Source organism: Pseudomonas caspiana (assembly GCF_002158995.1).
In the GTDB taxonomy this organism is placed as follows: Bacteria; Pseudomonadota; Gammaproteobacteria; order Pseudomonadales; family Pseudomonadaceae; genus Aquipseudomonas; species Aquipseudomonas caspiana.
The window spans coordinates 31,593-88,732 of record NZ_LOHF01000008.1 but is presented as its reverse complement, the minus strand read 5'-3'; the positions used below and the strand labels follow the sequence as shown (position 1 = coordinate 88,732).

Annotated in this window: 55 protein-coding genes and 1 pseudogene (1 of these 56 only partly in view); 25 read left to right on the top strand and 31 right to left on the bottom strand. The window is 56.8% G+C overall.

What is annotated here, in order from left to right:
• Window positions 1-335, top strand: the final stretch of a protein-coding gene (locus AUC60_RS11670; RefSeq protein ID WP_087267377.1) for a cytochrome c. Its footprint begins 472 nt before the window's first position; 335 of the gene's 807 nt are visible here — the last part of the coding sequence; its start codon lies beyond the left edge, outside the window; its stop codon occupies window positions 333-335.
• A gap of 154 nt (window positions 336-489) precedes the next feature.
• On the opposite strand, the gene AUC60_RS11665 is transcribed toward AUC60_RS11670, so the two are convergent.
• From AUC60_RS11665 to AUC60_RS11630, 8 genes are all read right to left on the bottom strand, one after another.
• Complete coding sequence (locus AUC60_RS11665) at window positions 490-1,308, bottom strand: transglutaminase family protein (protein ID WP_087267041.1); 819 nt, start codon at window positions 1,306-1,308, stop codon at window positions 490-492.
• Complete coding sequence (locus AUC60_RS11660; protein WP_087267038.1) at window positions 1,305-2,264, bottom strand: alpha-E domain-containing protein; 960 nt, start codon at window positions 2,262-2,264, stop codon at window positions 1,305-1,307. Before AUC60_RS11660 ends, AUC60_RS11665 begins: the two co-directional genes overlap by 4 nt.
• Window positions 2,265-2,276: 12 nt before the next feature.
• On the bottom strand, window positions 2,277-3,686 hold the full coding sequence (locus AUC60_RS11655) for a circularly permuted type 2 ATP-grasp protein (protein WP_087267034.1): 1,410 nt from the start codon (window positions 3,684-3,686) through the stop codon (window positions 2,277-2,279).
• Window positions 3,687-4,190: 504 nt separating this feature from the next.
• Entirely contained in the window at window positions 4,191-4,532 is a 342-nt protein-coding gene (locus AUC60_RS11650; protein WP_027898878.1) for a ribonuclease E inhibitor RraB, read from the bottom strand.
• Between the two features lie 247 nt (window positions 4,533-4,779).
• Entirely contained in the window at window positions 4,780-5,016 is a 237-nt protein-coding gene (locus AUC60_RS11645) for a hypothetical protein (protein WP_087267030.1), read from the bottom strand.
• Window positions 5,017-5,310: 294 nt separating this feature from the next.
• Window positions 5,311-7,398 (bottom strand): LTA synthase family protein, encoded by a 2,088-nt coding sequence (locus AUC60_RS11640; RefSeq protein WP_087267026.1) that lies wholly within the window; start codon window positions 7,396-7,398, stop codon window positions 5,311-5,313.
• A 348-nt stretch (window positions 7,399-7,746) separates the two neighbouring features.
• Complete coding sequence (gene speE, locus AUC60_RS11635; RefSeq protein ID WP_087267023.1) at window positions 7,747-8,607, bottom strand: polyamine aminopropyltransferase; 861 nt, start codon at window positions 8,605-8,607, stop codon at window positions 7,747-7,749.
• A gap of 263 nt (window positions 8,608-8,870) precedes the next feature.
• Window positions 8,871-9,062 carry a PLDc N-terminal domain-containing protein gene (locus tag AUC60_RS11630; RefSeq protein ID WP_087267020.1) on the bottom strand — a complete coding sequence of 64 codons (192 nt, stop codon included), beginning with the start codon at window positions 9,060-9,062 and terminating at the stop codon, window positions 8,871-8,873.
• Window positions 9,063-9,229: 167 nt separating this feature from the next.
• On the opposite strand from AUC60_RS11630, the gene AUC60_RS11625 reads away from it, so the two are divergent.
• A complete protein-coding gene (locus AUC60_RS11625; RefSeq protein WP_087267018.1) occupies window positions 9,230-10,156 on the top strand; it encodes a ZIP family metal transporter in 927 nt (308 codons plus the stop codon).
• Between the two features lie 4 nt (window positions 10,157-10,160).
• Here the strand turns inward: AUC60_RS11625 and AUC60_RS11620 are convergent, their stop codons facing one another.
• Window positions 10,161-10,682, bottom strand: coding sequence for a hypothetical protein (locus tag AUC60_RS11620; RefSeq protein ID WP_087267015.1), 522 nt, complete (start codon window positions 10,680-10,682; stop codon window positions 10,161-10,163).
• Window positions 10,683-10,769: 87 nt separating this feature from the next.
• Window positions 10,770-11,303, bottom strand: coding sequence for an ankyrin repeat domain-containing protein (locus AUC60_RS11615; protein WP_087267012.1), 534 nt, complete (start codon window positions 11,301-11,303; stop codon window positions 10,770-10,772).
• A gap of 462 nt (window positions 11,304-11,765) precedes the next feature.
• Between AUC60_RS11615 and AUC60_RS11610 the strand changes: the two genes are divergently transcribed.
• Complete coding sequence (locus tag AUC60_RS11610; protein ID WP_087267009.1) at window positions 11,766-12,044, top strand: DUF3509 domain-containing protein; 279 nt, start codon at window positions 11,766-11,768, stop codon at window positions 12,042-12,044.
• Between the two features lie 141 nt (window positions 12,045-12,185).
• Here the strand turns inward: AUC60_RS11610 and AUC60_RS11605 are convergent, their stop codons facing one another.
• The 6 genes from AUC60_RS11605 to aroC form a co-directional block, all read right to left on the bottom strand.
• Window positions 12,186-12,908 (bottom strand): helix-turn-helix transcriptional regulator, encoded by a 723-nt coding sequence (locus AUC60_RS11605; protein WP_087267006.1) that lies wholly within the window; start codon window positions 12,906-12,908, stop codon window positions 12,186-12,188.
• Between the two features lie 257 nt (window positions 12,909-13,165).
• A complete protein-coding gene (gene mtnC / locus AUC60_RS11600; protein WP_087267003.1) occupies window positions 13,166-13,849 on the bottom strand; it encodes an acireductone synthase in 684 nt (227 codons plus the stop codon).
• A gap of 12 nt (window positions 13,850-13,861) precedes the next feature.
• Complete coding sequence (locus AUC60_RS11595) at window positions 13,862-14,410, bottom strand: 1,2-dihydroxy-3-keto-5-methylthiopentene dioxygenase (RefSeq protein WP_087267000.1); 549 nt, start codon at window positions 14,408-14,410, stop codon at window positions 13,862-13,864.
• A gap of 84 nt (window positions 14,411-14,494) precedes the next feature.
• Window positions 14,495-15,109 carry a methylthioribulose 1-phosphate dehydratase gene (locus AUC60_RS11590; RefSeq protein WP_087266997.1) on the bottom strand — a complete coding sequence of 205 codons (615 nt, stop codon included), beginning with the start codon at window positions 15,107-15,109 and terminating at the stop codon, window positions 14,495-14,497.
• Window positions 15,106-16,269, bottom strand: coding sequence for an MFS transporter (locus AUC60_RS11585; RefSeq protein ID WP_158099113.1), 1,164 nt, complete (start codon window positions 16,267-16,269; stop codon window positions 15,106-15,108). Before AUC60_RS11585 ends, AUC60_RS11590 begins: the two co-directional genes overlap by 4 nt.
• A 36-nt stretch (window positions 16,270-16,305) precedes the next feature.
• Window positions 16,306-17,397, bottom strand: a complete 1,092-nt coding sequence (gene aroC / locus AUC60_RS11580; protein ID WP_087266992.1) for a chorismate synthase — start codon at window positions 17,395-17,397, stop codon at window positions 16,306-16,308.
• 143 nt (window positions 17,398-17,540) lie between these two features.
• Here aroC and AUC60_RS11575 point away from each other — a divergent pair, with 143 nt between their 5' ends.
• Window positions 17,541-18,500, top strand: coding sequence for an alpha/beta hydrolase (locus AUC60_RS11575; RefSeq protein WP_087266989.1), 960 nt, complete (start codon window positions 17,541-17,543; stop codon window positions 18,498-18,500).
• A gap of 118 nt (window positions 18,501-18,618) precedes the next feature.
• On the top strand, window positions 18,619-19,422 hold the full coding sequence (locus AUC60_RS11570) for a hypothetical protein (RefSeq protein ID WP_087266986.1): 804 nt from the start codon (window positions 18,619-18,621) through the stop codon (window positions 19,420-19,422).
• Between the two features lie 46 nt (window positions 19,423-19,468).
• Here the strand turns inward: AUC60_RS11570 and prmB are convergent, their stop codons facing one another.
• Complete coding sequence (gene prmB / locus AUC60_RS11565; RefSeq protein ID WP_087266983.1) at window positions 19,469-20,377, bottom strand: 50S ribosomal protein L3 N(5)-glutamine methyltransferase; 909 nt, start codon at window positions 20,375-20,377, stop codon at window positions 19,469-19,471.
• 275 nt (window positions 20,378-20,652) lie between these two features.
• Here prmB and AUC60_RS11560 point away from each other — a divergent pair, with 275 nt between their 5' ends.
• The 3 genes from AUC60_RS11560 (at window position 20,653) to AUC60_RS11550 (ending at window position 22,563) form a co-directional block, all read left to right on the top strand.
• On the top strand, window positions 20,653-21,243 hold the full coding sequence (locus tag AUC60_RS11560) for a cysteine hydrolase family protein (protein WP_087266980.1): 591 nt from the start codon (window positions 20,653-20,655) through the stop codon (window positions 21,241-21,243).
• A gap of 232 nt (window positions 21,244-21,475) precedes the next feature.
• Window positions 21,476-21,796, top strand: a complete 321-nt coding sequence (locus AUC60_RS11555) for a hypothetical protein (RefSeq protein ID WP_087266977.1) — start codon at window positions 21,476-21,478, stop codon at window positions 21,794-21,796.
• A gap of 209 nt (window positions 21,797-22,005) precedes the next feature.
• Window positions 22,006-22,563: a Smr/MutS family protein gene (locus tag AUC60_RS11550; RefSeq protein ID WP_087266974.1), complete on the top strand. Its 558-nt coding sequence runs from the start codon at window positions 22,006-22,008 to the stop codon at window positions 22,561-22,563.
• Window positions 22,564-22,594: 31 nt separating this feature from the next.
• On the opposite strand, the gene AUC60_RS28545 is transcribed toward AUC60_RS11550, so the two are convergent.
• Window positions 22,595-22,783, bottom strand: a complete 189-nt coding sequence (locus AUC60_RS28545) for a hypothetical protein (protein ID WP_087266971.1) — start codon at window positions 22,781-22,783, stop codon at window positions 22,595-22,597.
• Window positions 22,784-22,980: 197 nt separating this feature from the next.
• Between AUC60_RS28545 and AUC60_RS11540 the strand changes: the two genes are divergently transcribed.
• The 4 genes from AUC60_RS11540 to AUC60_RS11525 all read left to right on the top strand — a co-directional run bounded on the left by AUC60_RS11540 (window position 22,981) and on the right by AUC60_RS11525 (window position 24,841).
• Window positions 22,981-23,328 (top strand): type II toxin-antitoxin system RelE/ParE family toxin, encoded by a 348-nt coding sequence (locus tag AUC60_RS11540; RefSeq protein ID WP_167384335.1) that lies wholly within the window; start codon window positions 22,981-22,983, stop codon window positions 23,326-23,328.
• A gap of 10 nt (window positions 23,329-23,338) precedes the next feature.
• Window positions 23,339-23,629: an XRE family transcriptional regulator gene (locus AUC60_RS11535; protein ID WP_087266968.1), complete on the top strand. Its 291-nt coding sequence runs from the start codon at window positions 23,339-23,341 to the stop codon at window positions 23,627-23,629.
• A 219-nt stretch (window positions 23,630-23,848) separates the two neighbouring features.
• Window positions 23,849-24,394 (top strand): GTP cyclohydrolase I FolE, encoded by a 546-nt coding sequence (folE, locus tag AUC60_RS11530; RefSeq protein WP_087266964.1) that lies wholly within the window; start codon window positions 23,849-23,851, stop codon window positions 24,392-24,394.
• A gap of 75 nt (window positions 24,395-24,469) precedes the next feature.
• Window positions 24,470-24,841, top strand: coding sequence for a glutathione S-transferase N-terminal domain-containing protein (locus AUC60_RS11525; protein WP_158099112.1), 372 nt, complete (start codon window positions 24,470-24,472; stop codon window positions 24,839-24,841).
• Between the two features lie 21 nt (window positions 24,842-24,862).
• Here AUC60_RS11525 and AUC60_RS11520 read toward each other — a convergent pair whose 3' ends face one another.
• The 3 genes from AUC60_RS11520 to AUC60_RS11510 form a co-directional block, all read right to left on the bottom strand.
• Window positions 24,863-25,255 carry a lysozyme inhibitor LprI family protein gene (locus AUC60_RS11520; RefSeq protein WP_087266962.1) on the bottom strand — a complete coding sequence of 131 codons (393 nt, stop codon included), beginning with the start codon at window positions 25,253-25,255 and terminating at the stop codon, window positions 24,863-24,865.
• A gap of 170 nt (window positions 25,256-25,425) precedes the next feature.
• Window positions 25,426-26,028, bottom strand: coding sequence for a glutathione S-transferase family protein (locus AUC60_RS11515; RefSeq protein ID WP_087266958.1), 603 nt, complete (start codon window positions 26,026-26,028; stop codon window positions 25,426-25,428).
• Window positions 26,029-26,061: 33 nt separating this feature from the next.
• On the bottom strand, window positions 26,062-27,228 hold the full coding sequence (locus tag AUC60_RS11510) for an aminotransferase-like domain-containing protein (protein ID WP_087266955.1): 1,167 nt from the start codon (window positions 27,226-27,228) through the stop codon (window positions 26,062-26,064).
• Between the two features lie 82 nt (window positions 27,229-27,310).
• Here AUC60_RS11510 and AUC60_RS11505 point away from each other — a divergent pair, with 82 nt between their 5' ends.
• Both AUC60_RS11505 and AUC60_RS11500 read left to right on the top strand, forming a co-directional pair.
• Entirely contained in the window at window positions 27,311-27,781 is a 471-nt protein-coding gene (locus AUC60_RS11505; RefSeq protein ID WP_087266952.1) for a MarR family winged helix-turn-helix transcriptional regulator, read from the top strand.
• A gap of 222 nt (window positions 27,782-28,003) precedes the next feature.
• A complete protein-coding gene (locus AUC60_RS11500; RefSeq protein ID WP_087266949.1) occupies window positions 28,004-29,197 on the top strand; it encodes a benzoate/H(+) symporter BenE family transporter in 1,194 nt (397 codons plus the stop codon).
• A gap of 176 nt (window positions 29,198-29,373) precedes the next feature.
• Here AUC60_RS11500 and AUC60_RS28540 read toward each other — a convergent pair whose 3' ends face one another.
• The 3 genes and pseudogenes from AUC60_RS28540 to AUC60_RS11485 form a co-directional block, all read right to left on the bottom strand.
• On the bottom strand, window positions 29,374-30,237 hold the full coding sequence (locus tag AUC60_RS28540; RefSeq protein WP_420800733.1) for a methyl-accepting chemotaxis protein: 864 nt from the start codon (window positions 30,235-30,237) through the stop codon (window positions 29,374-29,376).
• A pseudogene (locus tag AUC60_RS28535) lies at window positions 30,235-30,459 on the bottom strand (HAMP domain-containing protein); the annotation flags it as partial. The gene AUC60_RS28540 and the pseudogene AUC60_RS28535, both read right to left, overlap by 3 nt.
• A gap of 1,194 nt (window positions 30,460-31,653) precedes the next feature.
• Window positions 31,654-32,586 (bottom strand): S66 peptidase family protein, encoded by a 933-nt coding sequence (locus tag AUC60_RS11485; RefSeq protein ID WP_087266942.1) that lies wholly within the window; start codon window positions 32,584-32,586, stop codon window positions 31,654-31,656.
• A 219-nt stretch (window positions 32,587-32,805) separates the two neighbouring features.
• On the opposite strand from AUC60_RS11485, the gene AUC60_RS11480 reads away from it, so the two are divergent.
• Window positions 32,806-33,810 carry an NADP-dependent oxidoreductase gene (locus AUC60_RS11480; RefSeq protein ID WP_087266939.1) on the top strand — a complete coding sequence of 335 codons (1,005 nt, stop codon included), beginning with the start codon at window positions 32,806-32,808 and terminating at the stop codon, window positions 33,808-33,810.
• A gap of 187 nt (window positions 33,811-33,997) precedes the next feature.
• Here the strand turns inward: AUC60_RS11480 and AUC60_RS11475 are convergent, their stop codons facing one another.
• The 5 genes from AUC60_RS11475 to AUC60_RS11455 all read right to left on the bottom strand — a co-directional run bounded on the left by AUC60_RS11475 (window position 33,998) and on the right by AUC60_RS11455 (window position 43,043).
• Window positions 33,998-35,164, bottom strand: coding sequence for a zinc-binding metallopeptidase family protein (locus tag AUC60_RS11475; RefSeq protein ID WP_087266937.1), 1,167 nt, complete (start codon window positions 35,162-35,164; stop codon window positions 33,998-34,000).
• A 109-nt stretch (window positions 35,165-35,273) separates the two neighbouring features.
• On the bottom strand, window positions 35,274-37,634 hold the full coding sequence (gene ligA, locus AUC60_RS11470; RefSeq protein WP_087266933.1) for an NAD-dependent DNA ligase LigA: 2,361 nt from the start codon (window positions 37,632-37,634) through the stop codon (window positions 35,274-35,276).
• Between the two features lie 166 nt (window positions 37,635-37,800).
• On the bottom strand, window positions 37,801-38,640 hold the full coding sequence (gene zipA / locus AUC60_RS11465) for a cell division protein ZipA (RefSeq protein ID WP_087266929.1): 840 nt from the start codon (window positions 38,638-38,640) through the stop codon (window positions 37,801-37,803).
• 250 nt (window positions 38,641-38,890) lie between these two features.
• A complete protein-coding gene (gene smc / locus AUC60_RS11460; protein WP_087266927.1) occupies window positions 38,891-42,379 on the bottom strand; it encodes a chromosome segregation protein SMC in 3,489 nt (1,162 codons plus the stop codon).
• 4 nt (window positions 42,380-42,383) lie between these two features.
• Window positions 42,384-43,043: a GntR family transcriptional regulator gene (locus AUC60_RS11455; RefSeq protein WP_087266924.1), complete on the bottom strand. Its 660-nt coding sequence runs from the start codon at window positions 43,041-43,043 to the stop codon at window positions 42,384-42,386.
• Between the two features lie 415 nt (window positions 43,044-43,458).
• Here AUC60_RS11455 and xdhA point away from each other — a divergent pair, with 415 nt between their 5' ends.
• From xdhA to guaD, 4 genes are all read left to right on the top strand, one after another.
• On the top strand, window positions 43,459-44,913 hold the full coding sequence (xdhA, locus tag AUC60_RS11450) for a xanthine dehydrogenase small subunit (RefSeq protein ID WP_087266921.1): 1,455 nt from the start codon (window positions 43,459-43,461) through the stop codon (window positions 44,911-44,913).
• Window positions 44,906-47,386: a xanthine dehydrogenase molybdopterin binding subunit gene (gene xdhB / locus AUC60_RS11445; RefSeq protein ID WP_238599563.1), complete on the top strand. Its 2,481-nt coding sequence runs from the start codon at window positions 44,906-44,908 to the stop codon at window positions 47,384-47,386. The genes xdhA and xdhB overlap by 8 nt, the downstream gene beginning before the upstream one ends.
• Entirely contained in the window at window positions 47,383-48,219 is an 837-nt protein-coding gene (xdhC, locus tag AUC60_RS11440) for a xanthine dehydrogenase accessory protein XdhC (RefSeq protein ID WP_087266918.1), read from the top strand. Before xdhB ends, xdhC begins: the two co-directional genes overlap by 4 nt.
• A gap of 147 nt (window positions 48,220-48,366) precedes the next feature.
• Window positions 48,367-49,671 carry a guanine deaminase gene (guaD, locus tag AUC60_RS11435; RefSeq protein WP_087266915.1) on the top strand — a complete coding sequence of 435 codons (1,305 nt, stop codon included), beginning with the start codon at window positions 48,367-48,369 and terminating at the stop codon, window positions 49,669-49,671.
• Window positions 49,672-49,797: 126 nt separating this feature from the next.
• Here the strand turns inward: guaD and AUC60_RS11430 are convergent, their stop codons facing one another.
• Window positions 49,798-50,541, bottom strand: a complete 744-nt coding sequence (locus AUC60_RS11430; protein WP_087266912.1) for a GntR family transcriptional regulator — start codon at window positions 50,539-50,541, stop codon at window positions 49,798-49,800.
• A 131-nt stretch (window positions 50,542-50,672) separates the two neighbouring features.
• Entirely contained in the window at window positions 50,673-51,026 is a 354-nt protein-coding gene (gene uraH / locus AUC60_RS11425) for a hydroxyisourate hydrolase (protein WP_087266909.1), read from the bottom strand.
• A 337-nt stretch (window positions 51,027-51,363) separates the two neighbouring features.
• On the opposite strand from uraH, the gene puuE reads away from it, so the two are divergent.
• The 6 genes from puuE (at window position 51,364) to AUC60_RS11390 (ending at window position 57,061) form a co-directional block, all read left to right on the top strand.
• Window positions 51,364-52,293 (top strand): allantoinase PuuE, encoded by a 930-nt coding sequence (puuE, locus tag AUC60_RS11420; RefSeq protein WP_087266905.1) that lies wholly within the window; start codon window positions 51,364-51,366, stop codon window positions 52,291-52,293.
• Window positions 52,290-52,805, top strand: coding sequence for a 2-oxo-4-hydroxy-4-carboxy-5-ureidoimidazoline decarboxylase (gene uraD, locus AUC60_RS11415; RefSeq protein WP_087266902.1), 516 nt, complete (start codon window positions 52,290-52,292; stop codon window positions 52,803-52,805). The genes puuE and uraD overlap by 4 nt, the downstream gene beginning before the upstream one ends.
• 42 nt (window positions 52,806-52,847) lie before the next feature.
• The gene (gene alc, locus AUC60_RS11410; RefSeq protein WP_087266897.1) at window positions 52,848-53,843 is read left to right on the top strand and encodes an allantoicase; all 996 of its coding nucleotides are present in this window, start codon (window positions 52,848-52,850) and stop codon (window positions 53,841-53,843) included.
• Between the two features lie 137 nt (window positions 53,844-53,980).
• Complete coding sequence (locus AUC60_RS11405) at window positions 53,981-54,484, top strand: ureidoglycolate lyase (protein WP_087266894.1); 504 nt, start codon at window positions 53,981-53,983, stop codon at window positions 54,482-54,484.
• Window positions 54,485-54,528: 44 nt separating this feature from the next.
• On the top strand, window positions 54,529-55,821 hold the full coding sequence (locus tag AUC60_RS11400) for a urate hydroxylase PuuD (protein ID WP_087266891.1): 1,293 nt from the start codon (window positions 54,529-54,531) through the stop codon (window positions 55,819-55,821).
• Between the two features lie 454 nt (window positions 55,822-56,275).
• A complete protein-coding gene (locus tag AUC60_RS11390) occupies window positions 56,276-57,061 on the top strand; it encodes an outer membrane protein OmpK (protein WP_027902391.1) in 786 nt (261 codons plus the stop codon).
• Window positions 57,062-57,140: the final 79 nt, after the last annotated feature.

Sequence of the window (57,140 nt, the reverse complement as noted above, 5' to 3'; positions counted from 1 at the left end):
AACGCTTTCCCGCGTTGCTACCCGACCCGAAACTGGCGGCTGAAAATCCGGTAAGCAAAGGTTTTGCGCTGTTCCAGAAGAATTGCCTGGCCTGCCATCGTCTCAACGCTGCTGGGGACTCCCAGCTGGGCCCTGACCTTAACCTGCCGTACAGCCCGACTGAATACTTCACCGCCGGGTTTCTGCGCCAATACATTCGCAACCCGCAAAGCCTGCGCGAATGGCCGCAAGGCAAGATGCCTTCCATTCCCAAGGAAGTCTTGTCAGATACCGAACTGGATCAGGTTATCGCTTATCTGGAACACATGGCGGCGCGGCGTAAGGCGGGGGACTAACGATAAGCATACTGTGGGTCTGGCCCGCCTCGCGAACAAGCTCGCTCCTACCGGTCCAGCACCGTTTCAGGTAGGAGGCAACTTGTTGGCGAGGGGCTTGATGCAGTGACTCGCACGGCGCCTGGGCATCAAGGGCTGATCAGCCCCCTTTCAATCACTGATGCTGCGCCTGCATCATCACTTTCGGCGCGCCAACCATCGGTGACACAAACACCTTGGCGTGCATCTGTTCGCTGCCCCCGCCACGGCGCATACCGCGCACCGGGCAAGCGTCCAGGTAATCCAGGCCCACCGCCAGTTTCAGGTGGCGCTCAGGAATGGCCAGTTGATTAGTCACATCAAAGCTGTACCAGGCGTCATCAATCCACGCCTCTGCCCAGGCATGACTGGCCAGGTGCTCGCTGTCTTCGCTGTACAAATACCCCGACACATAGCGCGACGGAATCCCGAGGCTGCGTGTGCAGGCCAGAAACGCATGGGTGTGGTCCTGGCAAACACCTGACCGGCCCGCAAAGGCCTGCGCAGCACACGTATCGACTTCAGTGGAGCCCGGTGTGTAAGTGATGTACTGATTCAGCGCCTGCATCAGATCAATCAATGCGGTGCGGTCCTTGCGGGTTTTGCACTGCTGACTGGCGAAGGCCCGAATCGCCTCGTCAGGCTCGGTCAGTCGCGTGAAACGCAGAAACGGCAACGGTGACTGGCTTTCGTGCTCAGCTTCGCGTTTCTCGTCGATTTCGACCTGACCACGGGCGCCGATGATGATCGCTTCGTGCGGCTCATCCATGCTCAATACGTGCAGGATATTACCGAACGGATCGATCTGCGCCCGCACAGGACGCGGCAAGGTCAGTTGCCAACTGAGCACTTGCTGGCGCTCGCTGTCGTGTGGCGTCAGACGTAAATACTGGATGCTTGCGCGGACCTGATCCTCGTAGTGATAGGTGGTCTCGTGGCTAATTGAGAGTCTCATGCAGCCTCCAGGTAAGAAGTGTGAATGGCGTTACCCAATTGGGCCAGTAACGGGATGAATTCGTTCAACCACTTGTGCAAGCCCTCATCCAGAATTTCATCGATCCCGGTATAACGCAGGCGTGCATCCAGCTCGGCAGCCAAACGCTGCGCCGGACGGCCGTTGGCACCCGGCAGACTCGCAAGGATCTGGTCCAGCTCTTCCAGACAAGCACTCAGCGAGCGTGGTACGTCTGAGCGCAACAACAACAGCTCTGCAACTTGCCGAGCGCCCGGCGCGTCTCGATACAACTCGGTGTACGCCTCAAAGGACGACAGTGCCCGCAACAAAGCACTCCACTGGTAATAACCATGCGCCGAGCTGTCAGCCACGGCATTGGTGTCATTGCCTCGCAGCTCAAGCATTTCGTAGCGGGCGTCGAGCATGCGCATGGTGTTGTCAGCGCGCTCGATGAAGGTCCCGAGGCGGATAAAACGGAACGCGTCATGACGCATGATCGTGCCGTAAGTCGCGCCGCGGAACAGGTGCGAACGCTCTTTGACCCATTCACAGAAACGACTCATGCCGTAACGGGTCAGGCCTTGTTCAGCGATGCCGCGAATCTCCAGCCAGGTGGAGTTGATGTTTTCCCACATGTCGGCAGTGATTCGCCCACGTACCGCATGGGCACTGGCCCGCGCAGCACCCAGACAGCTATAGATACTGGCCGGGTTGCTCGCATCCAGCGCAAAGAAATGCAGCAAACGTTCCGCGTGCAGCTCACCGTGACGCTCAAGATAGTGGTCCAGCGTGCCGGTGATCAGCAGCGGCATGGCCAGTTCATCAAGGCCGTCGCCCCGCCCGTCCTGAGGCATTAAAGACAGCGAATAGCTGACGTCCAGCATCCGGGCGAGGTTTTCCGCTCGCTCCAGATAACGCGACATCCAGTATAAATCCGAGGCAGTTCTACTTAGCATTGGCAGGCATCCTTAATCCTCGACCACCCAGGTGTCTTTTGTTCCGCCACCTTGAGACGAGTTCACCACCAGCGAGCCTTCGCGTAACGCGACTCGGGTGAGCCCGCCGGGTACGACGCGGGTTTCACGACCAGAAAGGACAAACGGGCGCAAATCGATATGGCGCGGCGCGATGCCGTTCTCGACGAAGGTCGGACAGGTCGACAGGCACAACGTCGGTTGCGCGATGTACGCATGTGGTTTGGCTTTGATACGGGCGCGGAACGACTCGATTTCCGCAGCCGTCGAAGCCGGCCCAACCAGCATGCCGTAACCGCCCGATCCTTGAGTTTCTTTGACCACCAGTTCCGGAAGATTGGCCAGCACATGGGACAAGTCAGCAGGCTTGCGACATTGCCAGGTCGGCACGTTCTGCAGGATTGGCTCTTCATCCAGATAGAAACGAATCATGTCCGTGACATATGGATAAACCGACTTGTCATCCGCCACCCCGGTACCGATCGCGTTCGCCAACACCACATTGCCGGAGCGATAAGCCGAGAGCAGGCCAGGTACGCCCAGCATCGAATCAGGGTTGAACGCCAATGGATCGAGGAACGCGTCGTCTAGACGACGGTAGATAACATCCACCGCTTTCGGCCCATCGGTGGTCCGCATGAACACGCGATCATCACGCACGAACAGATCCGCACCTTCAACCAACTCAACACCCATTTCCCGCGCGAGAAACGCGTGCTCGAAAAACGCACTGTTGAAGCGCCCAGGGGTGAGTACCACCACACTCGGGTTATCCAGCGGGCTGGAACTCTTCAATGTGTCGAGCAGCAAATTCGGGTAATGATCGATAGGCGCAATGCGCTGCGCGGCAAACAGCTCGGGGAACAGACGCATCATCATCTTGCGGTCTTCGAGCATGTAACTCACGCCACTCGGCGTGCGCAGGTTGTCTTCCAGCACGTAATACGTGCCGTCGCCATCACGAACCAGGTCAACGCCAGAGATATGCGAATACAGATCGCGATGCAGATTAAGGCCCTGCATCGCCAGTTGGTACTGCTCGTTGGCCAGTACCTGTTCGGCGGGGATAACCCCTGCCTTGATAATCCGTTGCTCGTGATAGAGGTCGGCAAGGAACATATTCAGCGCCTTGACGCGCTGAATACAGCCGCGCTCAACCACCCGCCACTCACTGGCCGGAATACTGCGCGGAATCGTGTCGAAAGGAATCAGGCGCTCTGTGCCCTGCTCATCACCATAGAGCGTGAACGTGATCCCGGCCCGATGAAACAATAGATCGGCTTCACGCCTGCGCTGAGCCAATAGCTCAGGGGGCGTCTCACCCAGCCAGCGGGCAAATTCCCGATAATGCGGACGGACCAGGCCGCCAGCATCGTACATCTCATCATAAAAGGTGCGGATCATGCCGTACTCCTTGTCACCACGGACACCAAGGGCCTTCGCAAGGCCCGTGCCATCGGCATAAACGCTTAAATATCAAATGGTTACATAAACATAGAAAGGTATTCGCACCATTCCTGTGCAAGAACCCTCTCAACCAATTCTCCTACGCTTCATTCGGAAGCGTCTTTCAACTGCAAAAGCTATGAACAGCATAGCCAGAGTTGATTTCACGAGACGATATCGTTTCCCGATAATCCACGACATCTGAAGCACACTGTATTTGCATGCCCCGTTTCAAGTCGTTGTCGAAAAACACGACAGCGCTGGCAACACCGATTTCTTACCCGGACTTCCCTTTGAGCCACTCACTGAGTGGCTCTTTTTTTGTCCTTTCAACGGGTTGATCTCGTATCTGTAGAACCACCGGATACTGCTTTCTGCGTTTAGAACATACAAACTAAAACCGGCCAATTCCCAGGCATGCGCCCAGAAATTGACCGGTTATTCAACGCATCATCATAAGTTTCATGCGTGCAGACGCCTGATCTCCTGCCTGACTCCCCAGCCCTCAACCTCGCCATCCAGCGGCGTGATTGCAGCCTGGAAATCCTGTTCGAAATCACCGATACCGTCATACGTCGCGTGCATCACCTTGCTCAGCTGCAAGTGCCAAGCGCCGTCATCTCTTACATTGATCTGAGTATTAAGGGATTCGCCACGGTATTGATCCGCAGCCTGCCTTGCCCGTTCCTCGTCCGGGAAAATGGCGTAGAACTCGATAGGGTGGATACGCGCGAAATCAAAACCGCTTTCTTTCATGCGGCGCAGTACGTTACTGCTGATGTCCTCTTGATAGGCTGTGCTCATGAAACGTCCTCCTATTCAACGATAGATAGAGTTTCAACATTCCCGAAACGACGCGTCCAAACAGTTGCGTCACACGGCGGATACTCCGCCGCCTGGGATCAAGCATGTAGCTGACAAGGCCGGGTCCATTCAAAGATCGGCATCGACATGGGAGAAACGGGAGAAGTGTGTCACCCGCCTCATTTGCAGAGTAACCCCTTCGTTGGCGTTCTGCCAATTCCTGGTTGGAGCAATTTTTTTTACACGCTCAGGACGCCTCTTTGATAGAGATGATCTGCACGGCATTGTGTTCTTTCAAAGACTTCGCTGTCGGCTCGGCTATTCGGCCGTCCAGATCGTTCATGTCCAGCTCATCAGCGACCGGAACCAAAATGTGGCGCAGACGGCGAGCAACTTCCTCGTCACTGGGACGATGATCAGACTCCATCACCTGGCTTTGCTGCACACCGTCTTTGTCGAGATACGAAATGGTCCACTGTTTCATTAAGGTCTCCTCGGCAGCCGACAATGCGGCTTACGTGATCTTGACCTTTTGAGGGGGGAATTCGTTCACAGGATTTGAATCAATACAGTCCATGGCGCCACGTTGTCTCGCGGCAAACATAAGACCTGTAGGAGCTGCCGAAGGCTGCGATAGCGGTGCGTCAGACTGAATGCCTCGCAGCCTTCGGCAGCTCCTACAGCTCAGTCGCACGCTCATGACGGCGAGATCTTTTCGGCATGCCCGGACAACAAAAAGCCCCTGCGTGAGGGGCTTTCTGTTTACATCACCAGCGGATCAATTCTTGCTGGCTTCTACACCTGCAGTGTTATCCAGCAGGCTCTTGGTTGCCGTTTGCAGGAAGCTGTCGAGCTTGTCGCGCAATACCTTGGTATCAGGAGCATCAGGTACCAACTCAGCGTGCGGCGTACGACCCAGCGTGTACGTCAGGACCTGAGGCTCCATATCCTTGGGTTCAATGAGAATGCGATCCTGAGTGACCAGCGCGACAGTCTGCTCACCACCCGATGGTTTGATCACGCCAAAGCCAGTGTCGCCAGCCGGAAGGTTGAGCAAGTCACGGCCCCAGCACTGATGACGGGTTTCACCGCCAAGACGGCCCATGATCGTGGGTACGATGTCGATCTGAGTGCCTACAATACTGCTGCGCTGACCAAACTTCTCTTGTACACCCGGAGCGATGATCAACATCGGCACATTGAAGCGACCCAAGTCCATTTCAGTAATCTGCTGGCGATTACCGAAACCGTGGTCACCCACTACGACGAACAGGGTTTCCTTGTAGTACGGCTCCTTCTTGACCTTCTCGAAGAACTGACCAAGTGCCCAGTCGGAATAGCGCATCGCAGTGAGATGCTCATCGAGAGTGCCCTGACCGGTAACTTTCTCCACCGGAAGATTGGTCGGCAATGCATAAGGTGTGTGATTGGAAAGACTTTGAAGCAGCGCATAGAAAGGCTTGCCCTTCTCCGCACGGGCTTTCAACTCCTGCGCGCCGCGATCAAACATGTCCTGATCGGAAACGCCCCAGGTCGGATCAGAAAACACTGGATTGACGAAGTCTTCACGACCCACAAAGTTAGTCATTCCCTGATTGCTGAAGAAACCCGACTGGTTGTCCCAGGCGAAGTTACCGTTGTAGACATAGACGTCGTCAAAACCCCGGGCGCTTAGCAACTGAGGCAAGCCGGACAGCTTGTGCGCGCCCTCAGGCATACGCATCAGATATTCGAAAGCCGGCAGGTTGGGGAAGCACGCCATGGTTGCGAACATCCCTTGGTGGGTATGTGTACCGTTAGAGAAAAAACGATCAAACAACAACCCTTCTTTGGACAACTGGTCGAAGTAAGGTGTGATATTCGCTTCATCCCCCAAAGCACCCACGGAATGTCCGGCAAAACTTTCCATCAGGATGACTACGACGTTCTTGATCGGAAGCGTGTTCTCCACCGGAGGCGTAAACTCTCGGCGGACAGCAGCAATATCACCGTCTACAAGTTTGTCGTGACTGGTCAACAGCATGTTACGCACGATTTGCTCAGCCTGGGCTTCAGGCAAAGTCGCCTTCCAGGCATTGTCGCGATGCGACGACATACTGGCTTTGGCCGCGGCGATCAGAGTCAGAGTGCCATTGAGGCCCAATGTGTTGGCGAAATTGGATTCCGTGGTGTAAGCATCACCCCAACGCAGGGGCGGCCCCTGACGCAGCGTGCCACGCACGGCAATAACGGCGATCAGCAAGCACACTACGAACACGCCAATACGCGCATACCACGGTGCCACATTGCGGTTGCTGGAATTACTGACGCTGAACTCACGGCGTGGGCGAGTGACACGATCAATCCCTTTGAATACCAGACTCAGCAGCCAGGTGACAACGGCCCATGCCAACAGGTAACGCACCACGGGGAAGCCATACCACAACATACTCAGAACGGTTTTCGGATCTTCCTTGACGTACTGGAACACCAGACCATTCAGCCGCTGGTGGAATTCACGATAGAAGTCCATTTCCATCAGGCCGAGAAACAGCGTGATGCTGGCAACCACGGTCAGCCAGAAACGGAAGAAGCCCCGTGCAGCCATGGCGCGGACGCTGAACAACGAAAGCAACAGCGGGATCATCAGGTAAACGGTCAGACGCAAGTCGAAACGCATACCGTTGAACAGCGCTTCGACAAAGGCCGAGGCCGGTGTGTCACCGATCATCTCGCGGTTATAAACCAGCAACGCGACGCGCAAGAGCGTGTACATCACCATCAGTACCAACGCACTGAGCAGCGTATAAGCCAGATGCGATTTGACGGTGGGTTGCAGCGAGCGCGACGACGCGTGCTTATGAATCATAGCGTCCGGTTTAGCCATGTTGTTCTAGGATCCGTTGGATTCAAAGTAGGGTTCGAAATACAGGTGCGCCCGGCAATGACCAGGCATTGGCGAACGGCGGGCGCAAATCTTACGTGATCGCCCGGGATTTAGCAGCGATGCACTACAGATGTTTTACCTTCAGCAGTAAGAAACCGGGTGAGAAGTCCGGGGAAAAAGCCCGGGCACACGAACACGAGTAGCGAACGGCTGAAAACCGCGCGCAATTCTCAAGGACGAGGCGTGAAAAATTTGTAGTGGCGAATCAGCGGCGTCTGCTGTTGCCCGAATGCAACGCAAGCATGACCTTCCAGCGGATGGGCCATGCTTGCGTAATCGTTACAGATATCAGTCGTTGCTTGGCTTGTTCACGGCCTGGAGCACGTACTGCGGCAGTGCGAAAGCACCGATATGGACTTCAGGGTTGTAATAGCGAGTAACAATACCGCTACCCGCGAAACGCTGACGCAAGGTCTCAAGTGGCAATTTGCGATACGCCGGGTCGGTTGCCCCCCAGGCAAAGGTCATGGCGCCACCGATGTAAGTCGGAATCGCAGCCTGATAGAAGTGCCAGTCCGCAAACAAACCACGCATGCGTCCAGCAGTCGTCTGCACGCCGCTGAGTTGCATGAACGGAGTACCGTTCTGCGTGACCAGGATGCCACCTTCGTTCAGGCAGCGATGACAAGCCTGATAGAAGTTTTCCGAGAACAGCACTTCACCCGGACCGATCGGGTCGGTGGAGTCAGAAATGATCACGTCGAATTTTTCTTCAGTGGTTGCGACAAAGCGCATGCCGTCGTCGATCACCAGATTCAGGCGCGGGTCATCGAATGCCCCCTTGGAGTGTTCCGGCAGGAATTCCTTGCACATCTCGACCACAGTGCCGTCGATTTCGACCATGGTGATGTGTTCGACAGAGCCATGCTTGGCCACTTCGCGCAGCATGCCGCCGTCACCGCCACCGATGATCAATACACGACGCGCAGCACCATGAGCCAGGATTGGCACATGGGTCAGCATCTCGTGATAAATGAACTCGTCAGCTTCTGTGGTCTGGATCACGCCATCCAGCGCCATCACCCGGCCCATGCGCGGGTTCTGGAAAATCACCAGATGCTGATGTTCGGTGCGCACTTCGTGGAGCATTTTTTCAATGCGAAAGCGCTGGCCGTAACCCTCGTACAACGTTTCTTGATAGTCGCTCATGGGGTAGGTCCCTGATGAATGCTGAAAACAGGACGGCCAGCCGCCCATAAGGAAGGCGCGCATTCTACGTTGCGAATGATGACAGGTCGAACCTCGGGTGCTGTAAGCACTGAAAACCCTGGGTTCCCGCGAAAAAAAAATCCTGAGTTTGAAGATGCGCCTCCCGTAGGCGCTACCGAAGGCTGCGATGCATCCATCCTGACCCACCGCCATCGCGGCCTTCGGCAGCGCCTACAGGTCACTTGTTTACAGCGCGGTGCAGATCAAATCCGCACATTGCCCCGCGGACCAGCAACAGCCCAGATGATCAGCCCCAGCACAGGCAGTAACGCGATCAGAAGTACCCAGAGGATTTTAATCCCGGTTTCGGCACCGCTTTTCAGCACGTGGATGATGGCCCAAATGTCGAGAGCCAAAATGATCAGCCCTACCAAACCATTAAACGTAGAACCCATGATATTGCTCCAGATTGAATAAACGCCCCTCTAGGATAGTGGCATTGCTGTAGGGTTCCGTTGAACCAACCGCATATTTTTGCGTTCCGAATCAGGTCACGCCAGCATTTAAACCGCTCAACGTCTAAACATTTGCGTTCAGATTCTTCAGACAGGGTCAGCCAGTCATGCAAACACCCGCACAACCAAGATCGCTTTGGGCCTCGTGGTTAGCCCAGGCTCAGTCCACTCCCCTGCTCAGCCTCGGTTTTTTGCTGGTGCTGCTGGTCGTGCTTGGGCTGTTTGTTGCCAGCGGTTACAACGCGATTTATGGCGCCAATCAGGACAACCTGCATTACGCGCTGCTGGGTGGTACTGCCGGTTTCGCGGCAACGGCGCTGGGCGCGGTCATCGCCGTGGCACTGAGGGAAGTTGACCAGCGCACTCAGGACGTGATGCTGGGCTTTGCCGCAGGGATGATGCTTGCTGCCAGTTCGTTTTCGCTGATTTTGCCGGGGCTTGCTGCTGCTCGTGACATTACCGACAGCGGACCGCTGGCGGCTGGCACGGTGGTGCTTGGTCTAGGGCTCGGTGTGTTGTTGATGCTGGGTCTGGACAAGTTCACACCCCATGAACACGAGAGCGTCGGCCGCCAGGGCCCGCATTCGGAGCGTATCAATCGGGTCTGGCTGTTCGTGCTGGCAATTACTCTGCACAACCTGCCTGAAGGGATGGCAATCGGCGTCGGCTTTGCCAATGGCGATATGCAAGTGGGCGTACCGCTGGCCACCGCCATTGCAATTCAGGACATACCCGAAGGCCTGGCGATTGCCTTGGCGCTGCGGGTGACGGGGTTGTCCTCAATGAAGGCCATGCTGGTAGCCGTTGGCTCAGGCTTGATGGAGCCTATCGGTGCGCTGATTGGTCTGGGGATATCCAGCGGCTTTGCCATTGCGTACCCCGTCAGCCTGGGTCTGGCTGCGGGGGCGATGATCTTTGTGGTGTCCCACGAGGTGATTCCGGAAACCCACCGCAATGGCCATCAAACTTCAGCAACCCTGGGACTGATGGGCGGCTTTGCGGTGATGATGTTCCTCGACACGGCGTTGGGCTAAACGCTTATTGGCTACGCAAGGCTTCCAGTGCAGGCGCGGCGTGAATGTTCAATGCGGCGCACAGTTCAAGCACGCGAGCCTGATCGTCGCCGTAGACCAATACTGCCTGCAATTCATCATCCAGCGGCTGACTGAAGTTCATCAGCACATAGCCGCCGTTTTCCTTATTCATGCTGCCTAGCTGGATCTGGATGCGATTGAGCGCTACCAGAGCATCGACTTTGGCAAGCTGTTTGGGCTTGATGTTGAACGCTACGTCTTTGCCAAAAGAATCGACGATTTGCGCGAAGAGGTCCATGTAGGTGTCGGCCTGAAACAGCACGGTATCGGGCAGGCTGCCCACCACGACCCATTCACCCAGAGGGATCGGAAATGTATCGTCATAGTTGATATCGGGATTGGCAGCCAGAAACGCAGAAGGATCGGCGTAAGCCTGTGCGGCCTCATCAGCAATGCGCACGATGTCCTGCTCGCCCATGCAACCCGAACTGATTTTGCCGATTAATTCGATAAGTTGATTTTTCATGGGAGATCCTGATCACGAGCAAAAATAAAGGCGCGAAGGATACCGACAAATCCTTTGCGCCCCTATCACTTACGCCCGCAACACATTTCAGCCAGCGAGTCGGGCCAATTGCTCTGCGGTATCTGCCGCCCCCATGGTCTGTGCGGCCGCCAGCGGCGTCACGCCCTTGGCATCCCGGGCGTTGGGGTTTGCACCCTTGCTGATCAGGTAGTCGACGATCGCTGTACGGTTAAACATCGCTGCCATCATCAACGCCGTGCGACCGTCAGCCGATGCGCCCTCGACTTCAGCCCCGGCATCGACCAACAATTTAACCACTTCCAGATCGCCCTTGAATGCGGCCCCTGCAATCGGGCTCTGACCGTTGTCGTTGCGAATTTCCGGATCAGCCTGATACTTGAGCAAAACCCGTACGGCATCCTGATGGCCGTGATAACTGGCGAGCATTAATAGCGTGTCGCCTTTGTGGTTACGCAGGTTGGGCGTAAGGCCTTTTTCCAGCAACCTGTCCAGCATCACTGCGTCACCGCGACGAGCAACGTCAAATACCTGCTCGGCAAACTCCAGAGCTTCCTCGTCGTTCATCTGCACAGGTTGATTGCTGGTGTTCTGATCTGACATGGGTAACTCCTGCATTAATAAGGCACGAGATCAGCAGCCGCATCGCTGCTGTCTCCTTCAATTAATGACCGCAAGTCTCCAGAGCCGTTCGTCTCGGGTCAAGGTGCGCGAATAGCCCGCGACCGTTCATCGACTGATGAGACGTTCGTACCATCTTTTTTATTGATCGCCTGAATAAAAACCCAAAAGCGCGGTCGGAGTATTCACGCGACACCACTCGATCTACTCGCTGAATCCTTTCTGCTCTACTCGGCAAAGTTCCCTCGCCGCTGAAAAAAACCTTAAAAAACCCGCAAAATGCAGGATGCCCGATAGCCATTCATGCATATTGCACGAATCTGAAAATTTAAATTTTCTGTAAGCCATTGTTTTAAAAGGATTTTTAAACAACGCAAATACTGGCACAGTCACTGCACTAGTACTACCAAGCTTGTTATCCCATGAGCAATGGAGCCGCTAGACATGACCTTTATTCAAGAAAAATTCGCATCCGTATTTTCAGAATTCGACGTGACCACCCAAGCCCGTCCTGACGGTGGTGTGCTGCTTTCCCTGCGCAACAACGAAGGTAAGCAGATTCGCCGTTCAGTGTCCTACGCGCAGCTCCACACTCCAGTTCAACTTGAGTGGGTAATCAGCGCAATTCGTCGTGATCTGGCGAGTCAGGCAAGTGATCTGCCAGCGATCTCGATGCTGCAAAGCCAGCACCGTTTTGATCTGCCGACCTATCACACCCGTTGATTCAGATTTTTGATTGTCCGTTTCATGCTGCATTGATTCAAACGCTTCGCTCCCTTTGTTTAGCCGTGATTGCCAATTGGCATTCACGGCTTTTTTTTGGCCGGGAATAATAAACAGCCGGGAATACCGGTTGGTGTTCGCTCACCTGATAATGCCCTGACATAAAGCCTCCCCCACCGCCTGAGCCTTGTTGGAAACCCCGAGTTTGCTGTAAATACTCCTTAGGTGATATTTAACGGTTGCCTCGGACACTTGCCTGATCGTGGCGATTTCCCACGCTGTTTTGCCGTCACGTGCCCATTCGAGTATCTCGACTTCTTTTTCACTCAACCCCTTGGAGCGCAACTTTGTCCCGCGCCCTACCAGATGCAGGACAGGGACGAGGCTGGATAACAAATACTGGTCGGGACCTTTGAGCGCTCGACTCAAGCCGTTCAGCGAACAAATCGACGTCACTCCCTGAAAGCTGCGGGCAGGACTTGTGTAGCCGTAGGAGCATGCGGGGGTCAGTCCGTGCTTTTCAACTGAGCGGCCGAAACCCGCCGTAGGTGGATAACGCTTGAACGCCGCGCTCCAGTCGACGAATCCCAAATGCTCGCGGTAATGACTGACTACAGGGTCATCCATCAGTAACAGTTGCCGCCGGTAATCCTGACTCCACGCTCTATCAACATTGGATGTCACCAACGTCAACAGCATCGTGCCTCTGAATTGGCAAAATATCGCCCCTTCGCACTGACACTCCTGGCGCAACCAGTCCAGCGCATTTTCGATAGCCTGATTGCTGTCCAGCTCATGAATGCTCCTGACCATTTGTTGTATGAGTGGATTCTCGGTCGAGTTGATTGATTCAGCACTTCCCATCGCAGTTCGCTCCTTTTCCAGGCTCGGCGCAGGGCTTGATTGATTGCGCCGGGAATGGGTGGATCAGGAAACTACACGATTAAAAGCGCTGTAGAACAACACTCGAAACAAACAGGTATTACTTACCCAAGTAAAAGCCTCGTCCTACTTTTCAGCAGGACGAGGCTTACTTGCGTCGACAGATAATCGGCTTAAAAGACCGAGTTAGCGGATGGCGACCGCCGCTAACCCGCTAGAAGGACGGTTGTCTCGGAGGATCAAAATGACGCGAGGTCTATATCGGCAAAACTCACCACGTTGACGTGGCCCGCTAACTCGCCCCCCTCCCGTACCAGGCCGCAAGTGGCCATGCCGGCAGCCTTTGCGGCATCCAGTTCCTCGACGATGTCCGAAAGAAAAACGATCTCTTCTGCTGGCAAGCCAATGGCCTTGGTGATATTGCGGTACGACTGCGCCTCGCGTTTGGGCCCGGAGGTCGTATCGTAGTAGCCGCTGAACAAGGCCGAAAGATCTCCCGCTTCAGAGCAGCCGAAGATCAGCTTCTGCGCCTGAATCGAGCCAGAGGAATAGACGTAAAGCCCGTAACCTTGCCGATGCCAGCTCTGCAGCGCGTGCACCGCGTCAGGGTAAACATGGCCTTTGAGCTGACCGGCGTCGTAACCCTGCTCCCATACCATGCCTTGCAGCGCTTTGAGCGGTGTGGCCTTGCGATCTTCGGCAATCCAGCTCAGGAGAATCTCGATGACACGCTCGACGTCGGCATCCGGCTCGGCGCTGTCTTCACGCACCTTTTGTAACTGCGTGGCGACGTCAGGGCGAGAGGCCTGCTGACGGACGAAATCCGGCAGATGTTTTGCTGCGTAAGGAAACAACACGTCGAAGACAAAACTGACCGCGCTGGTGGTGCCTTCGATATCAGTCAGGACTGCTTTGATGGTCATGAAAACCGAATCCTATAAATCGTCAAGCTGAGGAAATTGGCTAGCGATTTTCTCGCCAGTGAAATTCGCGACCCAGCCTTCAGTGTTGTTGAACAGGCGAATCGCCACGAAATGCGGGTTCTCACCCATATCGAACCAGTGCGGCGTGCCCGCTGGAACCGAGATCAGGTCGTTCTTTTCGCACAGCACGGCGTAGACATACTCGCCGATATGCAAAGTAAACAGACCGCGCCCGGCGACGAAGAAGCGCACCTCGTCTTCGGAATGGCGATGTTCATCAAGGAACTTGGCGCGCAACTCGGCCTTTTGCGGGTGATCACTGTTGAGGCTGATCACATCGACGGTGACATAACCGCGTTCGGTCATAAGCCTGTCGATCTGCACGCGATAAGCGCTGATCACCTCTTCCTGGCTGGCACCCGGGGTGATCGGAGTCGCGGCCTGCCAGCGGTCAAAACCCACTCCGTGCTCGGCGAGGGTCGAAGCGATGTCTTCCAGATGCGTCAGGACTTTATCGGGCTGCTCAGGGCTGGACTGGTGATAAACATACAGGCTGCTCATGGCGGCGCTCCTCAGTTCGGTTCGGCTCGGTTCAATGTGCCCTGCGACTTTTACAGGTCGCTCAGGCTGAACGCTAAAAAAACGTTATCGGTTCAGTACGGCAAGTGTCTTGAGTTCGCACTCAAAGAGGAACTCGAAAGCCTCGATCTGCCGCAGTGCGTCGCTCATCTTCGCGCCCCAGGTATATAAGCCATGGCCGCGAATCAGATAACCCGCGCAATCAGGGTGTGCATCAAGCCAGGGCTGCACTTTCGCCGCCAGACGCACGATATCCTGATCGTTGTCGAAAATGGGCACCACTACTCGCGACTCATGAGTCACCACGCCACTGAAGGCCTTTTGCAGCTCATAGTCTTCAAAGACCAGATGATCGGCCTTGGTCAGACGCGACAATACCGTCGCGTTGACCGAATGGGTGTGCAGCACTGCACCAACTTCCGGTTTGCAACTGTAGAGTTGCGTGTGCAGCAAGGTTTCCGCAGACGGTTTTTTGCCAGGCTCCAGGCTATTGCCTTCAAGATCAGTGGCCAGCACATCGTCAATGCCCAACTGGCCCTTGTGTTTGCCCGACACCGTCAACAGCACTTCAGTGGCAGACAGCCGCGCCGAGTAATTACTGCTGGTAGCAGGTGACCAGCCACGACCGTACAGAAAACGGCCGGCGTCGATAATTGCCTGACTCAGTTGTTCGCGGCTCATGCCCGCTCCTCTTTCATTCGTGTAGCCGCCATCACGGCACCAGCCAGTGCCGCAGCACTGGCGATGGTAAATGTCCAGCCGGCGCCAAGGAAGTTCCAGGTGTAACCGGCGTAAAGCGCGCCCAACGCACCACCCGTCCCGGCCAAAGCCGCGTATAACGCCTGTCCCTGACCTTGTTGCTGCGAGCCGAAGCTACGTTGCACGAAGTGGATGGCAGACGCGTGAAAGCTGCCAAACGTGGCAGCATGCAGCAATTGGGCGAAGAGCAGCACCGTCAAATGGTCAGCAAGATTACCCAGCAACAGCCAGCGCAGCGCCGCCAACAAAAAACTCGTCAACAGTACCTGACGTACCGAGAAGCGCTGCAATATTCGGCTCATGGCCATGAACATCAGCACCTCAGCAACGACGCCGACCGCCCAAAGCAACCCGATCAACCCTCGGGCGTAACCCAACTGCTCCAGATGCAGCGTCAGGAATGTGTTGTACGGGCCGTGACTCAATTGCATCAGCCCGACGCAGGCGTAGAAAGCCAACACTCCTGGACGAGTCAGTTGCCGGAAAAAACCACCTGTTTCAGCATGACTCGTCGACACGATCGGCTGCGCATTGGGCACCCACCAACTGCTGATGACAATCCCGAAAATGATAGCGACCAGTAAGTAAGGGAAATAGTCGAGGCTCAGCCACTCGAATAAACGCCCCACGCTCACTACGGTCAGGATGAAACCAATTGAGCCCCACAACCGGATCTGGCTGTAACGAGACGTCTGCCCGCGCAAATGCGCCAAGGTAATGACTTCGAATTGCGGCAGGATTGCGTGCCAGAAGAACGCATGCAGAGCCATGACCATCGCCAGCCATAGGTAGCTTTGCTCGATCAGAATCAGGGAAAACGCGAGTAGCCCACAGATAGCTCCAAGCCGCACGATCACCAATCGACGTCCGGTGTGATCCCCTAGCCAACCCCAGATATTTGGGGCAACACAACGCATCAGCATCGGGATCGCCACCAGCTCGCCAATGCGCGCGCTGGAGAACCCGAGGTGGCTTAAGTACAACGGCAGAAATGGCGCGGTAGAGCCCAGCAAGGCGAAGTAGAAAACGTAAAAACTGGACAGCCGCCAATAAGGCAACTGTCCAGCCGGGGATTGCGTCACGTCAGTTGCCCTTGGCAGCAGCAACGCCATCGGGCATTACAGCTGACCCAGCACAGGCGTGGTCACCCGGACGTCGGCGTTCTGGCCACGATGACGCAGCAGATGATCAAGAAGCACGATAGCCATCATGGCCTCGGCGATCGGCGTGGCGCGAATGCCGACGCATGGGTCATGACGCCCCTTGGTGATCACATCTACCGGGTTGCCGTGAACATCAATCGAATGCCCGGGCGTGGTGATGCTGGAGGTCGGCTTGAGCGCCAGGTGCGCCACAATCGGCTGACCTGAGGAAATACCGCCGAGAATGCCGCCAGAGTTGTTCGACAGAAAACCTGCAGGCGTCAGCTCGTCGCGGTGCTCGGTGCCGCGTTGCGCAACACTGGCGAAACCGGCGCCGATTTCCACTCCCTTGACTGCATTGATGCTCATCAGCGCATGAGCCAGATCAGCATCCAGACGGTCGAAGATCGGCTCGCCCAGGCCCGGCATCACGCCTTCAGCAACGACCGTGATTTTTGCGCCGACTGAATCCTGGTCACGACGCAACTGGTCCATATAGGCTTCCAGCTCCGGAACCTTGTCAGGATCCGGGCAGAAAAACGCATTCTGCTCAACCGAATCCCAGGTCTTGAACGGGATATCGATCGGCCCGAGCTGGCTCATGTAACCGCGTACCACGATGCCCATCTTTGCCAGATACTTTTTGGCGATAGCGCCAGCCGCCACGCGCATGGCTGTTTCCCGCGCCGAGCTGCGACCGCCGCCGCGATAATCACGAACGCCATACTTGTGGTGGTAGGTGTAGTCAGCGTGGGCCGGACGGAACTGTTCCTGAATCGCCGAATAATCCTTGGACTTCTGATCAGTGTTGCGAATCAGCAAGCCAATGGAGGTGCCGGTGGTTTTGCCTTCGAAAACGCCGGAAAGGATTTCAACTTCATCCGCTTCCTGGCGCTGGGTCGTGTGGCGACTGGTGCCGGGCTTGCGCCGATCCAGATCAATTTGCAGGTCTTGCAGCGACAGCTCAAGGCCCGGCGGGCAGCCGTCAACGATAGCAACCAGCGCCGGACCATGGCTTTCGCCGGCGGTGGTGACAGTGAACAGCTTGCCGAAGGTGTTGCCGGACATGCGGACGCTCCGATAAATCAGCGAAAAAACCAGGTCGATATAAACAGACCCGCCAGTATACGCAGGCTGCTCGTGTAGTTCATCCTCGAACCTTATTCGTCTGGCCGCGTCCAATCGGCATCCAAACAGATAGTGGCCCAACGATGCTACGAGTTATCGCTTTGATTCTTCCCCTGCTCACCGGGCTTGCTCACGCTGCCACCCCATCCGTACTACAGCGACCCATCGTCCTGCAAACCGCGACGGGCGAGTTGTCCGGTACCTTGTTGCTGCCCAAATCCACTGAACCGGTGCCCGTGGTGTTGATCATCGCGGGTTCCGGCCCTACCGACCGCGATGGCAACAATCCCGACGGCGGGCGCAACGACAGCATGAAACGCCTGGCGCGCATCCTCGCCAAACACAACATCGCCAGCGTGCGTTATGACAAGCGCGGCGTTGCCGCCAGCAAGGCCGCGACCCCGGATGAGCGCAACCTGAGCATTGAGGCCTATGTTGCCGATGCACAAGCCTGGGGCCAGAAACTCAAGGCTGACCCTCGTCTGGGGCAATTGATCCTGCTGGGCCACAGCGAGGGCGCACTGGTGGCGGCTCTGGCGGCTGAAAAAGCCGGTGCTGCCGCTGTGATCTCCGTGGCTGGCACCGGCCGCCCAGTAGACCAAGTGTTACGCGAACAACTGCAATACCGTCTGCCACCGCCACTGCTCTTGCGCAGCAATCAGCTGATCGACGAAATCAAGGCGGGCAAGACCGACAACGATGTTCCGGCCGAACTTGAAGTGGTGTTCCGGCCCAGTGTTCAGCCGTATCTGATTTCGTTGTTCCGTCAGGACCCGGCCGCGGCGTTCGGCAAGCTGCAAGTCCCGGCGCTGATCGTGCAGGGTCGCCATGATATTCAGGTGGGTGTCGGTGACGCCGAGCTATTGAAAAAGGCGAAACCCGATGCCGAACTGGCCTTGATCGAAGGCATGAACCACGTGTTACGTATCGTGCCGAACGACATCAAGCGTCAGTTGGCGTCGTACAAAGATCCGCAACTGCCGCTGTCGAGTGAGCTTTCCACACGGATTTTGCGTTTCATAGAAGCCGTGCCTGCGGCGTAATCATGGAAATTTGACGTCAGGAAATCACGGACACCCTTCAGGACTCGTAAAAACGGCCGATAGGGATTTGCTGGCACTGTGTTTGCTGCACAGGGTCAAGGACAGGATCGCCGTAAACATGACAGAAACAACAGCATTACCCGACACCATTGAAGACACCAAAGCCGCTGAAGCTCAAGCCTCGGCGCCTGCGCAGCTGTGGGACGACGTCAAGCCGGAACACTTTCTGATGCTGCGCCTGGCCCCGCTGCAAACCGACCGTGCCACCGGTGGCCGGCCGCTGCGCTTTGTCCAGTTTGGTCGCGCCGAGCGCCACAGCAAGGAATTGAGCCTGCTGCGCCTGAACATTCAGTTGCCAGGCCAACGGGTGCGGCGTGAACAGAATCATCTGGATGTCTGGGTCGATCATGAAAAGCATATCGTGCGCTTCGGGCCGGATTCCGGCTTGCAGATAGAGCCATGGAACCGTGGCATCGGGCGTTTTCTGATTGCTCAGGGTATCCACTGGGCGCAGAAAAAATGGTCGGCCTACAAAGTCGAAACGTTTGCCCTGCCTAGCAAGGACGGCCTGAACGAAGACACCCGCTTGCGCCGCGACCACTTCCTGAAAACTCAGGGATTCGAAGTCGCCTATGCTGATGCGCAGCACATGAAGGGCAGTTTCAAGGAAGTCCAGGTGGGCAACCTGCACAGCACCTGGAACAACGACAAGATTCAAATCATCGAAATTCTCGAGGCCTCACAGATGCTGGAGGGCGCCGAGAAGAAGATGATTGAGCAGGAAGGGTTGATCCGTCAGCACGAGGATCGAGTCGGCAAGTACAAACGTGAAGACAGCGGCTTGCGCTTCACTATTGCCTGCTTGGTTACTTTTGCAGTCTTCCAGGCCGGGTTGCTGATCTGGATTGCAACCCACCGCTAGCCTTCAAACTCAAGGCGCTCACCGAGAGCGCCTTGAATCTGCTCAATCAGACCCGCGACTCAAACAATGCCTGATGCTCCCGGCACTGGGCAGCGCTGAGCATGAAAACGCCGTGACCGCCGCGCAGGAAATCCAGCCAGGTGAAGTCGACTTCCGGGTACAGTGCCTGGACGTGAACCTGACTGTTGCCAACTTCAACAATCAACAGACCCTTTTCGGTCAGATGATTCGCCGCCTGACTCAACATCCGTCGCACCAGATTCAGACCATCACTGCCACAAGCCAAGGCAAGTTCCGGCTCGTGCTGGTATTCGTCCGGCATATCCGAAAAATCTTCGGAGTCGACATAAGGCGGGTTGGAGACGATCAAGTCGAAACGCTGGCCCGGCAGGCCATCAAAGCCATCGCCCTGAACGGTATAGACACGCTGGTCAACGCCATGGCGTTCGATGTTCTGGTTGGCAACTTCCAGCGCTTCAAACGACAGGTCGGCCAACACGACTTCGGCCTCCGGAAACTCGTCGGCGCAAGCAATACCGATGCAGCCAGAACCCGTACACAGATCCAGAATGCGTGCCGGCTCGTCCGCCAGCCAAGGGGCGAAGTGGTTTTCGATCAGCTCGGCGATCGGTGAGCGAGGGATCAGTACACGCTCATCGACAATGAACGACATCCCGCAGAACCATGCCTCACCCAGCAGATAAGGCGTTGGCACGCGCTCATCAATGCGGCGTGCAATCAAACGCTGAAGCTCGGAGATTTCATCAAGCTCCAGCCGGCAATCCAGATAGCTGTCGGCAATTTCCCAAGGCAGGTGCAAGGCGCCCAGAACCAACTGGCGCGCCTCGTCCCAGGCGTTATCGGTGCCGTGCCCAAAAAACAGGTCTTCTTCGTGAAAGCGACTAACCGCCCAACGGATATGGTCGCGCACAGTGCGCAAGCGGGATGTGATCACTGGGACAAGCTCCTTGGAATACGTCTTGGGATTCTAGCAGCCAGGAACGTATCACACGATGCCCCCGTGCCATTACTGATCCACCCATTTCTGACGCATCTCATGTTCGACGATGGTTATGGATACGCGGCTTTTCAATCAGGGCATAATGCTATCCGCCTGGATCAACCAACGCCGCTACAGGCCAGAGAATCCGGAGCTTCTCATCGTCGCCATTCCCAGAACCGCTCCAGCGGAGGAGAATGTCGCAAAAGCCCCACACAAAGGAGCCCCAGATGTCCGATCCAAAGACCATGTTTCAACTCAGCGGCCGTGGCTATGCAGCGGCCACTTTGAGTAATGCCACGCTGATTATTATCGATGCACAGAAAGAATATCTCAGCGGTCCGCTGGCCCTGACCGGAGTAAATGAAGCTGCGGCGAACATCTGCCAGCTGGTAGCAGCCGCCCGCGCTGGAAAATGCCCGATCGTGCATATCCGCCATCTCGGTACAGTCGGTGGCCTGTTCGATCCGCAAGGCGAGCGCGGCGAGTTCATGCCAGACCTCAAGCCACATGAAGGCGAGCAGGTAGTGGAAAAGCGTCTGCCCAATGCCTTTAACGGCACCGGACTGGATGACCTGCTGCAAAGCCTGGGTCATCTTGACCTGATCGTTTGCGGCTTCATGAGCCATTCGAGCATCAGCACCACCGTGCGCGCAGCAAAGGATTACGGCTATCGCTGCACCCTGGTGGACGACGCTTGCGCAACCCGCGACTTGCCGAGCCCGGACGGCGTGGTCAGCGCCCATATCGTTCATCGCACCGAAATGGCGATCATGAACGATAACTTTGCGACTCTGGCCCTTACCAAAGACCTGATCTGAAGCACCAGCCTCCAGAAGTCAACTGCCCTGCCCGGCTAAGAGTGTCACCACTCCATGCCGGACTGCCTCGACTCAGGTCTCTTCGCGTAACCGCCGCCGCAATAGCGGTCATGTGACGCCGTTCACATAACCGCCCATCCATTAATGCCCGCCTTCTGCCCTTCAATCCCTCCCTGCGGGAACCAGCCGCCCTTTATACGAGTCAGACCCCGATACTCTGGAGGAAATCGGAATGAAAGTATCCGACGGTTTTGATGCCCGTCGCCTGCGTCCAAAAGGACCGGGTAGTTGGGGCGTGCGCATTGGTTCGGCCATTGCTGCCCTGTTGGCCACTTTCGGCGTATTGCTGGCGATGGCCGGTGTTTCCAGCCTGATTGGCCGCCCACAAGTATTGGGTGAACTCAATGCCAGTCCGCTGGGCGCAGCGTTGGTAGTGTTCGGTGGTTTGTTGGTGCTCTACGTCGGCGTCTGGCTATGGCGCCGCTGCCGACTGGGCCGCCGCCGCAAAAATGGTCTGAACATGTCGCCGCATTTGATGAAGAAGAATGATTGAGCGGTAGTTCCTGTCGGGAATGTCGTGCGGTAGGACTGGCTTTAGCCGCAAGCAAATGAATACCCAGCGAATTTACGGCCCTTCTCCCGGGCCTCACGATAAATCGCGTCATGTCAGTTGCAGGGGCAGACCCGAGTTGCCAAAAGCGGCGTTTTAATCACGCCGCAGACCACGACTTGGTTAAACTAGCCCCCTTCGCGGAGGCTGACATGCAAGACGACGATTTTTCCCTGTTCAAAAACGAGTTACGCGGCGTCAAGCCCATCAAGCAAGAATATGCCGATGTCGGCAAACCGAAAACCGACCGTAAACTCCTGGCAAAACTGCGTCAGTCCGCAACGGTGCGCACCGATTCAGTAAGAGTCGATGGTTTGTCGGATCAGTTCGTGATCGACGTAGGACCAGAGGATGTATTGAGTTGGTCCCGCGATGGCGTGCAGGAAGGCCAGATGCGTAAGCTCAAGCTCGGTCAGATCAGCTTCGAGGGCAGCCTGGATTTACACGGCATGACGGTCGAGGTCGCGAGGGAAACCTTGTGGGAGTTTCTCGCCGAAGCCACCAAGCTGGAAATCCGCTGCGTGCGCGTTACCCACGGCAAAGCGGTGCGACTGGACGGCAAGCGCCCCATGATCAAAAGCCACGTCAACACCTGGTTGCGACAACATCCCCAAGTGTTGGGATTCTGTTCGTGCCAGGCGAAGCACGGCGGCGCGGGAGCGGTTTACGTGATCCTGAAGCGGACCATGATGGAAGGCCGCGACGAGTAACCCGTCGCAGCCTGAACACACTCCGGGTTCGTTACGGTCGTCCGCCCGGGCCGCCACCACCTGGACCACCGCGGTCGCCACCTTCATAGTGACCGCCGCCACCGTGCCCGCCACCGCCTCCATGCCCGCCGGGCCCGCCTGGACCCCAGAATGGCCAGCAGCCTGAGACGGTAGACAGCACAGCAACCACTATTGCCACTTTCATCATTCGACCAAACATCACTTCACTCTCTCATGCGACAGGTATTTGTTACCTGCTCGTTCAGACAGCGAGAGCGGGGTTATTTCTGTCGTGGCTTGGTAAGGGTTTGGTAAGCGATTGGATACATATCTACCACCGGCTCTCATCATCAGTGACTACAGTAGGCATCCGCAAGTCTTCCGCCATTGCCATATGCACCTATTTAGGTACACTGCATCCTCACGCCTGATGACACACCTGTTCTCGCCGTACGTTTCTTCTGCACAGACGCTGGCAATGAGCCGGTTCGTGAATGGCTATCAAATCTAACGCGCCAGCACAGGCGACTGATCGGGATTGATATAAAAGCCGTCCAACTCGGATGGCCGATGGGTATGCCCGTTGTTCGAAAGCTTGAAGCCGGGCTCTGGGAGGTCAGGGTTGATCTTGGCGATGCCATTGCCCGGGTACTGTTCACGGTCACAGCTTGCGAAATGGTATTGCTTCACGGCTTCATCAAAAAAAGCCAGAAGACACCTTCAACGGATTTAACGACTGCACGACAGCGCAAGTCGCGGCTATGAGGAGCCAATGATGAACGAGAACGTAGGATCTGACTTCGACGATTTTCTTGCGGAACAGGATCTTGTCGAAGAAGTCACCGCTGCGGCACTGAAACGAGTCATATCCTGGCAGCTTGCAGAAACGATGAGGCTTCAGAAAGTTACCAAAAAAGACCTCGCCGAGCGGATGCATACCAGCCGGACAGTGGTGGACCGCGCCCTTGATGAGAGCGACGCGGGGATGACTCTGGCAACCCTGGCCAGTGCGGCACGTGCTTTGGGACAACGCGTGGAAGTACGACTGTTGCCCAATATCAAGTAGCAATCGTCTCCCCACAAGACTGCCGTGACCCCGTGAAAGCGGTCTGGAAGGCAACCTACCGACATCGAGCGATACAATTGCCGCCTGTCCTACGTTACTATGTCGCGCAACGCAGGCTTGCCCTGCATTTCTTGCTGATCAGCCTGGCCATGTCGTGCAAATGTTGGTTATCGACACGGTACCGCTGCGGACAGCATTACCTTTTACGGAACAACCCCTGTGACACTGGAACAGAACTACACCGCGATCCTTGGCCAACTGGGGGAAGACGTTTCCCGCGAAGGTCTGCTCGACACTCCCAAACGCGCTGCCAAGGCAATGCAGTATCTGTGTCGCGGTTATCAGCAAACGCTGGAAGAGGTCACCAATGGTGCCCTGTTCAGCTCCGACGCCAGCGAAATGGTGATGGTCAAGGACATCGAATTGTATTCGTTGTGCGAACACCACCTGCTGCCGTTCATTGGCAAGGCACATGTCGCCTATATCCCCAACGGCAAGGTGCTGGGTCTGTCCAAGGTCGCACGCATCGTCGACATGTATGCCCGCCGCCTGCAAATCCAGGAAAACCTCAGCCGCCAGATCGCCGAAGCGATCATGCAAGTGACCGGCGCAGTGGGCGTTGCCGTGGTAATCGAAGCCAAGCACATGTGCATGATGATGCGCGGTGTCGAAAAGCAGAACTCGTCGATGATCACTTCGGTCATGCTCGGCGAATTCCGCGAAAACGCTGCCACCCGCAGCGAGTTCCTCAGCCTCATCAAGTGACTGACGCCCTGCCCGGCTGACCACTCGCCGGGCCATGGGCGATACGTTCCCGCCTGTTTCTCGCGAGGTCTTCACGTGTTTATAAAAGCTTTGAGGGTTGGTCTTGGCCAACTGGTGATCTTCGGCGACTTCATTACCCGCCCGGCGAAGAAAAAACGCACGCCCGAGGCCCAGGCTGCCGTCGAGCAGTCAGCAAAGAATCTGAGCCTGTATCAGTTCAATGCCTGCCCGTTCTGCGTCAAAACCCGTCGTACCCTGCACAAGCTCAACGTCCCGGTGGCACTGCACGACGCCAAAAACAATGAGCACGATCGTCAGACCCTGCTCAATGAGGGCGGCAAGATCAAAGTCCCTTGCCTGCGTATCGAAGAAGACGGCAAGACTACCTGGATGTACGAATCCAAAGTAATCATCGACTATCTGAATCAGCGTTTCGCTACGGTCTGATTCACGCCCCGCTGCCCGACATCAGTTCGGGCAGCCCTCCTGACGGCACGCCGCATAAGCCTTCAACTGGTCTACCCGGACTTGGGTATGCTCAGCCAGACACCGGGACTGCAGCAGTGGCCAGATAGAGCCGGAGTCCTCAGGCTTACCTACCTGATACGTACAATCCGCATCACGGAAAGCAATCCACTTCTGCTGCGCGCTCTTCAGCGCCTGCTGCTTCGCGGGCGTCTGCAAGTACGCCATTTGCGCCTTGTATTGCGTGTTCAGCTCCGCGTCCAGTGTCGCCAGTTGCTTGCTCGCGCATTGGTTCATCGCGGCCTGGTTGGCATCACAATCTTCTGTTTTCGCAGAAGCAGAGCAACCAATACCCAGCGCCATGAACATCAGCACTGCCATCATTGAAAAGCGCATAGGGAATTCCTTTCCTGAAGTCGTTGATATCGGGTCACGGGGTCGCTCCCGAAGGGCGCGCAGACTAAATGCCTGTGCTGACACAGCCAAGTGATTTCAGCCCTGCTAAACAATCGGACATAAAAAAGCCGGTCATGTTGCGTGACCGGCTTTTCAGGCATCCATTTCGATCAGTCCAGCATCCCCACGTAACCAGGTTGCGCCTTCACACGCTCCAGCCATTGCTCGATGCCAGGATATGGCGTCAGGTCGAAACCGCCCTGATGGGCAACATGGGTGTACGCGTACAACGCAATGTCTGCGATGGAAAAGTTATCGCCGACCAGGAACGGCGTGCGTTTCAGTTGCTGCTCCATCACTGCCAGCGCGCGGTAACCGGCTTTATGCAACGAACGATATTCCTCCAGACGCTCCTCAGGCAGCCCCAGATAAAACTGGATGAAGCGAGCGACGGCGATGCTTGGCTCATGGCTGTACTGCTCGAAGAACTGCCATTGCAGCACTTGAGTACGCAGTCGCGGTTCGCTTGGCAGGTACTGGCTACCATCGGCGAGAAAATTGAGGATCGCGTTGGACTCCCACAAACAGGTGCCGTCCTCAAGCTCCAGTACTGGAATCTTGCCGTTGGGGTTCTTCTCCAGAAAGGCTGCGGTCTGGGTTTCACCATTGAGGATATCCACCGCCACCCAGTGGTATTCAACACCCAGCAAGTTGAGCATCAGCTTGATCTTGTAGCAGTTTCCCGATTTGTAATCGCCGTAAACCTTGTACATCCCCTTCTCCTTAAATTCGCCTGATGCTCGCTGCTAAGCGGCCTGCTCTAACTGGGCCTGACGTACAACTGCCGCCAATCGTCTCAGACCTTCGTCAAGACGGGCCGGGTCGATATGGCTGAAGTTAAGCCTCAGGTAACCAGGATTAGCATCCGGATCAGCGAAAAACGGCTCCCCCGGCATAAACGCGACATCCTGCTTCAGCGCTTCATCGAGCAAAGTCCTTGTATCCATTGGCTGCTTGAGCGTCAGCCAGAAAAACAGACCACCTTGCGGACTGTTCCAGTCAGCTATATCGGCAAAGTGTTGTTTTAGTGCAGCCTCAAATGCATCCCGACGCTGACGGTAGAAGCTCTGCAATTGCGAAAGGTGCTCATGGTAGTGCTCGGTCCCGATCCATTGCAGTGCCTGCCACTGACCCAAACGGTTGGTGTGCAGATCCGCTGACTGCTTCAAACGCAGCAGATGTGGGAACAGATCGGGGCTGGCGATCAGATAACCGACCCGCAAGCCAGGCAACAGGGTTTTCGACACGGTACCGGTGTAGATCCAGCTGGCTTTTTGCAAACGACTGGCGATGGGCTTGGCACTGCCGCCATCAAATGTCAGATCGCGATAGGGTTCGTCTTCGATCAAGGTCACACCGAACTCATCAAGCATCGCAGCCACGGCCACCCGGCTGGCCTCGCTGTAACGCACTGCAGAGGGATTCTGAAAAGTCGGAATCAGATAAGCGAACGCAGGTTTGTGCTGCTCCAGTTGCTCACGCAATGCAATTAAATCAGGGCCATCGGTTTGCAGCGGCACAGTGAGGCAATCGGCGCCGAACAACTGGAAGATCTGCAGCGCAGCCAGGTAAGTCGGCGCCTCGAGCACAATCTTTGTGCCCTTATCGATGTACAGCTTGGCCGCCAGATCCAGCGTCTGCTGCGAGCCACTGACGATCAATACCTGGCTGGCATCGCATTGCAAACCGATAGCTCGCGCCTCTGTGGCCAAGGCTTCGCGCAATTCAGGCTCGCCCTCGCTCATGCCGTACTGGCCAAGCGCAACGGGCATGTCCGCCCATTCCACCTTGGGTAGCATGGCTTCGGCCGGCAGGCCACCGGCGAACGACATGACTTCCGGACGCTGCGCTGCGGCAAGGATTTCACGAATCAGAGAACTTTTAAGCCGGGACACGCGTTCAGAGAAAGCCATTGAGATCACCGCTAGCCGAAGTAATTGGAAATAAGTCAAACTGGTTGACCGAAATTACGACGCCGGACACAGATACGTCAATATGCTTGACCTTAAAAATTCCGCCTCCCAACAAGCAGCCATGGAAGCTTTCTTCTTCGGCTATCAGGCATTCACAGCCAAAGCCGATGAGATGCTCGCCCGCCGAGGCTTCAGCCGTGTACACCAACGCGTGGTATTTTTCATCGCGCGCTACCCGGAGTTGAGCGTGAAAGAGCTGCTCGGCGTGCTGGGTGTGAGCAAGCAGGCACTCAACGCGCCTCTGCGTCAGTTGATCGCAATGGACCTGGTCCACAGCACCGCCCCGGACAGTGACAAACGTAAACGTCTGTTGGGGCTGACGGAAGAAGGCGTCAAGTTTGAGCAGGCATTGCGCCGCGAACAGGTAAAGCTGTTGCAACGGGTCTTTGCCGAAGCGGGTCGCGATGCCGTTGATGGCTGGCTGCAGGTCAATGAAGCGCTGGGCAGGACTTTGCAGGGTAGCGCAAGGCCTGTTTCTCGCGAGGATGATTGAACATCCAGCACTGGACCTGTAGGACTCACCGAGGTTAAGAGGCCAGCGATAGCGATGTGTCAGACAGACCGCCATCGCTGCCTCGCGGTGCTCTTGAGTTCCTACAGGGTCAGACTGCCTGGTAACTGTACTCACGTTTACGAATACCGCTGTATCGCAACACTCTGATACCACTACGTTTACGCTTGCAGCCTGCCGTTGCACACGCTCAAGGATGGATCGATGAACGCTTCACCCCCCGCCCGCCTACGCCCATTGGCCGACACCTCCCCCGCCGCGATAGTCGCTGGTTTTATCGCCATGATGACGGGCTGTACCAGTTCGCTGGTACTGATGTTCCAGGCGGGTCAGGCAGCCGGATTGACCAGTGCGCAGATTTCTTCGTGGATCTGGGCATTGTTCGTGGGTATGGCCATATGCAGCATCGGCCTTTCGTTGCGTTATCGGACACCCATCACCGTGGCCTGGTCGACCCCCGGTGCAGCCTTGCTGATCACCAGCCTGGGTGGCGTGGCGTATCCAGAGGCCATCGGCGCGTTTATCACCTGTGCGGTGTTGGTCATCATTTGCGGCGTGACTGGCAGCTTTGATCGACTGGTAAAAAAGCTTCCCGCATCCCTGGCTGCGGCGTTGCTGGCAGGCATCCTGTTCAAGATCGGCAGCGAAATCTTTATCGCCGCCCAACACCGTACCTCCCTGGTGCTGGGCATGTTTTTTACCTACCTGCTGATCAAACGGGTATCACCGCGTTACGCCGTATTGGGTGCGCTGCTGGTGGGCACCGCGCTCTCAGGATGGTTGGGCTTACTGGATTTCAGCGGGTTTACCCTAGAAGTCGCGATGCCGGTCTGGACGACTCCAGAGTTTTCCCTGGCAGCAACCGTGAGTATCGGCATTCCGCTTTTTGTAGTGGCCATGACCTCGCAGAACATGCCGGGTATCGCCGTGTTGCGCGCTGATGGTTACCACGTGCCTGCCTCGCCGCTGATTTCAGTCACCGGCATTGCTTCATTACTGCTTGCGCCGTTCGGTTCCCACGGGCTCAATCTGGCCGCCATCAGTGCAGCCATTTGCACCAGCGCCCACGCTCATGAAGACCGGGAGAAACGATACACAGCCGCCATCTGGTGCGGGATTTTCTACGCCGTTGCAGCCATTTATGGCGGGGCGCTGGCGGCATTGTTCGGCGCGTTCCCCAAGGAGTTGGTGCTGTCGATCGCAGCTCTGGCGTTGTTCGGCTCGATCATCAATGGCCTGACTGTTGCCATGAATGAACCCAAGGAGCGCGAGGCGGCCCTGATCACCTTTATGGTGACCGCGTCAGGCCTGACCTTGCTTTCTATTGGTTCGGCGTTCTGGGGGATTGTGGCGGGGGTTGTGACGATGGTGATTTTGAACGGGAGGTCGCGTCGGTAGAGGCAGATCGTTTCAGCAATACATCTACCTGGTTCAAAGATGATTCTGTGGGTCTAACTCTTCTGCGCAGAAACCGAGTGACCTGTAGCTGCCGAAGGCTGCAATAGCGGTGTATCAAACCAAGTGCTTCGCAGCCTTCGACAGCGCCTACAGGCCAGTAAAGATTTCGTGTTTCGCTACAACCTGAAATGTCCGACCATCCCTTTCAGCTCGGTCCCAAGTAATGCCAGCTCGGTGCTCGACGCCGCATTGCCACGCATGGCCACGGCCGACTGGTCGGCGCTGGCGCGAATATTGGTGACGCTGCGGTTGATCTCTTCAGCCACTGAAGTCTGCTGTTCTGCCGCTGCGGCGATTTGCTGGTTCATCTGCTGGATAATCGAAACCGCCGCAGCAATGCTGCCCAGTGCGCTTTCTGTTTGCAGCACATCGCTGACTGCAAGTTTGACCAGCTCACCGCTGCTCTGAATCTGCGCCACCGAAGCCGACGCACCGGTGCGAAGACTACTGATGAGACGTTCGATTTCTTCGGTGGACTGCTGAGTGCGTTTGGCCAATGCCCGGACCTCATCGGCCACCACCGCAAAGCCCCTGCCCTGTTCACCTGCACGCGCCGCCTCGATGGCGGCGTTGAGAGCCAAAAGGTTGGTCTGTTCGGCCACGCTTTTAATCACACCCAGCACGGTGCCAATGTTCTGGATCTCGGCACTGAGGTTTTCGATGCTGTCGCTTGCCGACGCCGAAGAGCTCGCCAGTTGCTCAATCCGCTGAAGGCTCTGGCGCACCACTGTCTGGCCGCTGTCGACCTTGTCATCCGCGCTCTGAGCAGCAAGTGCCGCCTCTTCCGCATTGCGGGCGACGTCATGTACGGTTGCCGTCATCTGGTTCATCGCCGTCGCGACCTGCTCGGTCTCTTCCTGCTGATGACTGACTTCACGGTTGGTCTGCTCGGTCACAGCCGAAAGTGAATGCGCGGAGCTGGCCAACTGATCGATACCCGCTTGCAGACCACTGACTATGCCGCTCAGGCCTGCCCCCATTTGCTGCATGGACAGCATCAATTGGCCGATCTCATCACTGCGACGCACCTCGATACTGCCACTCAGATCGCCCGCCGCGATGCGTTGCGCAACAGCAATAACGCTGCGGAGCGGCCGGACGATCAAGCGAGTGATCAGCAGCGAAGCAATCACGCCCACCAGCAAGGCCACCACGGATGACCCGATGATCTGCAACGTGTTCGTGGTGAGCTGCGCCTGCATTGACTGATCTTCAGCGGCATAAGCCTGCTTCACCTGCTCGACGACCTGTCTGGCATTAGCTGCCAATTGCTGCGATACCTGAGCCTCACTGGCGAGCAAATCGGTGTATTCGCTCAATTTGTCGTTGAAGTTGCCAATATGCGTGCTGACCTCACCCAGCACCGTTAGATAGCCCTCATCCTTGACAACGCCTTTGAGCTCTTCGGCCAGCGTCTTTGCCTCATCTGCCTGCTGGATTTTGCCAGTCTTGACCTCATCACCCGAACCCGTCTTTCGGCTCTTGTCGAGACGCACTCGCGCCTCGTCCATGGCCTGCATCATCAGCCTGGAAACCTGGCTGACCTGATTGGCCTGCTCAATGAACTCAGCGCCCTGCTCACCCTTTGAATCCTTGAGCCAATAAGTACCGTCATCTGCCAACCCGGCCTGCAGAACATCCAGGTTGTTGGCAACACTGGAAACCGACCAACTGGCCATTTCCAGAGCAAGGTCCTTGCTTTGGCTGATATCAACGAACTGATCGAAAGACGTGCGGTAAGCGCCCAGCGTTTGCTGGACCTCAGCCATTCTGGACTCGCTGGCCGGGGACTGGGACTTCAGCTGTTCAGCCAGTGCATTCAACTCGTCAATGCCTGCATGCAGTTGCTCAACGATCTTGGGGTCACTGCGCAGTGCGTATTCCTGTTCCAGCAACCGAACCTTGAGCAGCCCGCTGTTGAGGGATGACATCTGTTTCAGTCCGTCGAAATGAACGCTGATATTTTTCAACGACCAGACGCCGATCGCCGCCACCAGAGCGGTCAGCAGCAAAACCAGCGTGAAACCCACGCCAAGTTTTTTGGCCACACCAAGATTGGCAACTCGAGCTTGCACGGCCGAAATCATAGCGCTCATCCCCGTTCGATGACTCATAGCGACCCGCCTTTCGACTGAGGCCTTTGAATCGCACCATTCAATAATCGTGCAGATTCGCAATGGATCTGGGGATGCACAAGAGTTTGACGTCGAGATAATGGCGATTAGCTATGCCGAAGTCGTTTTCAGACTGTTCCGGGGGTTAAACCAGATCAAGGGTCAGCTAAAAGCTCCGGATTTTCAGGATGGAAGCGCTGAAAAACTTACGAACAGCCACATGCGAACGCCCGATTCGGAGCAATTACCCAGAGTGGAGCGCTGATTACGTGCAGATTGGCGTCAGCGTGTCGCAGCACCAACCAGCAAGGTTCCGGCATCAGCATCCAGCGTGGCCTCTATGCCCAGAGGCACCGCGTAGTTGACGGCGTCATGGCCGATGGACAGACCGCCCAGGACAGGAATACCCAAGTCCCCCAGTCGCTCCATCAATACGCTTGAATGGGTGATCGCTCCGGTTGCGCCTTTGGGTTCACTGAACTGCCCAACCGCAATGCCCGCCAGCCCATTCAGCGCACCACTGTTGAGGAGTTGGGTCAGCAGACGGTCGACTCGATAAGCTGCCTCACCCACATCCTCGATCAGCAGAATGGCGCCGTTCAGGTCAGGGATGTAGCCAGTGCCCACACTGCTGCTGAGTATGCTCAGGTTACCGCCCAGCAATATGCCTTGAGCAGTGCCGCGAGTACGCACATCGAAAGTGCGCTCCGCTGGATCTGCTGACACCACAACCGGTTCGGTGCTCATGGTCACGTGCCGCAGACCGCTGACGAACACGCCACCCCGCTCAAGCTGACTGGCGACAGGCCCGTGAATGGTTGCCAGTCGCGCATGTTCCCAGAGCGCTCCGTGAAATGCAGTGATATCAGAAAAACCAATCACGAGCTTCGGATCACGCCTTACCGCATCGAAGTCCAGATGCTGAACAATCCGTTGTGCGCCATAACCGCCACGATTGCAGAAGAGTGCGCGGATTTCCGGATCGGCCAGTGCGGCATTGAAGTCGGCAAGTCGATGCTCATCAGTGCCCGCATAGAAAGAGTGAGTATCCAGCGCGTGAGGGTAAATACGGGGCTTCAGGCCCCAGCTCTTCAGAACTTCTGCCGCGCTCTCGACCTTCGCCGCCGCCACCGGGCCAGCAGGTGAAACCAGAGCTACAGCGTCTCCAGGGCGCAGTACGTTGGGGCGAAGGGTTGGCAAGCAGGTAGGCGACATTCGGGTAACTCAGGCTTCAGGTAAGGGAGCCAATGTAGATTAGTCTCGGCTGACGATCTACATGGATAAATATTACCCTTGATTTAAAAGCTTATCGCCAGCGGGTACACGCCTATTCATCATTCAACTGGATCGCAGCGCATTCGCAGAGTGATCTTCACTTGCCTGGCTTTGCCTCAGCGACTTCAATCAACCTTTGTCTATCTTTGAGGAACTGCCATGAGCACCCAGACCAACCGCCAATTCCTGCTCGCCAAGCGCCCGGTCGGCCAGGCCAGTCGCGAGGACTTCACTTATCAGGAAGTGCCGGTCGGCGAGCTGGCAAGTGGGCAGATTCTGGTCAAAAACCATTACTTGTCGCTGGACCCGGCCATGCGCGGCTGGATGAACGAGGGCAAGTCATACATCGCTCCGGTCAGTCTGGGCGAGGTGATGCGCGCACTGGGCGTTGGCGAGGTCATCGCCTCGCAGAGTGATCAGTTCGCAGAGGGGGATTTTGTGCAAGGCGCGCTGGGCGTTCAGGATTACTTTCTGGGTGAGCCTAAAGGCTTCTACAAGATCGATCCGAAACTAGCACCACTGCCCCGCTACCTTTCCGCACTGGGCATGACCGGTATGACGGCCTACTTTGCCCTGCTGGATGTCGGCGCGCCGCAAAGTGGCGATACCGTGGTGATTTCCGGCGCGGCGGGTGCAGTGGGTAGCGTGGCCGGTCAGATTGCCAAGCTTAAAGGCTGCCGCGTGATCGGCATCGCTGGCGGCAAGCAGAAGTGCGAGTCGCTTATCAATGAACTGGGGTTCGATGGCGTTATCGATTACAAAAGCGAAGATGTACTGGCAGGTCTGAAGCGCGAATGCCCCAATGGGGTGAATGTCTACTTCGACAACGTTGGCGGGGACATTCTCGACGCCGTACTCAGCCGTCTGGCACCCAAAGCCCGAGTTGTGATCTGCGGTGCGATCAGCCAGTACAACAACACATCGCCCGTCAAAGGACCGAGCAATTACCTGTCGCTGCTGGTCAATCGCGCCCGAATGGAAGGTTTTGTAGTCATGGACTACGCCAGCAAGTTTGCCGCTGCCGGACAGGAGATGGCGGGCTGGATGGCTCAGGGCAAGCTCAAGAGCAGGGAAGATATTGTCGACGGGCTGGAGACTTTCCCGGAAACCCTGCAGAAGCTGTTCAACGGTGAGAATTTCGGGAAGTTGGTGTTGAAGGTTTAGGCCTAGAGAAATCGGGGGCTATCAATCCAAAACATTCATCGCCCAATTGCAATGCATTCTGTAAGAGCTCACGAGCACCGCGAGGCAGCGATGGCGTTCAGTCTGATACGCCGCCATCGCGGCCTCGCGGTGCTCGTGCGCTCCTACAGGTCAGAATCCGGCCGGCGACAAGTGCAGGACTAACTCTCTACTGCGCTTGCAACACCTCATCCGCCTTGCCGCCTGCGTCCTGAATCACCAGGTGAATGAAGTGCAGCTTGGTGATCACTGCAGGTGGCAGGACAAACGGGTAAAAGTCCGGCTGCCCCATGCTGCGCGACAGCTCGTTGAGCATGCCGGCCAACTCGATCCATGCGTTGACGAATGACAGGAACGCAGGCCCACCGGGATGCTGCGGATCGTAGAGGGTCTCCAGCGGGAACGGCTGATAATCTAGGTCCATGTCCCGGGCACTCATGCCGAAACCCAATGCAGTATCGACCGCGTCCATCATGTGCAGGTAATGCGCCCAGGTCTCTGCCCAGTCCTCCCAAGGGTGCATGGTCGCGTAGGCACTGACGAAGTTCTGCTGCCAGTCGCTCGGCGCGCCGTTCTGATAATGATGGTCCAGAGCATCGGCGTAACTGGCGCGCTCATCACCGAACAGGTTACGAAACCCATCCTGCCACCAGGTATTGGCAATCAAACGATCCCAATAGTAGTGCCCCACTTCATGCCGGAAATGCCCGAGCAGTGTTCGATACGGTTCGTGCATCTGCACACGAATTTTCTCGCGATGGGCGTCGTCCGCCTCTTTGATATCCAGGGTAATCAAGCCGTTGGCGTGGCCCGTGGTGGGCGCCTTGCCTTCCAGATCAACGCCCAAAAACTCAAAAGCCAGCCCGCGCTCTTCGTCCTGGGTTTTAGGAATAACTTTCAGGCCCAGGGAGATCAACTGCGCAACCAGCCGACGCTTGGCCGTTTCCACCTTGCACCAGCGCTCACCGTTTTCCGGAATCGACAAGTCGGGAATGGTGCGATTGAGGCTACACGCGATACAAAATTCACCGCTGTCATTGGCGGGAAATAGCCAGTTGCAGGCAGCCGGCGTATCGAGGTTGGCGCAGCGTCGATAAAGCCCGGCTCCGGGCTCGTCGCTCAAGCGCCAGGTGTCTTGATCGGGACCAGGCTCAAGAGCCGCAACTCGCCCCTGCTCCGGCAAATAGCCGAGTCCTGCCGAACAGGCCAGGCACTGGGTATTCGGGAAAAATACTGACTGGCCACACCGGCACTGCCAAACCTTGCTATTACGCCGGGTCTCGCCAATGAACGGTGCGGCAATGCGGGAACTGAGTTGTTCGAAAAACCGGTACATGGCGATCTCCTGGTGGGCCAGCAAGCACTAGATCACCGCCGGTTGCCGTCGTTCCGTGGACTTGATGCGTGACGTGAGCTTTGTGGGAACATGCTCAGCACATGGCCATTCAATCCACCGCGACGCCATGCTTGGTCAAGAAAGCCACAAACGCCTCTTCATCCAGCACCTTCAGGCCCAGCTCGTTGGCCTTGGTCAGCTTGGACCCGGCCCCCGGTCCAGCGACCACGGTATGGGTTTTGGCCGATACCGAACCAGATACCTTGGCACCCAGGCTTTCCAGTTTGTCCTTGGCGACGTCACGGCTCATCAGCTCCAGGGAGCCGGTCAACACCCAGGTCTGCCCTGCCAACGGCAAGCCTTCAACGACTTTTTTCTCGCTCTGCCAATGCATGCCGAATTCTTTCAACTGGGCTTCGATGGCCAACCCGCGCTCGGCGTTTTCCGGCTTGTCGAAAAACTCGCGCACAGCCTTGGCCTGCTTCTCGGGCAAGGTCTGACGCATGTCCAGCCAGTCTGCCTTGATGATGCCCTCCAGCGAGCCAAACTTGTCCGCTAACTTCAGCGCGGCACCAGGACCTACCGAGGGGATGTTCAGCTTGTCGACCATACCACCCAGCGTCGCGCTGGCGGCGAATTCGGCGCCCAGCTCACCCTCGTCCTGCAATTGCAGGCCGCGTTCGTTTAGCAGCGCGTCAATCACGTTCTGGTTGTGCGCGTCTTCAAAGAAGCTGTGGATTTCATGGGCCACTTCCAGACCGACATCGGGCAAATAAGTCAGCACCTCAGGCAACGCCTGTTTGACCCGCTCCAGCGACGCCAGCGAGCGGGCCAGCACCTTGGCGGTCTCTTCGCCCACATCCGGAATACCCAGCGCATAGATAAAGCGCGCCAGCGTAGGCTGCTTGCTGTCTTCGATGGCCTTGAGCAGTTTTTTGCTGGAGATTTCCGCGAAACCCTCCAGATCGACGATTTGCTCAAAGGTCAGTGCATAAAGATCAGCCGGAGAACCGATCAGTTTCTCGTCCACCAGTTGTTCGATGGTCTTGTCGCCCAGACCTTCAATATCCATGGCCCGTCGCGAGACGTAGTGGATGATCGCCTGCTTGAGTTGCGCGCCGCAGGCCAGTCGACCGACGCAGCGGTACACCGCGCCTTCACTGACGGTTTCCTTGCCTTTGCTGCGCTTGATCAGTTGCGTGCGCTCGACGTGCGAACCACACACCGGACAGGTTTGCGGAATCTCTACCGCGCGGGCGTCTTCCGGGCGACGCTCAAGCACGACTTGCACCACTTGAGGAATCACGTCGCCTGCGCGACGGATGATCACGGTGTCGCCGATCATCAGCCCTAAACGAGCCACTTCGTCCATGTTGTGCAGGGTCGCGTTGGCGACGGTCACGCCAGCCACTTTGACCGGTTTCAAGCGTGCTACGGGCGTAACAGCCCCCGTACGGCCGACCTGGAATTCGACGTCGAGCAACGTAGTGAGCTCTTCCAATGCAGGGAATTTGTAGGCAACGGCCCAGCGTGGTTCACGGGCCCGAAACCCTAGTTCTCGTTGAGAAGCCAAGCTGTTAATTTTGAGGACGACCCCATCTATTTCGTACTTCAGCAGAAGACGCCGTTCTCCCATTGCTTGGCAATAAGCAATAGCATCCTCGATTTTTGACACCAATTTCAGCTCGTGGCTGATTGGAATGCCCCATTTCTTAATTTTTTGAAGCATTCCAAAATAAGTATCAGAGAACTCGCTACTAATCTGCCCCACCCCATAGCAGCAAAATTTTAAAGACCTACGACCAGATATTTTCGGATCCAACTGTCGCATGCTTCCCGCCGCAGCGTTTCTGGGATTCGCAAAGACTTTTTCGCCGATTTCCTCCTGATGTGCATTGACTCGTTCAAAACCCGCTTTTTCGATGAAGACCTCTCCACGCACTTCAATAATTGAAGGCCATCCACGCTCACGTAGCCGCAGAGGTATATTGCGAATTGTCCGAACGTTCGCTGTGATGTCTTCACCGACCGTCCCATTACCGCGGGTAGCTCCTCGAATGAGCTCACCGTTTACATAGAGAAGACTGACTGCGAGGCCATCTAGCTTGGGCTCGCATGTGTACTCAACGTTGACACCATTAAACAAATCATTCGGCAAAGGATCCAGCCGCTGAACAACTCGGCGGTCAAACTCCCTTAACTCATCTTCCTCAAACGCGTTACCCAAGCTGAGCATAGGAACTTCGTGACGAACCTTTGAAAAAGCAGTTAGAACTGCTCCGCCGACCCGCTGTGTGGGCGAATCAGGGGTGACCAGATGAGGGTTTTCCGCTTCAAGCGCTTTGAGTTCGTGGAATAGCCGGTCGTACTCGGCATCCGGAATGCTCGGCTCGTCGAGGACGTGGTAGCGGTAGTTGTGCTGATCCAGCTCGGCGCGCAGTTCTAGGATTCGGGTTTCGGCGGCTTTCATGCGGTGTTCTCTTCAAAAGCAAAAGAGCAGCCTAGGCTGCTCCGATGTTGGTGCTCTGTTGGTTCGACCGTAGGAGCGCGCTTGCCCGCGATAAGGGCCGAAGGACCTTCGTTGCCTGAAAACCGCCATCGCGGGCAAGCGCGCTCCTACAGTTACAGGTTTGGCTTCAACGACGCTGAGTCAAGGCGCGGCGTTCGAATTCGACGATGCGCTGACGGTAGTGCTCGATGGTCTGCGCGGTCATGACGCTGCGCTGATCATCCTTGAGTTCGCCGTTAAGCTCATGAGCCAGCTTGCGAGCAGCGGCGACCATCACATCAAAAGCCTGTTTCGGATGACGCGGACCCGGCAAGCCGAGGAAGAAACTCACGGCACGGGTGCTGAAGTGATCGATGTCATCCAGATCAAAAACGCCTGGCTTGACCGCGTTGGCCATGGAGAACAGCACTTCGCCGTTGCCGGCCATGCTTTCATGGCGATGGAAAATATCCATTTCACCGAAACGCAGACCGCTTTCCAGAATGTTTTGCAGCAGTGCCGGCCCCTTGAAGCCACTTTCGTCACGGCAAATAACGCTGATGACCAGCACCTCTTCGACCGGCGCCAGGTCCTTATCTTCGGTAATGCGCTGAGCAGGCTTGTCGTCCGGGAAATCATCGTCACGCCCGGTGAACAGGCTAGGGCTGTCCATATCCAGATTCAGATCGCCTTGTTGCGGCTCATCTTTGCGCTTGTTGTTGCGCTTGCTCTGACGCGGCGTCGCGCTCATCGAGGGCAAGTCTTCCTCGTCGAGCTGCGGCTCTTTATGCGTGTCGAGCACTCGCGGTGGGCCCAGCAACTCGGCGGAGGACGTGTCATCGTCGTCCGGCAGGTTCGAGAAGCTGCGGTCCAGCCTGAATTTCAATTTCCCCTTGCTGCCGCGCATACGGCGCCAGCCATCAAAAAGAATACCGGCAATGACAATTATGCCGATGACGATCAGCCACTCGCGCAGACCGATTTCCATGTAATCCAGTGCCTCTAGTGAAGAATGCTTGAAATAAGGGCCTAAACCCCTTTAAAACGTGGTGCCAAGTCTCTGTTCTGACTGGCAATTTGCCCACGCGAAAAGAAAAAGTGGACATTAAACTAGCACGACCAAAGGTAACTTTACACCGTCTGTTACATCTGGTTGGTGCGCAAAGCGATATCTACCGCACAGAGTTGTTCACGCAAGGCCAATAACCGGCCATTTCTATCGCGCGGAACAAGCCTTGCTAGGCGTCGACCAGCGCCATTGCTTCCTCCACATCCACTGCCACAAGTCGCGAACAACCCGGTTCATGCATGGTGACACCCATCAATTGATCGGCCATTTCCATGGCGATCTTGTTGTGGGTGATGTAAATGAATTGCACAGTCTGCGACATCTCCTTGACCAGTCGCGCGTAGCGTCCAACGTTGGCATCGTCCAGCGGTGCATCCACTTCGTCGAGCATGCAGAACGGTGCAGGATTGAGCTTGAAAATGGCGAAAACCAACGCCAACGCAGTCAAGGCTTTCTCGCCACCGGACAGCAAATGGATCGTGCTGTTTTTCTTGCCCGGCGGGCGCGCCATGATTGTTACCCCTGTATCGAGTAAATCTTCGCCCGTCAGTTCCAAATAAGCTGAGCCACCACCGAAAACTTTTGGAAAAAGTGCCTGAATTCCACTATTTATCTGATCGAAGGTCTCTTTGAAGCGATTTCGCGTCTCCTTGTCGATCTTGCGGATGACGTTTTCGAGGGTTTCCAGAGCTTCAACCAGGTCAGCATTCTGCGCGTCCAGATAACGTTTGCGCTCTGACTGCTGCTGATACTCGTCGATGGCCGCAAGGTTGATCGCCCCCAGTCGCTGAATACGCCCGGCGATGCGCTCCAATTCCTCCTCGGCCTCCTTTTCGTTAGCCTCGGCGGTCAGGGTGGCTAATACGCCATGCAAGTCGTAACCGTCTTCCAGCAACTGATCCTGCAACGTGGTACGGCGCACCGTGAGGGATTGCCATTCCATGCGCTGCTGCTCCAGCTGGCCACGCAACAGTTGCGATTGCTGCTCGGCCTGGGTGCGGCGCTTCTCGGCATCGCGTAACTCGCGATCGGCATCTTCCAGTGCATTCTTGGCGGTACGCATTTCATCGTCCACCGCCATGCGCCGCTCAAGTAATTCTTCAAGTTTCAGGCGCAGCTCTTCCAGCGGAGCTTCGCCCTCTTCCAGATTGAGATTTAACTGCTCACGTTTTTCGCTAAGCCGCTCGGATTGCATCTCCAGACGCTCAAGGGCCTGCCGTGTGGAATCGTGCTGAGCCCTGAGCGAACCGAGGCGCACCGCCAGCTGATGAGCATGATCCTTGTGCTGACGGGCTTCTTGTCGCACCCGGTCGAGCTGTTCGCGCAGGCTGTCGCGCTGGGCCTGAAGCAGTTCACGCTGTTCGGTGTCCAGCGCCATGGTGTCCAGTGCATCCTGCAATTGCAGACGCGACTCGCCCAATTGCTCGTGCTCAATGGCGCGCTGCTCACCCAGTTCGGCCAGCTCCTCATCAAGGCGAGTTCGGCGTAGCGTGAGCTGTTCGACCTTGACCCTGGCGGCAGACAACTGCGCCCGGAGCTCGCTTTGCTGACGGGTCTCATCCTGCACCCGACGCCGCAATTCTTCCCGGGCTTCTTCCTGATTCGATTGCTGTTCGCGCAACATCAACAGTCGCTCTTCAAGAGAGGCCAATGTGGCTTCACGCTCTTCGCGCTCCTGCCCCAGGCGCTGCAACTCCTGCCCACGGGCCAGCACGCCGCTTTGCGCTTCACTGGCGCGACGTACCCGCAGAAAGTGCGGCCCTACCCAATAGCCATCGCGGCTGATCAGGCTATGCCCGGCCGCCAGCTGGCTGCGTTGGGCCAGTGCCTCGTCGAGGGTTTCAACCGGGCGAACCTGACCCAGCCAACTGGCGAGGTCCATGTCACTGTCGACTTTATCCAGCAGGCTGCCAGGGATGCGCGCAGCTTCGGCACTGGCGCTGACCAGACGCAGATCACCCTGCTGGAAACCGGCTAGATCCAGACCGCTGAAATCATCCACCAGCACAGCCTGCAGATCAGCGCCCAGCACGGTTTCCACTGCAAGCTCCCAACCCGGCTCAACCCGCAAGCCTTCAGCCAGCCGTGGTTGCTCAGCCAGATCATGATCGCGCAGCCATTCGGCAGTGCCGGTGTCGGGATCGAGAGCAGCCTGCTGCAACGCTTCCAGGGATGCCAAACGACCATTGAGCCGCTGCAATTCGCCTTGGGCCTGTTGTTGCGCCTGACTGGCTTGTTGCAGCTCGTTGCGTAAATGCTCAAGCCGCTCGACCGCTTGCTCTTCGCCGATGTGCAGCTCTTCGAGGGACATTTCCCGAGTTGCGAGGTCTTCGTCCAGTTGCAGGATCGCGGCATCTTCCGGGTCGGCTTTGAGCAACTGTAACTCTTCACCGAGACGTCGCTGGCGCTCGGCAAGACGCTCCAGGCTTTGTTCCAATTGTTGAATACGTGACTGCTGAACCTCTGCCTGCCGCCGAGGCTCGGCAGATTGCAGGTTGAAGCTGTCCCATTTCTCCTGCCAGCCGTGCATCGCACTTTCAGCGTCTTCCAGCGACGCAGCAGATTCCTCGGCTGCCGCACTGGTCATCTCCTGCTCGGGTTCGAGCATTTCCAGCTCTTCGCCCAAGGTCGCCAGCAATGTGCGGTCGTGCCCTAGATGGGATTCGGTTTCCTGACGAGCGCGCTCGGCTTCGCGCAGGTCGTCCTGCAATTGGCGCAAGCGTTGCTGGCCGTGCTGAATACTTTGCTCGACGCGGGCAATATCACCGCCCACGGAATAGAAGCGGCCCTGAACCAGATTGAAGCGTTCGGACAGATCATGGTGGCCGTCACGAAGACGCTCAATGCTGGCATCGGCGTTGCGCTGTTCCGCAACCAGCGCCTCGAAACCGACTTCCTGATTGCCGATCACCGCTTCTCGCTGGCTAACCTGCTCGTTCAACGCCTGCCAGCGCAACGCCGACAACTGCGCCTTGAGCTGGCGTTCTTCGGCTTTGTACTCCTGATACTTCTCGGCGGCCTGAGCCTGACGATGCAAACGTTCCAGCTGACGTTCCAGTTCCTCGCGAAGGTCGGTCAGACGCGCAAGGTTTTCGTGGGTACGACGAATCCGGTTTTCAGTCTCGCGACGGCGTTCCTTGTACTTGGAGATACCCGCCGCTTCCTCGATGAAATTACGCAAGTCTTCGGGCTTGGCTTCGATCAGCTTCGAGATCATGCCCTGCTCGATGATCGAATAGCTGCGCGGGCCCAGACCGGTACCGAGGAAGATATCGGTGATGTCCCGCCGACGGCATTTGGTGCCGTTCAGGTAATAGGTGTTCTGGCTGTCGCGGGTGACCTTGCGGCGAATGGAAATTTCCGCGTAGGCAGCGTACTCGCCGACCAGCGTGCCGTCGGAGTTATCGAAGACCAGCTCGATGCTGGCCTGACTGACCGGCTTGCGGCTGGTGGAGCCGTTGAAGATAACGTCAGTCATCGACTCGCCGCGCAGGTTCTTGGCCGAGCTTTCGCCCATGACCCAGCGCACGGCGTCAATAATGTTGGATTTGCCGCAGCCGTTAGGGCCGACGACCGCCGCCATGTTACTGGGGAAGTTCACCGTGGTGGGGTCGACGAAGGATTTGAACCCCGCCAGCTTGATGCACTTCAGCCGCATGGGATCAGCCTGCTTCCAGAGCCGAAAGTACCAACTGACAACTGCGCTGGCCGTAATCGGTCAACACGCTACGAACCCGCGCTGTATCGCGAGCCACCACTGCCTCAAGCAGCTGCTCAAACAAAGTCAGGTAATCGCGCATCTCGGCCTTGCGCTGATCGAGCGCCAGGTAATAGCTGCGGCTCATGGACGGTTGCAGGTTATCGACGGTTTCTTGCAGATAAAGGTTGTCGGCAAAGGGATAGGCGGCACGCATAACGTTGAAGCTGTCTTCAACGAAGGCTTTCACGTCCTGGCGCTCGTAGCTGGCAATCAGCCGCTGCTGAATTTGCAGGAAGGTTGCCAGATCGCTTTGCTGCTGCCACTTCTCGGCCACCGCAATGCCCAGCAGCACATACAATTCAGTCATCAGCGTGCATAAGCTCTGCACGTTGTGCGCGTTGAGCACCGTGACCTGCGCACCGCGACGCGGCAGTATCGCCACCAGATGACGGCGTTCCAGAATCAACAATGCTTCGCGCACCGAGCCACGGCTGACGTTCAACGCCTGCGTGACTTTTTGTTCCTGAATGCGCTCCGCGGGCTTGAGTTCGCCACGAATGATGCGCTCGGCAAGGTGGTGAGCAATTTGCTCGGCGAGGCTGTCCGGAGCCTTGAACGTCATGTCTATCCCAAATGCTGGTTATAACCAAGCGGCGCAGTGTATCCCAATGAAGGCCAATGGCGCAGGGCCATACCAGTGGAAACTGGCACGAAATAAGCAAAACTTTCAACAGATCGTGTCAGTTCGTCGCATTGGCGACCTACTGATACCACGCACCTGATCTAAAAACGACATTTCCTGACCTAAGAGTCAGAAACAAATTGACCGAGAAGTCAGACCTGATAAATTCGCCCTTACAGACCGTGTGAAAACGTAGCGAGCGACGGCAAGACAAGGCAAAAACAGGCGAAAAAGCGGAGTCTAGGTGTTCTAAATGAGCATTTTTCGCCTGTTTTTAACGCAGTATTGCCGAGCGCAGTAGTTTTCACGCGGTCTGTCGTGTTCGATGACCAGAAAAACGCGTAGAGGACCTGCCGTGATCCAATTTCTCTTGAACAATGAGCTACGCACCGAACATAGCCTGGACCCCAATCTGACGGTTCTCAACTACCTGCGCGAACACCTGCACAAATCGGGCACCAAAGAAGGCTGTGCCAGCGGTGACTGCGGCGCCTGCACGGTGGTGGTCGGTGAACTCGAAAGCGATTCACAGGGTGAAGACCGCCTGCGTTATCGCAGCCTCAATTCGTGCCTGACTTTTGTCGCTTCCTTGCACGGCAAGCAGTTGATCAGCGTTGAAGATCTCAAGCATCAAGGCAAGCTGCACAGCGTCCAGCAGGCGATGGTCGATTGCCATGGCTCGCAATGCGGTTTCTGCACACCCGGTTTTGTGATGTCGTTGTTTGCCCTGCAAAAGAACAGCACACAACCCGATAGTCATAAAACCCACGAAGCGCTGGCAGGCAACCTCTGCCGCTGCACTGGCTATCGCCCGATTCTCGATGCCGCCGAACAATCGTGCAGCAAGCGTCAGCCGGACCAGTTCGACGAACGCAAAGCACAGACCATCGCCCGCCTGCGCAGTATTGCGCCGACGCAAACCGGGGAACTGAATGACGGCGACAAGCGCTGTCTGGTCCCGCAGACCGTTGCCGACCTGGCACATTTGTATGAAGCCAACCCGCAGGCGCGGCTGCTGGCTGGCGGTACCGATCTGGCCCTTGAAGTCACTCAGTTCCACCGCCCGCTGCCGGTAATGATTTATGTGGGCAATGTCGCCGAGCTGAAGCGCATCGAGCATTTCGATGATCGCCTGGAAATCGGCGCTGCGACACCACTGACCGATTGCTACGCCGCCCTGAGTGCCGAGTACCCGGACTTCGGCGAACTGCTGCAGCGCTTTGCCTCGTTGCAGATCCGCAATCAAGGCACGCTGGGCGGCAATATCGGCAACGCCTCGCCGATTGGCGATTCCCCTCCTCTGCTGATCGCTCTGGGTGCGCAAATCGTGCTGCGTAAGGGCGACACCCGCCGCACCCTGGCGCTTGAGGATTACTTTATTGACTACCGGGTGACGGCGCGGCAGGAAAGCGAATTCATCGAAACCATTGTCGTGCCTAAAGCCAAGGCGCAGCAGGCCTTCCGCGCCTATAAAGTGTCGAAGCGACTGGATGACGATATTTCTGCGGTGTGCGCAGCGTTCAATCTGCATGTCGAGAATGGCAGCATCGTTGACGCACGCGTTGCTTACGGAGGGATGGCGGCAACTCCCAAGCGAGCCGCCGCCTGCGAGCGGGCATTGATCGGCTCGCCATGGACATCTGCCACAGTGGAGGCTGCCTGCGCGGCACTGGCCGAAGACTTCACGCCCCTGTCAGACTTCCGCGCCAGCAAGGAATATCGGCTGCTCAGCGCGCAAAACCTGCTGCGCAAATACTTCATCGAACTGCAAACACCTACTGTCCAGACGCGGGTGACGGCTTATGTCTAACAACTCAGCCATAAAGTCACAGGCCGAAATGATCGCCCTGTTTCAGCAGGATCTGACTACCGGCGTTGGCCGCAGCGTCAAGCACGACAGCGCCGACAAGCATGTGTCCGGCGAAGCGGTGTACATCGATGACCGCCTGGAATTCCCTAATCAACTGCACGTGTATGCGCGCCTGTCCGACCGTGCTCACGCGCGGATCATCAGCGTCGATACCACGCCTTGTTATGCCTTTGATGGCGTGAAAATTGTCATCACGCACGAAGACATCCCCGGCCTGAAAGACATCGGTCCGCTGCTGCCCGGCGATCCATTGCTGGCCATCGACAAAGTGGAGTTCGTCGGCCAGCCGGTGCTCGCCGTTGCTGCTCGCAGCCTCGATATCGCTCGTCAGGCGGCAATGGCCGCGGTGATTGAATACGAAGATCTGGAACCGGTGCTGGATGTGGTCCAAGCGCTGCGGGCCAAGCACTTCGTGCTCGACAGCCATACGCACAAGCGCGGTGACAGTGCCGCTGCACTGGACGCTGCCCGGCATCGTCTTCAGGGCAATCTGCACATCGGTGGTCAGGAACACTTCTATCTGGAGACCCAGATATCCTCGGTAATGCCCACCGAAGATGGCGGCATGATCGTCTACTGCTCGACCCAGAACCCCACTGAAATACAGAAACTGGTCGCCGAAGTGCTGGACGTTTCGATGAACAAAATTGTCGTCGACATGCGCCGCATGGGCGGTGGTTTTGGCGGCAAGGAAACCCAGGCAGCGAGTCCTGCGTGTCTGTGTGCCGTGATCGCGCGCCTGACCGGGCAGCCCACCAAAATGCGCCTGCCCCGCGTCGAAGACATGCTGATGACCGGCAAGCGCCACCCGTTCTACATTGAGTACGACGTGGGTTTCGATGACGATGGCCGTCTGCATGGCATTCAACTGGATCTGGCGGGTAATTGCGGTTACTCGCCTGATCTGTCAGCGTCAATTGTCGACCGGGCGATGTTCCATGCTGACAACTCTTACTACTTAGGCGAAGCCACGATCAACGGCCATCGCTGCAAAACCAACACCGCATCCAACACCGCGTACCGAGGCTTCGGCGGCCCGCAAGGTATGGTCGCCATTGAAGAGGTCATGGATTCAATCGCCCGCTATCTGGGCAAAGATCCACTGGCAGTGCGCAAGGCCAACTACTACGGCAAGACCGATCGCAACGTCACCCACTACTACCAGACCGTCGAGCACAACCTGCTGGAAGAAATGACTGCCGAGCTGGAAGAAAGCAGTCAATACCACGAGCGGCGCGAAGCGATCCGGGCGTTCAACGCCGACAGCCCGATTCTGAAGAAAGGCCTGGCGCTGACCCCGGTCAAGTTCGGCATTTCCTTTACTGCCAGTTTTCTCAATCAGGCCGGTGCGCTGATCCATATCTACACAGACGGCAGCATCCACCTGAACCACGGCGGCACAGAAATGGGTCAGGGGTTGAACGTCAAAGTCGCGCAAGTCGTGGCCGAGGTATTCCAGGTCGATATCGACCGGATTCAGATCACCGCCACCAACACCGATAAAGTGCCCAACACTTCTCCGACTGCGGCTTCCAGCGGCGCGGATCTGAATGGCAAGGCGGCGCAGAACGCGGCAGAAATCCTCAAACAGCGTCTGGTGGAATTTGCCGCCAAACACTTCAAGGTCTCAGAAACAGACGTGGCGTTTCGCAACGGCCACATTCGCGCTGGCGAACAGATCGTGTCATTTCAGTCTTTGGCGCAACTGGCGTGGATGGGGCAGGTTTCGCTGTCCAGTACCGGTTATTACAAGACGCCGAAAATCTTCTACGACCGCAGTCAGGCACGGGGCAGGCCTTTTTATTACTTTGCCTTTGGCGCAGCCTGCAGCGAAGTGATCGTCGACACCCTGACCGGCGAGTACAAGATGCTGCGTACCGACATCCTGCATGACGTCGGCGCGTCATTGAATCCGGCCATTGATATCGGGCAGGTCGAAGGTGGCTATATTCAGGGGATGGGCTGGCTGACTACGGAAGAACTGGTCTGGAATGACAAAGGCAAACTGATGACCAACGGCCCGGCGGGCTACAAGATTCCGGCGGTCGCGGATATGCCTCTGGATTTGCGCGTCAAGCTGGTGGAGAACCGCAAAAACCCGGAAGACACTGTGTTTCATTCCAAAGCCGTGGGAGAGCCGCCGTTCATGCTTGGCATCTCGGCCTGGTGTGCGATCAAGGATGCAGTGGCCAGTCTGGCCGACTATCGCCATCAACCGAAGATCGATGCGCCCGCGACGCCGGAACGGGTGTTGTGGGGGTGTGAGCAGATGCGTAAGACCGAGTCGCCAATATCGCGGGCAAGCACCGCCCCCACAGGGGACAGCGATCCAATGTGGGAGCGGCCGGGGTCGCGCTCGACCTTACCCGCGATGGAAGCGATGAAGATCGCAAGCCCGGAGATCAAAAAATGAACTGGATCAGCGCCCTCGCCGACCTGCAAACCCAGGGTGAAGCCTGCGTGCTGGTCACCATCATCGAAGAGCGCGGTTCGACGCCACGTAATGCCGGTTCGAAGATGGTGGTCAGTGCCGAACGGATCTTCGACACCATTGGTGGCGGGCATCTGGAATACAAAGCCATGGAGATCGCCCGGGAGATGCTGCTCAGCCGCAGCCAGGACACGCGCCTGGAACGCTTCAGCCTGGGCGCGAGCCTTGGCCAATGCTGCGGCGGCGTGAATGTGCTGCTGTTCGAACCCATGGGCCAGCCTCAGGCGCAGATCGCCGTGTTCGGTGCCGGCCATGTAGGTCGAGCGCTGGTGCCTTTATTGGCCAGTCTGCCCTGCCGGGTGCGCTGGATCGATTCTCGAGAACAGGAGTTTCCCGCGCAGATTCCCAGTGGCGTGCGCAAGATCGTCGCCGAAGACCCGTTGGATGAAATCGATGAGTTGCCCAAAGGCAGTTATTGCATTGTCATGACCCACAACCATCAACTGGACCTGGAGCTGACCGCGGCGATTCTCAAGCGCGGCGACTTTGCCTACTTCGGTCTGATCGGCTCGAAAACCAAGCGGGTCAAATTCGAGCATCGGTTGCGTGATCGCGGCTTTGATCCGGCACTGTTGCAGCGCATGCGCTGTCCGATGGGGCTGAGCGAAGTCAAAGGCAAATTGCCTGTCGAGATTGCGGTATCGATTGCCGCCGAAGTCATCGCCACTTACAACGTTAATTTCGGGCAGCACAGCGCCAGCGCCGAACCTGTTGCCAAACTGCTACCGGTTTCACGGCGCAGCCGGGCGCAATAACCGGCTTGCTGTTGCGCTGCACCTCCCCGTAGGAGCGCATGAGCAGCGCGAGGCCGCGATGGCGTGGTATCAGCCTCGCGCTGCTCGTGCTCTCCTATAGGCAAGACACTCCAATTCAAATGCTGATTTATGCTTGATGAGACCTATATGAACCCAAGTAAAAAAGCCTACCGAGCCGCCATTCTGCACAGCGTTGGCGACCCGGCAGAAGTCGGCATTGAAGCGTCATACGAGTACTTCGCTGACGGCCTGATGCTGGTTGAAGACGGCAAGATTGTCGCCCTTGGCCACGCAGCCGAACTACTTACAACCCTCGAATCTCATGTCGAAGTGACCGAGTACAAGGACGCATTGATCACGCCTGGCTTTATCGATACCCACATCCATTTGCCGCAGACCGGCATGGTCGGCTCCTACGGCGAACGTTTGCTGGACTGGCTCAACACTTACACCTTCCCCTGCGAAAAACAGTTCGCTGACCCGCAGCACTCAGCCGAAGTCGCGGACATTTTCCTTAAGGAACTGCTGCGCAACGGCACCACCACTGCGCTGGTGTTTGGCAGCGTGCACAAGGAGTCAGTCGAGGCGTTCTTTCAAGCAGCAGAAAAGCTCAACCTGCGAATGATTGCTGGCAAGGTGATGATGGATCGCAACGCTCCGGACTACCTCACCGATACGGCAGAATCGGGCTACGCCGACAGCAAGGCGCTGATCGAACGCTGGCACGGCAAGGGCCGCCTGCACTACGCGGTCACGCCACGTTTTGCGCCGACCAGCACCCCGGAGCAACTCACCATGGCCGGGAAGTTGCTCGGCGAGTACCCCGATGTGTACATGCAGACTCACATCAGTGAAAACGTCGAGGAGGTGCAGTGGGTCAAGGCGCTGTTCCCGGAACGCAGCGGTTATCTGGACGTATACGACCATTTCAAACTGCTGGGTGAACGCTCGGTATTTGCCCACGGCGTACACCTCTGCGACGCCGAATGCGCGCGGCTTGCCGAGACCGGTTCAGCCATCGCCTTCTGCCCTACTTCGAACCTGTTTCTGGGCAGCGGCTTGTTCAATCTGCCTCTGGCTGAAAAGCACAAGGTCAACGTCGGCGTAGGCACTGACGTGGGCGGTGGCACCAGCTTCTCAATCCTGCAAACCTTGAACGAAGCCTACAAAGTGATGCAGATGCAGGGCGCCAAACTGAGCCCTTTCAAATCGCTGTACCTGGCAACCCTGGGCGGCGCACGTGCGTTGCGTCTGGACGACCGGGTTGGCAGTCTGCGGGTGGGTAATGAAGCCGATTTTCTGGTGCTGGATTACCACGCCACGCCGCTGCTTTCGTACCGGTTGAAGCAAGCCAGGGACATTGCCGAGACGTTGTTTGTACTGATGACACTGGGGGATGACCGGACCGTACTGGAGACTTGGTCGGCCGGGGAAATGGTGCACTGCAGATAAGGCGAAGCTGACGGAAAACTTGTGGGAGCCGGGCTTGCCCGCGATGAGGCTGGATGCGATCTAAAATGAATCGCGTCTAGCCTCATCGCGGGCAAGCCCGGCTCCCACAGAGGTATGCAGTAACACTCAACCTTTCTTCCCCGCTCTCAAATGCGAAAACACTGCATGCAGGTCATCTGAGGCGCTGTCTTCGTCCAGGTTGAGTTTGCTGTCGATGTGATCCATGTGATGCATCATCAGCTCGACGGCACGCTTGGAATCACGAGCTTCGATCGCGTCGATCAACTGGCTGTGCTCATCCCATGAACAGTGCGTGCGATTACCGGTTTCGTACTGGGCAATGATCAGCGAGGTCTGCGATACCAGACTGCGCTGGAAGCTGATCAGCGGGGCGTTCTTCGCCGCGACGGCCAATTGCAGGTGAAATTCGCCGGACAGGCGAATGCCTGCGCCGCGATCGCCCTTGGCAAAACTGTCGCGCTCGTCATTGACCATCTGCCGCAAGGCCGCCAATTGCTCCGAAGTCGCATGCTCGACAGCCAGTTCAGTGATGGCTTTTTCCACCATCCGACGCGCGAAAAATACCTGACGCGCTTCATCAATGCTTGGGCTGGCGACCACGGCACCACGGTTGGGCCGCAGTATCACCACCCCTTCATGCGCCAGACGAGACAGAGCCCGACGGATGATCGTCCGGCTCACGCCAAAAATTTCACCCAGCGCTTCCTCACTCAGCTTGGTCCCAGGTGCCAGACGCTGCTCGAGAATGGCCTCGAATATGTGCGCATAGACCACATCGTCCTGAGTACCACTGCGCACTGGCTTTGCAACGCGTGGCTGCTTTTTGAGGGGTTGCAACGGTTCGTTCATGAGCGCTCGTGGCAGTCGACGATAAAAAGTGAGCGCATTGTACACAGGGTGCGGCGACCGAACAGTGCGCCTTCCGAGCGGGCTAAACCATACAGTATGAGTTGCAGAAGTGGCGGTCGTTTGTGAATCACTCAACTGCCACGATACGTCGAGTAACTGTAGGGCGAGATCAGCAACGGCACGTGGTAGTGCTCCTGGCCGGCGTCAATCCCGAAGCGCAACACCACCACATCGAGAAACGCAGGTTCAGGCAACGCCACACCTCGGGCGCGATAATAGTCACCGGCATGAAAGTGCAGTTGGTAGACACCCGAGCGGTAGTCCTCACCTTGCAACAAAGGCGCATCACAACGACCGTCGCTGTTGGTCTGTGCCGAGGCGACCAGCACCTGGCTTGCGCCCTCGATCCGATACAGCTCGACCCTGATGGACGCGCCGGGACAACCGTGGGCAGCGTCAAGAACGTGCGTCGTCAATTTACCCATTTCGAATCTGCCCCATCCTGAAATCTGAAAGCCACACGCCGCACCATTTGAGTGCTAGCAGCCGTGAAAGAATGTCGAATTAAGACACTTTAGCGAAAAGCTGTACACAATAAAAAATGCTGATTAAGCCTGCATGCGGGCTTATATCCCGCGCAGCCCCGATTCACCGGGACTCGCGGAATTAATTAGAGTTTTTCACGATTACCTGACCACCTAGGCAAGTTTCTTGCAGAAACATGTTAAGCATCTGGGACAAAAAACAAGGTTACAAATTGAAAGACGCTTTGTATACAATCCAGCCATCGCATCTGTTCCACAGCACATAAGGAATATTGCAGTGAGCGCTGACTATCCTCGCGACCTGATCGGTTACGGCAGCAACCCGCCCCATCCCCGCTGGCCGGGTAATGCGCGTATTGCGCTGTCCTTCGTGCTCAATTACGAAGAAGGCGGCGAGCGTAATATCCTGCACGGCGACAAAGAGTCCGAAGCGTTCCTGTCCGAGATGGTCTCCGCTCAACCGCTGCAGGGCGAGCGTAACATGAGCATGGAATCGCTTTATGAATACGGCAGCCGCGCTGGTGTGTGGCGTATCCTCAAGCTGTTCAAGCAATTCGATATCCCGTTGACGATCTTTGCCGTGGCCATGGCAGCCCAGCGCCACCCGGATGTGATCCGCGCCATGGTTGCCGACGGTCACGAGATTTGCAGCCACGGTTATCGCTGGATCGATTATCAGTACATGGATGAAGCCAAGGAACGCGAGCACATGCTCAAGGCGATCCGCATCCTCACCGAGATCACCGGCGAACGTCCGCTGGGCTGGTACACCGGCCGCACAGGGCCCAATACCCGGCGTCTGGTGATGGAAGAAGGCGGCTTTCTCTACGACTGCGACACCTATGACGACGATCTGCCTTACTGGGAGCCCGATAGCCCGACCGGCAAAGCTCATCTGGTGATTCCGTATACGCTGGACACCAACGACATGCGCTTCACTCAGGTCCAGGGCTTCAACAATGGCGATCAGTTTTTCCAGTACCTCAAAGACGCTTTCGATGTGCTGTATGCCGAAGGTGCCGACGCGCCAAAGATGCTTTCCATCGGTTTGCATTGCCGCCTGATCGGTCGCCCGGCTCGTCTGGCTTCCCTCAAGCGTTTCATCGAATACGCCAAAAGCCACGAGCAGGTCTGGTTCACCCGCCGGGTAGACATTGCCCGCCACTGGCACGCTGAACACCCGTATCAGCCGGAAGCCGCACAATGAGCCGTTTCATGACGCTAAAACCATCAGCCCTGAGCCGGGACGAGTTCATTGCGACCTTTGCTGACATCTACGAACATTCGCCATGGGTCGCAGCCGCTGCTTACGATCAGGGCGCGCTCGATGAGCTGGACGATGTCGAGACCCTGCATGCGCGAATGAGCCAGATCCTGCTCGACGCCGATCATGAGCGCCAGCTCGCACTGATCAACGCGCACCCGGATCTCGCCGGTAAAGCGGCAGTGCAAGGGCAACTGACCGAAGCCAGCACCAGCGAACAGGCTGGCGCGGGCATCCACCAATGCACAGCCGAAGAATTCAAACGATTTACCGAACTCAACGACGCTTACAAAGCCCGATTCGCCTTCCCGTTCATCATGGCAGTCAAAGGCAGTAACCGGCACCAGATACTCGCAGCCTTTGAAACCCGCATCGATAATTCGGTCGACGCCGAATTCGCCTGCGCCCTGGCCGAGATCAACAAGATTGCCCTGTTTCGTTTGCAAGCCCTCTAACCGCCCTACCCAGGCCACTGATCAAAAGGCAGACCTAAAAGAATGAAAGCTTACGCCGCACCCTTCGAGAAGTTCGTCAACCTGGCCGACGCGCGCCTGGGTACCAAAATCCTTTCCGTGACTGACGACTGGTTCGCCGATGCCAACCGCCTGTTCCAGCCCACCCCTGCGGTGTGGAAAGAAGGCGTGTTTGACGACAACGGCAAGTGGATGGACGGCTGGGAATCGCGTCGCAAGCGTTTCGAAGGTTACGACAGCGCAGTGATCCGCCTGGGTGTGGCGGGCACGATCAAGGGCGTGGACATCGACACTTCCTACTTCACCGGTAACTATCCGCCATCGGCATCGCTGGAAGCGTGCTTCCTGGCCAGCGGCGAGCCGGACGAGAACACCCAGTGGACGGAAATCCTGTCAGCTGTGGAACTGAACGGCGACAGCCATCACTACCATGAAATCAGCGCTGACCAGGCGTTCAGCCATTTGCGCTTCAACATCTATCCGGACGGCGGAGTTGCCCGTCTGCGTGTTTACGGCGTGCCGTTCCGGGACTGGTCGGCAGTGGGTGAAACCGAGCAACTTGATCTGGCGTCGGCGCTCAATGGTGGCCGCGCTCTGGCGTGTTCCGATGAACACTACGGCAGCATGAGCAACATCCTCAATCCGGGCCGTGGCGTGAACATGGGCGACGGCTGGGAAACTGCACGTCGCCGCACGCCTGGCAACGACTGGGTAATCATCGCCTTGGGTCATGCGGGCGAAGTGGAAAAAGTCCTGGTCGATACTCTGCACTTCAAAGGTAACTATCCGGACAGTTGCTCGATCCAGGGCGCATTCGTGAAGGGCGGTACTGACAGCCAGATCGAAACCCAGAGCCTGTTCTGGCGCGAACTGCTGCCAAGCCAGAAACTGAGCATGCACGCCGAACACGAGTTCGCCGAGCAGATCAAGGCGCTGGGTCCTATTACCCATATCCGCCTGAACGTGTTCCCGGATGGTGGCGTGAGTCGTCTTCGGGTGTTGGGTAAAGTTGTAAGGTAAGCATCGTGATCCCCTTGTGGGAGCGATGCTTGCCCGCGATAGGAACACCGCGGTCTATCCTGAACCGCGTCCAGCCTTATCGCGGGCAAGCACCGCTCCCACATGGGTCCAAAGAATTCGAAAACAGAAGACCCAGCATGCGCACACTGACCATCGAGCCGTTGACCAAAGAAGCTTTTGCCCCGTTCGGAGACGTCATCGAAACCGACGGCAGCGATCACTTCATGATCAACAACGGTTCGACCCAGCGTTTTCATCGTTTGGCCGAGGTGCAAACCGCGACGCCGGACGACAAGGCGATCATCAGTATCTTCCGCGCCGAGGCGCTGCAGATGCCCTTGATCATCAGCATGCTGGAGCGCCATCCGCAGGGCAGTCAGGCGTTTGTGCCACTGCTCGGCAACCCTTTTCTGGTCGTGGTCGCGCCCATTGGCGATGAACCTGATTCAGAGCTGACCCGTGCCTTCGTGACCAACGGTAGGCAGGGTGTTAATTACCATCGCGGCGTCTGGCACCACCCGGTGCTGACGATCGAAAAGCGGGATGACTTCCTGGTGGTTGATCGCAGTGGAACTGGCAATAACTGCGATGAGCATTTTTTCGCTGAGAGCCAGAAGCTGGTTCTCGACCCCCACCCGTAGAAGCTTGAACGTCCGAGAAGTGACGACAGCTAGAAGGTAAACCCGTGGAAGCACATTTGATGGAATGGCTGAATCTCAGCGTGCGCTGGATTCACATGATTGTTGGTATCGCCTGGATCGGCGCATCGTTCTATTTTGTCTGGCTGGAGAACAACCTTAATCGGGTCAACCCGCGCGATGGTCTGTCCGGGGATTTATGGGCCATTCACGGTGGCGGCATCTACCACCTGGAAAAATACAAACTCGCCCCGCCGACCATGCCCGAGAACCTGCACTGGTTCAAATGGGAGGCTTACTTCACCTGGCTGTCAGGCGTAGCACTGCTGTGCGTGGTGTTCTACGCCAATCCGACTCTGTACCTGCTCGCACCGGGCAGCAGCCTGTCCGGCGTGGAAGGCGTGGCGCTCGGACTGGGTTCGCTGTTCGTCGGCTGGTTCGTCTACAGCTTTCTCTGTGACTCAGCGCTGGGCAAACGCCCCGCCCTGCTCGGCCTGATTCTGTTCGTGCTAGTCATCGCTGCGGCGTATGGTTTCAGCAAAGTGTTCAGCGGTCGCGGCGCTTACCTGCATGTTGGCGCGATCATCGGTACGATCATGGTCGGCAACGTGTTCCGCATCATCATGCCAGCCCAACGCGCATTGATAGCAGCCATCGCCGAGAACCGCACACCGGATCCATCGTTGCCCGCCAAAGGCTTGCTGCGCTCGCGCCACAACAACTACTTCACCTTGCCGGTGCTGTTCATCATGATCAGCAACCATTTCCCGAGCACTTACGGCAGCGCTTACAACTGGCTGATCCTGGCCGGGATCGGTGTGTTGGCAGTGCTGGTCCGTCACTATTTCAATACGCGGCACAACAGCCATAAATTCGCCTGGACCCTGCCTGTTGCTGCACTGGGCATGATCTGTCTGGCTTACGTCACCGGCCCTGCGCCGATGCCACAACCACAGCAAGCAAAGAAGATCGAATATCAGCCATTACCGGGCACCGCCGTCGGCGGCTATCGCCATGACGAAGTGCGCCCGGCTCCGCCTCCGGAACCTGTTGCAGAGGCTGCAGTTGCCAGTCCGGGCGTAGACTTCGGGAAGGTGCAGAGCGTGATTCATGAACGCTGCACCGTGTGCCACTCAGCCAAACCCACCAGCCAGTTATTCAGCACCGCGCCTGCCGGCGTGATGTTCGACACAGCAGAACAGATCAAGCAAATGGCCCCGCGCATTCAGGCCCAGGCCGTGACCTCGCAGATCATGCCGCTGGGCAACATCACCCAGATGACTCAGCAGGAAAGAGACCTCATTGGGGCGTGGGTGACGGCAGGCGCGCAGCCCCACTGATCGCTGGCCGAGCACCTGACTGTAGGAGCTGGCGAAGGCTGCGATGGCATTTACCTGATACACCGCCATCGCAGCCTTTGGCAGCTCCTGCAGTCAGGTATATGAAACATCAATTTTACGCCCCACAATTGTTCGCCCTGCCCTGTCCCAGAGCACTTGCACGAAACACGCGCAGCCAATATCCTCCGCCGCCGCGTTAAAACCCGCCGTGTTGCAATGCTGACTGAACAGACAACTAACTGACCAACCGGTCAACTGTCGCGTTTTTCTGAAAAAAGCCCTGATCGACTGTTAAAGATGCAGCCGATAGCACTTTCGTGCGCTTTTCAATCAGCATTGGCTCAGCTCTTGCTATGTAGTCAAAGCTGACCAAACAGACATGTTTTAACCGCGGAAAAGTGCCTACAAAGAGCACCCAAAAAAAGACCATATCGATCCATCAGGGGAGCATTGAATGAACCGTATTATTTCCAGCGCGATAGTTGCCGGCAGTCTTCTGGCGTCCGGGCAAAGCATGGCCGACGGCCTGCTGCAATGGCAGAGCAACAGCCTGACTTACCTCAACGGTCGCGACTTTACAGTCAACCCGTCAAACCAACAGACGTTCACTTTTGAACACGCTGACGGCTGGAAATACGGCGATAACTTCCTGTTCATCGACAAGATCTTCTATAACGGTAAAGGCGACGCCACCAACGGCGACAACACCTACTACGGCGAGATCTCCCCGCGCTTGTCCATGGGCAAGATCTTTGGTCAGAAATTCGAGTTCGGCCCGATCTCCGATGTATTGCTGGCGGCTACTTACGAGTTCGGTGAAGGCGATAACGAGTCGTACCTGATTGGTCCGGGCTTTGACTTGAACATCCCGGGCTTCGATTACTTCCAGCTGAACTTCTACAAGCGTTACACCGACGGCCATCGCGCGGGTTATGGCGCATGGCAGGTTACACCGGTCTGGTCCTATACGATTCCAGTGGGCAAATCCGACATCCTGATCGACGGTTTCATTGACTGGGTCGTGGACAACAAGTCCGACCGCAATGGCGAATACAAGTCCAACGTACACTTCAACCCGCAAATCAAATACGACCTGGGTAAAGCGATCAACTTGCCTGAGCGCCAACTGTATGTGGGTATTGAGTACGATTACTGGTCTGACAAATACGGCATTGAAGACACCAAGTTCTTCGACACCAACCAGAACACCGCGAGCTTGCTGGTGAAAGTGTTCTTCTGATAAAGACATCGCGCTCCCTGTAGGAGCTCACCGAGGTTACGAGGCCAGCGATAGCGGTGTGTCAGACATACCGCTATCG

Bases quoted from the DNA above. Each gene is read 5' to 3' on its own strand.
- AUC60_RS11665 (WP_087267041.1), bottom strand. From the start codon at position 1,308: ATGAGACTCTCAATTAGCCACGAGACCACCTATCACTACGAGGATCAG.
- AUC60_RS11660 (WP_087267038.1), bottom strand. From the start codon at position 2,264: ATGCTAAGTAGAACTGCCTCGGATTTATACTGGATGTCGCGTTATCTG.
- AUC60_RS11655 (WP_087267034.1), bottom strand. From the start codon at position 3,686: ATGATCCGCACCTTTTATGATGAGATGTACGATGCTGGCGGCCTGGTC.
- AUC60_RS11650 (WP_027898878.1), bottom strand. From the start codon at position 4,532: ATGAGCACAGCCTATCAAGAGGACATCAGCAGTAACGTACTGCGCCGC.
- AUC60_RS11645 (WP_087267030.1), bottom strand. From the start codon at position 5,016: ATGAAACAGTGGACCATTTCGTATCTCGACAAAGACGGTGTGCAGCAA.
- AUC60_RS11640 (WP_087267026.1), bottom strand. From the start codon at position 7,398: ATGGCTAAACCGGACGCTATGATTCATAAGCACGCGTCGTCGCGCTCG.
- speE (WP_087267023.1), bottom strand. From the start codon at position 8,607: ATGAGCGACTATCAAGAAACGTTGTACGAGGGTTACGGCCAGCGCTTT.
- AUC60_RS11630 (WP_087267020.1), bottom strand. From the start codon at position 9,062: ATGGGTTCTACGTTTAATGGTTTGGTAGGGCTGATCATTTTGGCTCTC.
- AUC60_RS11625 (WP_087267018.1), top strand. From the start codon at position 9,230: ATGCAAACACCCGCACAACCAAGATCGCTTTGGGCCTCGTGGTTAGCC.
- AUC60_RS11620 (WP_087267015.1), bottom strand. From the start codon at position 10,682: ATGAAAAATCAACTTATCGAATTAATCGGCAAAATCAGTTCGGGTTGC.
- AUC60_RS11615 (WP_087267012.1), bottom strand. From the start codon at position 11,303: ATGTCAGATCAGAACACCAGCAATCAACCTGTGCAGATGAACGACGAG.
- AUC60_RS11610 (WP_087267009.1), top strand. From the start codon at position 11,766: ATGACCTTTATTCAAGAAAAATTCGCATCCGTATTTTCAGAATTCGAC.
- AUC60_RS11605 (WP_087267006.1), bottom strand. From the start codon at position 12,908: ATGGGAAGTGCTGAATCAATCAACTCGACCGAGAATCCACTCATACAA.
- mtnC (WP_087267003.1), bottom strand. From the start codon at position 13,849: ATGACCATCAAAGCAGTCCTGACTGATATCGAAGGCACCACCAGCGCG.
- AUC60_RS11595 (WP_087267000.1), bottom strand. From the start codon at position 14,410: ATGAGCAGCCTGTATGTTTATCACCAGTCCAGCCCTGAGCAGCCCGAT.
- AUC60_RS11590 (WP_087266997.1), bottom strand. From the start codon at position 15,109: ATGAGCCGCGAACAACTGAGTCAGGCAATTATCGACGCCGGCCGTTTT.
- aroC (WP_087266992.1), bottom strand. From the start codon at position 17,397: ATGTCCGGCAACACCTTCGGCAAGCTGTTCACTGTCACCACCGCCGGC.
- AUC60_RS11575 (WP_087266989.1), top strand. From the start codon at position 17,541: ATGCTACGAGTTATCGCTTTGATTCTTCCCCTGCTCACCGGGCTTGCT.
- AUC60_RS11570 (WP_087266986.1), top strand. From the start codon at position 18,619: ATGACAGAAACAACAGCATTACCCGACACCATTGAAGACACCAAAGCC.
- AUC60_RS11560 (WP_087266980.1), top strand. From the start codon at position 20,653: ATGTCCGATCCAAAGACCATGTTTCAACTCAGCGGCCGTGGCTATGCA.
- AUC60_RS11555 (WP_087266977.1), top strand. From the start codon at position 21,476: ATGAAAGTATCCGACGGTTTTGATGCCCGTCGCCTGCGTCCAAAAGGA.
- AUC60_RS11550 (WP_087266974.1), top strand. From the start codon at position 22,006: ATGCAAGACGACGATTTTTCCCTGTTCAAAAACGAGTTACGCGGCGTC.
- AUC60_RS28545 (WP_087266971.1), bottom strand. From the start codon at position 22,783: ATGTTTGGTCGAATGATGAAAGTGGCAATAGTGGTTGCTGTGCTGTCT.
- AUC60_RS11535 (WP_087266968.1), top strand. From the start codon at position 23,339: ATGAACGAGAACGTAGGATCTGACTTCGACGATTTTCTTGCGGAACAG.
- AUC60_RS11520 (WP_087266962.1), bottom strand. From the start codon at position 25,255: ATGCGCTTTTCAATGATGGCAGTGCTGATGTTCATGGCGCTGGGTATT.
- AUC60_RS11515 (WP_087266958.1), bottom strand. From the start codon at position 26,028: ATGTACAAGGTTTACGGCGATTACAAATCGGGAAACTGCTACAAGATC.
- AUC60_RS11510 (WP_087266955.1), bottom strand. From the start codon at position 27,228: ATGGCTTTCTCTGAACGCGTGTCCCGGCTTAAAAGTTCTCTGATTCGT.
- AUC60_RS11505 (WP_087266952.1), top strand. From the start codon at position 27,311: ATGCTTGACCTTAAAAATTCCGCCTCCCAACAAGCAGCCATGGAAGCT.
- AUC60_RS11500 (WP_087266949.1), top strand. From the start codon at position 28,004: ATGAACGCTTCACCCCCCGCCCGCCTACGCCCATTGGCCGACACCTCC.
- AUC60_RS28540 (WP_420800733.1), bottom strand. From the start codon at position 30,237: ATGGGGGCAGGCCTGAGCGGCATAGTCAGTGGTCTGCAAGCGGGTATC.
- AUC60_RS11485 (WP_087266942.1), bottom strand. From the start codon at position 32,586: ATGTCGCCTACCTGCTTGCCAACCCTTCGCCCCAACGTACTGCGCCCT.
- AUC60_RS11480 (WP_087266939.1), top strand. From the start codon at position 32,806: ATGAGCACCCAGACCAACCGCCAATTCCTGCTCGCCAAGCGCCCGGTC.
- AUC60_RS11475 (WP_087266937.1), bottom strand. From the start codon at position 35,164: ATGTACCGGTTTTTCGAACAACTCAGTTCCCGCATTGCCGCACCGTTC.
- ligA (WP_087266933.1), bottom strand. From the start codon at position 37,634: ATGAAAGCCGCCGAAACCCGAATCCTAGAACTGCGCGCCGAGCTGGAT.
- zipA (WP_087266929.1), bottom strand. From the start codon at position 38,640: ATGGAAATCGGTCTGCGCGAGTGGCTGATCGTCATCGGCATAATTGTC.
- smc (WP_087266927.1), bottom strand. From the start codon at position 42,379: ATGCGGCTGAAGTGCATCAAGCTGGCGGGGTTCAAATCCTTCGTCGAC.
- AUC60_RS11455 (WP_087266924.1), bottom strand. From the start codon at position 43,043: ATGACGTTCAAGGCTCCGGACAGCCTCGCCGAGCAAATTGCTCACCAC.
- xdhB (WP_238599563.1), top strand. From the start codon at position 44,906: ATGTCTAACAACTCAGCCATAAAGTCACAGGCCGAAATGATCGCCCTG.
- xdhC (WP_087266918.1), top strand. From the start codon at position 47,383: ATGAACTGGATCAGCGCCCTCGCCGACCTGCAAACCCAGGGTGAAGCC.
- guaD (WP_087266915.1), top strand. From the start codon at position 48,367: ATGAACCCAAGTAAAAAAGCCTACCGAGCCGCCATTCTGCACAGCGTT.
- AUC60_RS11430 (WP_087266912.1), bottom strand. From the start codon at position 50,541: ATGAACGAACCGTTGCAACCCCTCAAAAAGCAGCCACGCGTTGCAAAG.
- uraH (WP_087266909.1), bottom strand. From the start codon at position 51,026: ATGGGTAAATTGACGACGCACGTTCTTGACGCTGCCCACGGTTGTCCC.
- uraD (WP_087266902.1), top strand. From the start codon at position 52,290: ATGAGCCGTTTCATGACGCTAAAACCATCAGCCCTGAGCCGGGACGAG.
- alc (WP_087266897.1), top strand. From the start codon at position 52,848: ATGAAAGCTTACGCCGCACCCTTCGAGAAGTTCGTCAACCTGGCCGAC.
- AUC60_RS11405 (WP_087266894.1), top strand. From the start codon at position 53,981: ATGCGCACACTGACCATCGAGCCGTTGACCAAAGAAGCTTTTGCCCCG.
- AUC60_RS11390 (WP_027902391.1), top strand. From the start codon at position 56,276: ATGAACCGTATTATTTCCAGCGCGATAGTTGCCGGCAGTCTTCTGGCG.